We start from the raw sequence: 57,671 nt of genomic DNA, 5'->3' as shown, positions 1-57,671 counted from the left end.
GAATAGGGGGCACCCCGTGTTTACAAAATTATCATTAAAAATCGGTTTCTTATTTTTTGCCTGCATCCTGCTGATTGAGTCACTTCTGTTTTATACACTGTATGTCACGCTGGTAAATGACCGGGTGGACGAAGTAATGGAGAGTTTGCTGGCAAGAGGAGAAACACACAGCGCTGTCTTAGCATCCAGCTTTGAAGAAGAAACATTAGAACATGTAGGAATGATGGAAGCTGCATCGAGTCTCATTGTGATTGTAACGGACGCAAAAGGGCAGGTTTTAATCCACTCTGACCCGATTGAACCGGAGATGAAAGCAGTGATAGATAATACGAATTTTTTATCCATGCCTGCTGGCGGTAAAGTAGTTGAAACACATTGGAATGAAAAAAGATACATTGCCTCAGACAGTCCAGTAATGAAAGACGGGAAGCATCTTGGACATGTGTTTATGTTTTCCGGCACAGAAGGTATTGCACGAATGGTGAAGAATCTGCAGCAGCAGTTTTTCTGGATAGGCGTTATGACAGTGGCGTTAACTATAGTAACGATTATGGGGTTGTCCAGGCTGATTACGCTCCCGCTTATTCGAATGAAAAAAGCGACGGAACAGCTGAGCCTTGGCAATCACCATGTAAACTTGATGATTGACCGGAATGACGAACTGGGTGAATTGGCGGCTTCGATTACGAAGCTATCACAGGATCTTGATCAATTGAAAAAGACTCGGCATGAATTTCTGGGCAGCATTTCACATGAACTGCGCACACCGTTAACCTACATAAAAGGATACTCGGACATTTTAAACCGACCCGGCTTGTCTGAAAGCGAAAAAGAGAAATATGCTGCCGTTATTCAGGAAGAAACGGCTCGTTTAACAGACTTTATTCAAGAGCTGTTTGAACTGGCTAAAATGGATCGCCATGAATTTCACATTTCTAAAAAAGAAGAGTCCCTGGATGTCTTGCTTGAATCTACGGTGCATTTTGTCAGCGCCGCTTTTGAACGGGAAGGAAAATCACTATCAGTATCAGGAGATAAAGGTATTCTCATATTGATTGATATGGAGCGGATGCAGCAGGTGCTGCTCAATCTGCTCGACAATGCACGCAAATATTCAGAGGCGGGTTCGCGTGTATCTATCATTGTATCCGAAAAGAATGATGAAGTGACGATTCAAGTGAGAGATGAAGGTATCGGCATTCCAAAAGAAGAGATACCACTTATCTTTGATCGTCTGTATCGTGTCGAGAAATCACGATCGAGAGAAAGCGGTGGATTTGGCATCGGCTTATCGATTGCAAAAGAAATTGTCGAAGCACATGGCGGACTGCTTGAAATTCATAGCGAAGTGGGAATTGGCACGGAAGCAACAATTCGGCTTAAACGCAAGGAGGATCAAAATGGTAAAAATTTTATTAGTTGATGATGAGCAGCGGATGCTCGATTTGATTGCCCTTTACTTGGAACCACACCACTATACATGTTTGAAAGCCAGAAATGGTGAGGAAGCTCTGTCATTAATGAAAAAGGAAGCAATTGACCTTGTTATGCTGGACATTATGATGCCAGGTATGGACGGATGGGCAGTATGCAGGGAAATTCGCTCTTTCTCCGCCGTGCCCATTATCATGCTTACGGCCCGCCAGCAGGAAGAAGATGTCGTCAAAGGTCTTAGGCTTGGAGCAGATGACTATGTAACCAAACCTTTTGGTGAACAGGAGCTTCTTGCCCGGATCGAAGCACTTTTGCGGAGAAGCGTTCCATCAAAGAACATTCAGATAAACGGCCTGAAGTGGGATGAAGAACAGTTTGAAGTCTCTTATGAGGGAAAATCCGTTCGCTTAACGCGAAAAGAGTTTTCTCTGCTCGGTATTTTAATGAGGCACCCAAATAAAGTATTTGAACGTGGCCACCTGTTAGAACTGGTGTGGGGTTACGATACCGAAACAGAAGGGCGAACAGTTGACTCCCACGTGCGGAATATCCGAGAAAAAATCCGTGAAGCTGGATTTCCTATTGATGACCATTTTCAAACAGTTTGGGGAATTGGGTATAAATGGGTAAATTAAGTAATAGAGAATAAGGTGTAAAGGAAAAAATCTCATTAAAATGTATTTTAGAAGCTCTGCCTAAAACAAGCGGGCTGCCAAAAAATAGCCTTCTTTACAGACCTTACGAGCGAAAGCCTACTCCTTCAAGTGTAGGATGATAGCGAGTCGAACCGGGCATGTCTTTTGACGCGTCAAAGGTTCGAATTTTTTTGTTTTTTCAATTTTAGTATTTGCGTATCGAACACCCATTTGGTATACTTGTTCTATAACAGAAAATTGGAAATAAGACTCAAAAGTGGAAACCATTTCACTACGGTTAGAGTTGATGAAACCAACGGAAACAAAGAAACATATGTATCAAAAAATGACCGAATTAAACACATCTTTTTCAAACTGGCTGCTAAGTTATGAAGAACTATCTAAAGCAACGTCTAAGGTCTACAAGCTTTTTTCTCAAGAAAAACTACCTTCGGCAGTGGTAAATCAAACCATCCGTGAAGTGAAATCTAAGAAAAAGAATCAAAAAGCAAAAACGTTTCGCCGTTTTTGGTGCGGTTTTAACAATCAAAACCTCGCTATCGAAAAGGAAAACGGTTTATATAAGCTGTCTTTCCCTACGTTAGAAAAGAGAATTGGTGTGCCGGTTATTGCAGAAGTATATCAGCAGCACTGGCTGGATAAAATTCTTTTCGGGCAGGCAAAACAAGGAGCTGCTGAGCTGTATGAGAAAAAAGGAAAATGGTATATCTCGCTTTCTATTTCCTTTGAGCCAAAACGAGCTGCTGCTTCAATTGGTACGAAAACGCTCTTCTTTCACGGAAACGAGGCTGCTTTCATTCGAAGAACGTTTTCTTCAAGAAGAAAAAAGTTAGGAAAGCGAAAGCTTCTCTCCGTTATTAAAAAATCCAAAAACAAAGAATCACAGTGGATGAAAAATCTAAATCATAAAATGAGCCGGCAAATCGTGAATTTGGCTGCAGAGAACGGTGTTCACTGCATTCGAATGGAAGATTTGACGGGTATTCGCTGTAAAGCAAAATCAAAAAAAGACGCAGGAAGAAACCTGCACTCCTGGTCTCACTATCAGCTTCAAACGTTTATTGAATACAAAGCCAAAATGGCTGGTATTCAAGTCGAGTACGTGAATCCACATCACACTTCCCAAACGTGTAAATGTGGTCATGTTGATAAAAAGAATCGAAAAAGACACACGTTTTCGTGTGTGAAATGTCAATATACACTTCACGCTGATGCCAACGCGTCCATTAATATTTCGAAAGCCATTAGCGGCCTTTCAAAAAAGAAAAACAAGCAAGCAGCTTAACCTAGTCCTGTGGTAACAGCGGGACCGCCTGTAAGGTACATGTATGCCGAAGGCATACATAACGAAGCAGGATGGGCTGATGACACCGCCCTTAACTGAAGGTGAGTTCTAAACAGAAATGGACAGTGAATGGTTTCGCACTTCAGAATCCCGCCCGTTTCACCGCAAGGTGAAGGGCTTGCGGCTTCAGCCGTGGGAGTGTCAATAGGCAAACAAAAACATCTTTCCTTTTTAAGATAAATGTAATTATATCGGTCTAAAATTTTTTGCATAAGTGATAAATTTGTGAACTTTACTTTAGAATATAAGTAAGTCACGTCGTTGTATAATGGAAAAAGAATTTGCTGATTTAAGGAAATGCTAGGTAGATATTGTTATTTCCTTTTGTTTTACAGATAAGCTTGTGCTACAATCATTTTAATTAACATGCAGAAAGGAATGATGGGTGGACGATGATTAACTAATCTTATTTTTCGAATTTGAAACCGCATATTTCAAATCACAAAAAATAGGATTAGTCTGCCCATCTTTAATACGTTATACAGCTATTATTGAAAATAGCTTATTTCATCATGCAAAGGTATGGCTAATCCTTCCAACTAACTGGGAGGGTTTTTTTATTCTCCCTTTATGAAAGGGACGATGATATGAAAGAATTATTAAAGTTATCCAATATGGGTTATGAAATAAGGGACTTCAAGGTTTTTGAGAGAGCAAATGCAAGCGTTCAAAAAAGAGATGTGATCGGTTTAATTGGTAAAAATGGTGCGGGAAAATCCACTTTACTGCAATTAATCCATGGTGACTTAACCCCAACACAAGGACACATAGAGTGGCTGCAGCCAGATCCGAAATTGGTCATGGTTGAACAAGAAACCGAGTCACATTCGTTTAAAGATAAAACACCTTCCGAGGCCAGGCTGTTAGAAAAATGGAGCGTGCCAGAACAAGAGTACTCGCATTTAAGTGGCGGGGAAAAATTGAAAGCACGGCTTGCCCAAGGATTTTCAAAAGATGGCGACCTTTTACTGTTAGATGAACCGACAAACCATCTCGACAAACAAAGTATAGAATTTCTCGCCAGACAAATTAAACATTATAAAGGCACCATTATGTTGGTTTCGCATGATCGTCATTTTTTAGATGCGGTTGCTACGAAAATCTGGTCCATCGAAGGAAAAAAGCTTATAGAACACAAAGGAAATTATTCCAGCTATATGGAGGATCGTAAACAGAAAAGACTCACTCAGCAAGGGGAATATGAAAAACAGCAAAAAATGATTAAACGAATCGAAGACCAAATGTACAATCTTACTTCCTGGTCCCAAAAAGCCCATGCACAATCAACGAAACAGGAAGGAGTAAAAGAATACTACCGGGCAAAAGCAAAGCGAATGGACACTCAAGTAAAATCAAAACAAAAGCGTTTGGAAAGGGAGCTCCAAAGGGCAAAAGTTGAACCGGTTGAGCCAGAATATACGGTGCGTTTTTCCATCAAATCAGATCATAAGACAGGAAAACGCTTTTTAGAAATCAAAAATGTAACAAAGTCATTTAACGGACGAACACTTTTCAGAAACGTCAATTTTACGATTCAGCATGGCGAAAAAGTGTCAATCACAGGTCCAAATGGCAGCGGCAAGACTACGTTATTGAACATAATGCTTGGAAAAGAACCAGCTCAAGGGGAGGTATGGATGTCACCGTCTGCAAATGTTGGCTATTTAACTCAGGAAGTGTTTGATTTACCGCTTGACCAAACTCCAGAGCAGCTTTTTATCCAGGAAACATTCGAGGCGAGAGGAAGGGTTCAAACCTTAATGAAGCATTTAGGATTTACAGCTTCTCAGTGGGCAGAACCCATTCGACATATGAGCATGGGAGAGCGTGTGAAGTGCAAGTTGATGAAATATATTTTAGAAGAAAAAGATGTGCTTATTTTAGATGAGCCGACCAATCACCTGGACCTGCCTTCACGCGAACAGCTCGAGGATACCCTAGCGCAGTATAACGGAACGTTAATCGTTGTTTCTCATGATAAGCATTTTGTAGAAAAAACGACCAGCAGTAAACTTGTTATAACGAAATCTACCGTGCAAAAACAACTGGATAAAGTGCAGCCCAAAAAGAGATAATCTGGCTGAATTACGGTTAAAGCTTGAAACAGAAAGACAAGAAGTGTTAGGAAAGCTGAGCTTTATGACCCCAAAGGATGCAGCATACGCAGAGCTTGACCAGAAATTCAATGAACTTACGAAGCAAATAAATGAACTTTCATAAAGAATCTTATAAAAAAGTTCCTTCTTCAACTGATTTTACTCCAGCTGAAGAAGGAATCGTGCAAAGTCGAAAAGGTCTTTCTAAGTTTAATTTAGTTGTTCATAAACGCTGCCAAGTAACAAGGAGGATAAGAGACTGAAAGATTCCATGCGTATCCAGCTGCTTGCACGCCTATGTCAGCATCTCTTTCTTCTTTTATTACAATCTCCAATTTTCGGCCAGTTTATCTTGATCAAACGGATAACGATAAGAATAGCTGTTGATTTTAATGTATTTCCTTTTTTAAAATATAGATACTTTTTTAGAAAAATATTGTAATTCCAAACAAATCCTTGTACAATAAGCACAGTAATGAAACCGCTTTAAAACTCCTTTATGTGTCCACTTAACCAGCTTTCTATCATTTCTCATAGCTGGGCTTATAGATGTATCTTAGGCATTCTAATGCAATCCAGGTACATCCCTGTAAAATATAAAACTATTCTTTAACCAGTATTTCATCGAAACGATTTTTTAATAGGGAATTATGCTAAGAAGGAACCAGCCTATAGGGTGAGTTCTTTTTGGTCATGCTCTATTTGCTTGTCGACTTATCAGAATATATAAAATATTTTGTCTATTTTTGTCGAATGTAGAGGTGTTGAATGTAGAGGTGTAGAAATCTATTAATTGGAGCTTACAAGGTGATACGCGGAATCCAGCTAACTTGCATACTAGGTCAAAATGAATATATAGAAGAGAAAAGGAGATGGAGCAACATGACAAAACAAAAATGCGTTGCCATGCTTTTGGCGGGAGGACAAGGAAGCAGATTAAAAGAACTGACAGAAAATCTGGCAAAACCAGCAGTGCCATTCGGCGGGAAATACCGGATTATTGATTTTCCACTGTCAAACTGTGCTCACTCAAGTATCCAAACGGTTGGCGTTCTAACGCAGTACCAGCCGCTTGTTTTAAACTCTTATATCGGAAATGGCCGGGCATGGGATTTAGACCGCAGCAACGGGGGAGTCACGGTTTTGCCGCCTTATGCTAGTGCTTCAGAAATCAATTGGTACACGGGTACAGCGAGTGCCATTTATCAGAACTTCAACTATCTCCAGCAATATGACCCGGAGCATGTACTCATTTTATCCGGTGATCACATTTATAAAATGAACTACGATTTAATGCTAGACTACCATATTAAACAAAAAGCAGATGTAACCATTTCTGTGATTGAAGTGCCATGGAGCGAAGCAAGCCGCTTTGGCATTATGAATACAGACGAAAACTACAAGGTTACGCGCTTTGATGAAAAGCCAAAGAAACCGGAAAGCAACCTGGCTTCAATGGGCATTTATATTTTTAAATGGTCTGTTTTAAAGAAATATCTGGAACAGGATGCAAGCAATCCGGATTCTTCTAATGACTTCGGAAAAGACGTAATTCCAGCCATGCTTGAAGATCAGCAAAAACTAGTTGCTTATCCGTTTAAAGGCTATTGGAAAGACGTAGGCACAATCGAAAGCCTTTGGGAAGCCCATATGGATCTGCTAAGCGATGAAAATGAGCTGAATCTGCATGATCGTTCCTGGCCTATTTACTCGGCCAACAAGAGCCTGCCGCCGCAGGTAACAGGGAAAAATGCCTGCGTTAAGCATTCCATCTTAAATGAAGGATGTATCATTGACGGCGAAGTTCAATTCTCTGTCGTATCTCAGAATGTAACCGTTGATGCAAAAGCGGTTGTGAAAGATTCAGTGGTGATGCCAAATGCGTACATAGGAAAAGGTGCGTTTATTGAGCGAGCAATCGTGATGGAAAACGTTGAAGTGCCGGAAAACATGGTGATTCGGAATGAATCGGCGGACATCTTGCTGATCACAAAGGATTTTGTGGCGGCCCATGCAAAAGAGTCACTTAACGTCTAAGCGTAATTGAGCGCAGGCACCTTGGGGGGAGCTGGCTTTCTAGCGTATGGAATGGAAAGTGCTGTCCGAGCATTTTGGTAGAATTGCTGGCTGAATCATGATAAATTCAACAGTATCTTTTCGTCCAATGAAATGTAGTTCTATGTTTCATTGGGTGTATCAGGACAATTTTACAAAAATATCGGAAGCAAACATATAAAAGCTGGTTTCGTTTGATGAGAAAGGATGACAGAGATGGCAAAGAAGATAGCGGAAGTAGGCAGCATCATTGAATTCCATAATGGAATCAAAGGCGTCGTTCAAAAAGTGAATGAAAACTCGGTTATTGTGGCGATTACGGAAAATCAAACGCCACTTGAATATGAAGGAAACCGCACGGTGGTTAATCATAAAAGGTACACAGTTGTTTCTTAATAATGAAAAAGGGCAAACAGACTTCAATGTCTGTTTGCCCTTTTGTTTTTTGTAGAATACTTATTGATTAGTATCTAATAATCCTATCTTCAAAAAGGCTTTAAGGAAGCTTTTTACGGTAAAACACGGATGATTATAAAAGGAGGAAATACTGGAACAGTTATCTTTCTTTCCAGTCATCCATGATGGATTCCACTTGCTTTTTGTCCACGATATTAACCGCAAAATAAACAATATCCTTATATGTCATCTTCCGGATGGGATTTTGAGCCGCGTTATGCAGGTCTCTCAAAACGATGATATCCGGCAGGGTAAAAGCCACTAAGATAATGCTCTTTTTTCCGCTTATGCCCCAGGTGCCTCCTGTACCCAAAACAAGAGGCAGGGGATCCTGTCGGTTTCTAACATAATCATATACCCATTCTTGTTCGCTTAGCGCTTTTTTATTCACAGAGATCGTCTTCCCTTTATTTAAACTACGTTCATTCGGTTTTACATTTATTATGAAGAGAAAATGAAAACTTATGCGGGACCAACATACAAAGGATGATTATTGCAATAAGCCGGATTTGGTTATTGTGGGGAATTTGTTTTTTAGTAGTGATTTTCTTCTTTTAAAAAAGAACTGACTATGAAGAGAAGGAAGATATAGATGTAACATCATATTTTTGTAAGAAGTAGATGGATATACGTGTGTAGATGCATATACAAAATATGAGGTTGTGTTTAAGAACAATAAATGGGGATATGAAGCTGCTGTTGTTTTATCCTAATACTTTTCGTACAAACATCCCAACTCCAATATATCTAAACAATTTTGCAGTCAGGTTTCCCGCCTGGCTTTTTTCTTTTTTAGAGAAGATTTTTCGTCATTGTGGCTTGAAAATGTACAAAGTAGTCGTCAAAGGATAAATACAAAAACGCTTTCTCACTTTACTATTTGAATTAGAAAGGAAAGACGCCGATGAAAACGATCGTAATTATTGATGGCGATTACCTAGTAATCGCTTTATACAGAAAGGGGCAGTGACAAGAAATAAGAAGAAAAGTCACCCTTTTTAGTAATCGCTTTCTTTAATGATTGATTATAGGGAGGGGATTTTAAATGAAAACAGCGAGTAAATGGATCACGGTTTTTATTTTATTATTGTCAGTTGTACTAGCAGGATGCAGCGGGGAAGACAGCAATAAAAAAACAATCGGTATTTCCCTGCAGAACTTTAGTGATGAATTCCGTACCTATATTATCGATGCGATGGAAGAAGAACAAAAAAAGCATCCTGATATTGAATTTGTTTACGCAGATGCTCAAAACGACAGTTCGACTCAAAAAGGGGATATTGAAAACTTTGTTGCGCGCGGCGTAGATGCCATTATTTTCACGCCAGTTGATACCGTCGCGGCCATGGATATTGTCAGGGTCTGAATCGATTGAATCTGGCATTTTGCAAATGGAAGAAGTCGCAAAACTGCTGAATGGAAAAGGAAATATCGCCATTATAGATGGTACACTGGGCCATGAAGCACAAATTAAGCGGACAGAAGGAAATATGCAGATTATTAAAGAACATCCAGACATGAAAGTAGTCAAACAAGGATCCGCAAACTAAACTGGTCACGTCCGGAAGGTATGGAATTAATGGAAAACTGGATGCAGTCAAGCAAGATTGATGCGGTCGTCGCTAATAATGATGAAATGGCGATTGGTGCCATTATGGCGTTGGAATCGGAAGGAAAACTCAAGGATACCGTAGTAGCAGGCATTGATGCCACACCAGCAGCCTTAGATATGATGAAAGAAGGAAAATTAAAGGTTACCGTCTTTCAGGATGCAGCCGGCCAAGGGAAAAGCGAGTATTGAAACAGCTGTTAAAGCAGCAAACGGGGAAGAAGTAGAAGATGCGATCATTCCGTATCAGCTGGTGACCCCGGAAAACGTGGATGAATTTGCGGCTAAATACGAGTAAAGCATCCATGTTCCTGAGAAGGAAGAAAGGGCTCTGGCAGTAATGAATTTGAATTACCATCGCAAAGAAATATAATGAGTGTTCCAAAACAAAAGCCTCTGCTTAGACAGAGGCTTTTGTTTGTTTTGAAACAACCTGCAATTGCTGGTTTAAATAAAGTTTAGTCACTTTACTCACTACAACCAGAATGGCCATTATTTTATAGGCACGTAGATTTTGCAAATAGGATTGGAGATAATTTCCTCGCTGTACCTTTCAAATGCAGGCCGACCGTCAATCTGATAAACGCGGTTTGACAGCTCAGAAAAGGTGTTATTCCATGCTTTTTGAATGTCTTCTGTTGTGCATTTCACTTCATGAATAGCGTATTTTCTACCGAAGAATTCGCCTTCGCTGACTTTCAGTGGCAATATTTACTGCATTATAAAAATATAATCATTTAGTTTTTTAAAAAAAAAAGCATTGTGTAAAATACGCAAACCATATACAGATCCAATAAAGTGGCAGGTTAAGCGAAAAATAAGCATTTGAGACTGAGAAAATGATCAAGCCTTCCAAAAAGTTAAACTGAAATGTATCCATTTGAATCAGCTTTTTTAAATAGATTCAGTGAGAATGTCCTTAAAGTACAATGAAAAGACCTTATAGTGTAAATACATATTTTCTTTCCTGTCCTATAATTACGAATATAAGCAATAAGATCTTTCTTATTTTGTACAAAATGATAACGATTTCATCATTGAGTTTGACTGAGAAAGATCAGTTTTAAAAGGGGAAGGCTGAAAATTCAATGAAGCGATTTTTAAGTGAGAGAAGACCTTAAAAGTTAAAAAGGTAGATTTAAGCTTGTCTTCTTTTTACAGAGAATATTTTTTCCCTTCGCATTAATCTTACTAAATATATAGGAGGAATTTGATTATGATGAAAACAGGTTTAGTAACAGATATTTTAGGATACATGCCATTCGAGCAAATGCTCGATACGTGCGTAGAGCTGGGAATTGAATTGCTGGAGCTTGGATGCGGCAACTGGTCAAAAGCACCGCATGTAAATATCGATGAATTATTAGAAAGCGCTATCAAACGTGAGCAGTTTATGGATGCTATCCAAAAACGCGGCCTCAGTATTGCTGCGCTGAACTGCTCAGGCAATCAGCTGAACCCGTCAGAAGAAGGCACATTACATAAAGCGGGCGTTGAAAAAACATTTCAGCTTGCTGGCCTTTTAGAGGTTGAAACCGTAGTAATGATGTCCGGATGCCCGGGCGGGGGACCGAATGAGCAAACACCAAACTGGATCACACACCCGATCCTGCCGCAGCATTTTAACATGCTTGACTGGCAGTGGAATGAAGTAGCGCTTCCTTACTGGGAGAAAGCGGTGAAATCAGCGAAAGAATACGGCGTTCAGAAAATTGCCATTGAAAACCTTGGCTACAACCTCGTTCATAACGCAGAAACATTGTTGAAGCTGCGTAAGGAAGTCGGCAGCATGGTCGGTATGAACCTTGATCCGAGCCACTTGTTCTGGATGGGCGGCGACCCCATTGCGGCAGCACGGACGCTTGGAGACGCAATCTACCATGTTCATGCGAAGGATGTACGATTAGAGCGCGGAATTGTGGATGCACAGGGATTGATTGATGTGAAGCCAATGGAAAGCTTTGCGTCCCGTTCATGGAACTATGTAGCGCTTGGCTACGGGCACGATGCAGCTTATTGGAAAGAATTCTTCACGGTTGTGAAGATGACTGGATACGAAGGACCGGTCGTGCTTGAAATGGAAGATTTAACGATGGAGCCGCTGACAGGTGTGAAAAAATCAATGGATATATTGAAAGAAACATTGCCAAGAGACTTCGAAACAAAACTACGTACGGTACTTGTTAACTGATCTATAGGCATAAAAAAAGGATTATGACGGCCACGGAAAAGCATTACACTTGAAGGGAGAGATTTATATGAGTGAACAGAGAAATCAGAAGTCGTTTTTAACTACTATTATTGTTATTTCTACGTTCGGCGGGCTTCTCTTCGGATACGATACCGGGGTGATCAATGGTGCTTTGCCTTTCATGTCAGAAGCGCTGGGGCTTAACTCATTTACGGAAGGTCTTGTCGCAAGCTCTTTGCTTTTTGGGGCTGCATTGGGTGCCGTAGTGGGTGGCAGGCTGTCTGATCACAATGGGCGTCGAAAAAATATTTTATACCTGGCCGTATTCTTCTTTATTGGGGCTCTGGGATGTACACTTGCTCCTAACGTCACGGCCATGGTCATTTTCCGCTTCTTGTTAGGGCTTGCCGTTGGCGGTGCATCGGTAACCGTTCCGACTTATTTAGCTGAAATCTCTCCAGTGGAGAGCAGGGGGCGAATGGTGACGCAAAACGAATTGATGATCGTTGGCGGTCAGCTGCTGGCTTTTGTCTGCAATGCTGCCTTGGGCAATATGATGTCTGACAACATTCACGTTTGGCGTTACATGCTTGCCATCGCAGCGCTGCCAGCTGTATTCCTGTTTGTTGGGATGATCAGAATGCCAGAGAGTCCGCGCTGGCTTCTTTCAAAAGGGAAAGACGAAGAAGCCCTGGTGGTTCTTCGAAAAATACGTACAGAAGAGCAGGCGCAGGCAGAGTTTAACAAAATCAAGGGTACGGTTTTGAATGAAGCAAAAGTCAAACAAGCCGCATTGCAGGACTTGGCTGTTCCATGGATACGCCGTATCGTTTTCCTTGGAATTGGTATTGCAGTTGTACAGCAAATTACGGGTGTTAACTCGATTATGTATTATGGTACTGAAATTCTAAAAGATGCAGGCTTTCAAACAGAAGCAGCCTTGATAGCCAACATTGCCAATGGTTTAATTTCGGTGATTGCTGTTTGTGTAGGGATCGTACTTCTCGGCAAAGTACGGCGCAGACCGATGCTTTTAGTTGGACTTGCCGGCACTACAACTTCGTTGCTGCTGATTGGGATCTTTTCTAACGTGCTCGATGGAAGCGGTGCACTTCCTTATGTGGTTCTTTCTTTGACTGTTACTTTTCTTGCGTTTATGCAGGGAGCTGTTGCCCCCGTCACATGGCTTATGCTTGCCGAAATATTCCCGTTACGTCTGAGAGGCCTAGGAATGGGGATCAGCGTATTTTGTTTATGGATCGCAAATTTCTTTATTGGATTGACGTTTCCTGTGCTGCTCGAAAACATCGGCTTATCGACGACTTTCTTTTTCTTCACGGCTATGGGTCTTGCCGCAATTGCATTTGTGAAGAGATTTTTACCTGAAACAAAAGATCGGACACTGGAAGAGTTAGAGTTTTCTTTCCGTTCTTACGATAATAGACAAATTCAAAAGAATACATCTAAAAATGTCCTTTAACGACATGCTTTTTCGTATAAAATGGATATAGTTTATACGATCTGTACGGAACGTTATTATATTCGAAACCGGTTTATTGAGGAGGTTCTGCATGATGAATTTAAGTATGGCTATTCGATCCTTGCAGCGTGGGGCTAATCTTTGTGAAGGAAAAGACCTTTCTATCCGCGTTCACTATTGGGGAGCTGACAGAAAGCATGTGGATACCCCTCTTCATAAACATTCATTTTTTGAAATTTGTTATGTAGTAGACGGCACCGGTCTTTACTTCGAAAATGGGCAGGATTTTCTTCTCGAAAAAGGAACGTTTTTCTGTTCTCGTCCCAACCAGCTCCATAAAATCTATGAAGGAAAGAATTTATACCTTTTATGGGCTGCCTTTGAAATAGAAAAAGAGAATACTTCACGGGAACAGCAGCTATTGTTTGAGGAACTAGCAAACGAGCAAAACGTTTACCTTCCTAATTCGGAAAACGAGCCAGCGGTACTGTTATGGAAGACCTTAATGAAACATGCTGAGCAGCAGTCTTCGTCAGAGGTTTTGAAAGCGATCAGCCTGTCTCTTATGCTGTCCCTTCAGGCTTTATTCTGTGGAGTACGGGATCATCAAAAGCCTCGGCCGTTTTATGACAATAAGGAGCAGATGATCGAGAAAGCCCAAAGATTTATCCAGGATAATTTAGCCCAGCCGCTTTCTTTAAACGAGGTGGCCCGCTTTTTTCATATTTCTCCGCGTCATTTATCGCGCTTATTCAGTGAGACAACCGGTATGTCCTATACCTCTTATGTGCGGCAGGAAAGGGTAAGGGAAGCTTCTAAAAAAATCAGGTCTACAAACCGCTCAATCACATCGATTGCATACGAGTGCGGTTTCACTTCTGTTCATTATTTTTGCCGGGTCTTCCTGCAGGAAACAAGCATCACACCCGCTGAATACAGGAGACGAAACCAAGTTTGAGGAAAGTTCAAACGAAATGCAGTAAATCAGAGTCTTATAAAAAGTAAGCGTTTCAATATGTCTTAAAAGTACAACATCACGACTTGATAATCTAAATACAAAAATAAAGACCGTTCTTATAATGAAATTGTAGAGTTTCGATATTGAATAGGCTTTCTTTTTAAGAAGAGAAAGCGTTCGTAACAAATGTCTGACATCATTTCTAAAAATGGAGAGGAGTTTTCGATATGTTGAATGGTGAAAAAAAGATCGCAAGACCACTGCGCTGGGGAATGGTTGGAGGAGGACGGCTTGGGCAAGTTGGCTATAAGCACCGTATTGGTGCCCTGCGTGATAATACTGCTTTTCAATTAGTAGCAGGTGCTTTTGATATTGATCCAGAACGCGGGAAGGATTTTGGCGTAAACCTGGGTGTGGAAGAAAACCGCTGCTACCCGGATTACCGTACGATGTTTGCAGAAGAAGCGAGAAGAGAAGACGGCCTGGAAGTCGTATCGATTGCCACACCAAATGGCACACATTATGAAATCACAAAAGCTGCGCTCGAGGCAGGCCTTCATGTCATCTGTGAAAAGCCGTTATTCTTCACGTCAGCGGAAGGGGAAGAAATCAAGCAGCTTGCCGAGCAGCAAGGAAAAATTGTCGGCGTTACATACGGATTCTCCGGCAACCAGCTGCTGCTTCAGATGCGTGCGATGATCGAGCAGGGCAAAATCGGCGATATCCGCATGGTAGAACTGCAGTATACACACGGTTTTAGTGCGACAGACGAAGCGGACAAATTCAGCGATGCACAAAAGTGGCGGGTGGACCCGAAGATTGCTGGACCGACCTTTGTTCTAGGCGACCTTTCGATCCACACGTATTACATGTCACAGCTTATCATGCCGAACATGAAGATTAAGAAGCTGCTTTGCGACCGCCAGAGCTTTATCAGCAGCCGGGCGCCGCTGGAGGACAATGCTTACGTCATGATGCATTATGAAAACGGGGCGGTAGGCAGACTATGGACATCTTCTGTCGATGCAGGCTGCATGGACGGACACCGCATCCGTATTGTCGGCTCAAAAGCAAGCCTGGAGTGGTGGGACAGCAAGCCGCATGAACTTCGTTATGAAGTGCAGGGTGAGCCGATTCAGACACTGATCCGCGCCATGCCTTACTTGGATGAAAGCTGCAACGCCGATGAGCGTCTGGGCGCTTTGCATATGGAAGGGCTGTCTGAGTCGTGGTCCAATATCTACCTTAAATTTGCGATCGCAATGGATGCGAAAAACCGCAGCGATGAAGAAACAGTAAAAAATCTAGTGTATCCGGACATTGACGCTGGAATCGACGGCATTCGCTGGATTGAAAACTGTGTTCGTTCTGCCGAAAACGGTGCTACATGGATTGATTATGCTGACCAGCCGGCTTTAAACCTAAATTAAGTTACAAAAATGTTGAAAGCCGGTTAAATCAGATTGCGATTATGAAAAAGTGAAAGAGAACCAATGAGTATTTTCACAACGATATAGATGTCCGGATTTGTTTTTTAACGACTTTTTTGTTCTTGGTTAGCTTAAGCAAAAAAACCCGCCCAGAAGCGGGTTTTTTGTTTTGCAGTAAATAGACCTTCAAAATGATCTAAGTTTCGTTTTCTTTTGTATCAGTGTTCTCATTTTTCCTATGTATCGGATCGTAATAGATTAAGAATATACCTCATCATCTAATGCTGTTTTTTGTAATAGAGAGGTCGTATGTATATTCATATACAAATATATGTATATATGAATATACATATATACAAAAGAAAATATAAGTGCAGGGAGAGAGAGTTGTGCAAAAGAAGCTGTTGCCTAAGAAAGATCAAAGTTGCCTTTCTGGGCATGATGTAATAAAAACGCATTTATATAAAAAAGTAAAAAGGTTGAAAGTGAGCTGAACAGAAAAGACTTGCGTATTTTAAAATAAAAATGTGTTGTATTCCACTTTGGTTTTCAAACAAAAAAAGCCGTTTTTTAAACGGCTTTTTGAGCTTTGTTCTTCAACTAGCGCAGCTTTTAGGGAAATATAGATTATTAATTTTTTTCCAGTACCGCAAAGTAATTTTCTTCATTGTCAGCAAAGTTAAATACTCTTCCTTTATCTGAAGGCATATTGACTATTTCTCCGACTGTAACATTTTTATTTAATAAGTCTTTATATAACTGGTCGAAATCTGCAGTAAAAAACATCAATGAAGGAGTATCAAGATTTAACCCAGGGGACATTTTAGCAACGAGTTCTTTATTTTGCAGCACAATGCTTGTTTCTGCATCTTTTGTTGGAGCTATTTCGATCCATCTCATTCCTTGCCCATTATTCTCTTCAGAAACAACGTGAAACCCTACTTTTTCTGTCCAAAAATTCACTGCATCATCTTGATTGTTTACATACAACATAATTTGTCCGACTTTGCTGATCATAAACTTCATCACTCCTCCACTTTTACTTTAACTATTCGCTATTTGAAAGAAAAATCCTCTTGAACAATGCACCGTTAAGTTAACAGGAAAATCAACAGCCGCCTTTCACAGAGCCTAAACATTAAAAAATTAGCAGCATGCATGAAAAATACCGCCACTTCTCATCTGCCTGCGTACACAACTTAAAAACCTCAAAACAATGAGCTGTCTTGGCGAATGATAAGCGGAAAAGAAATGAATTCATTTAGTTGGAAATCAGGAAAGTTGTTTCCTTGATATTTCTTAGTTTTATAGTAAATCGGATAATGAAATAGCTAATAATCCAGCTAATATAATCAATAATTACAGGGATAATGCAAAGTGGTTTGTTTTTTTAAGTTAAAAAACGTTTGACTAATATTTTGTAATGGCTTACAATCTGATTCAAAGGAAAGTTCTTTCCTAGTTTAAACAGGGATATAAACCATTTTGGAGGGATTGTTATGAATAAAGTAAACATTGGGTTAATCGGTGCCGGGAGAATGGGCGCTTTTCATGGAGAAAGCATTGCTTACCGTGTACCACAGGCTAATTTGTATGCGGTTGCAGATCCGGTTCCTGGTGCTGCAGAAAATTTAGTGAAAAAGTTAAATATAGATGCGAAAACGTATACAGACCCCCTGGACTTGATTCAAGATCCGCAGGTAGATGCTGTGGTCATTGTTTCACCTGCCCGGACGCATGCACGCAGCGTTCTTGCGGCGATTGAACACAAGAAAGCGGTATTTTGTGAAAAGCCAATGGCAGTAAACTTAGAAGAAGCTAATGCCATTGTGCAGGCAGTAGAGGAAACAAACACGGTCATGCAGGTAGGATTTAATAGAAGATTTGAAAAAGGGTTTAAAGCAGCTCATGAAGAAATCGTTTCCGGAAAAATAGGCACCCCGCAATTAATAAAATCAACGACAAGAGATCCAAAACTGAATAGAGCGGAATCTATTCCAGAATGGACGATTTTCTTAGAAACCCTCATTCATGACTTTGATACCCTTATGTATTTAAATCCTGGTGCAAAGCCGGTTGAAGTGTATGCAATGGCGGATGCACTGATTCGTCCGGATTTGAAAGAAAGCGGACTATTAGATACAGCGCTTGTTACGGTGAAATTTGACAATGGAGCTATGGCTACAGCAGAAGCCAATTTCCAGGCCGTATATGGATACGACATTCGGGGCGAAGTATTTGGCTCAAACGGCATGCTGACTGCCGGTGGAATACGTCAATCCAGCATGACAAGATACGACCAAAATGGTGTAAGTTTTGATACATCCCGTTATGATCAGGATTTACTGTTTGATGCTTACGTTGACGAATTAAGAAGTTTTGCTGATTGTGTGATCAACAACACGCAGCCTTATGCGACCGCACAAGATGCACGCTGGGCGCTGCAAATCGCTCTTGCTAGTATAGAGTCGGTTAAAACCAATCGTCCGGTCAAAATCAAGAGCCCTGTTTTCATTTAAAGAGGGGACAGGAGAGCCGCCGAATAGGCCGATTAACGTCTTTAAATTTCGGATAATTCAAACTACTTGATGTGTGGAGGGAAAAAATGGTGAGAGAGTATGGTCTTTGCCTTTGGACATTTGGAGAAATCGCCTTCGAAGAAAAATGTAAGCTTGCAAAAGAAATTGGCGTAAGCGGAGTAGAAGTTCAAGGAAACTTGTCCCAAGATCCAGCTGAATTGCAAGCAATCTTAAGGAAGCATGATTTAAAAGTATTATCCGTCACCCCTGATAATGTGGATATTTCCAGTGCTGATGAACAGGTTCGCTCCAGTGCGGTTCAATATTTTTTGGATCTATTGAGCTGGGCGCAGGAGCTGGGTGCTCAAAGAATCTGTCTTCATGGTGACGTGGGGAAAACGCAAGGATGTGGAGACTCAGCAAAAGATTGGGATTTGCTTGTGAAAAGCTCATCGACGATCCTGCAAAGAGCAGAGGATCTTGATATTGAGGTCGTGTTTGAAGTACTGAATCGTTATGAAAACCACCAGGTTGTTACAGCGGGAGAAGCGCTGCGTTTACTGGACGAAGTGAAAAGCGAAAAGTTTAATGTGCTGTTAGATGCTTACCATATGAATATTGAAGAACCTTGCCCGATTAAGGCGTTGAAGGAGACAAAGGACAAACTGGGTGTTTATCATGTGGCAGATTCGAACAGACAAGCGGTTGGCAACGGACATGCAGATATTAAAGGCCAAATTGAGGCTTTGCATGAAATCGGATATAAGGGGCCGATCATTATGGAAATGACAGCCGAAGGTCCAAATCCATTTACGCCAGTTAAAGACAGGAATTATGTAGAAGTTGTAGCAGGGTACTACAAGGATTCTTTGCAAAAAATAAAGGAATGGGATCTAGCTAAAGTAGGTTCTTAAAAATGACCCTTTATATCTTTATTTTAAAACAAGCTGTTTAAACAAACTTATCTGGGTTCATGGCAATATTCCATGAATCCAGACAAGAAAATCGCTCTCAATGCCCGATGGGAAAGATCATTTTAAAGGGGACGATTAAAGTTTAATGTGTGAGTCTAAGCACCAGGTCATTTGATCATTGAAATGCTATTATTCCAGTAATCGGAAAAATGTTTCTTGGAATTTTCTCTGTCAAATTCATGATGAGAGTGAGGTTGAACAATGAAACCAAACATGAAATATATCATTTACTTAACGGCCATTACTGCATTAGGAGGTTTGTTGTTCGGGTACGATACAGCAGTGATATCCGGTGCGGAACAATCTCTCCAGTTCTACTTTATCGAGAAGCTTGGGTTAAATACCATGTTTCATGGACTGACGGTATCAAGCGCTTTGATTGGATGTATTGTGGGTGGACTGATTAGTGGAGTTGTCGCCAATCGAATAGGGCGCAGAAATTCATTGATCATTGCTGCTGTTTTGTTTTTTATTTCAGCAGTGCTTTCTAGTTATCCTGAGTTTCTCTTTTTTGAAAAAGGGGAACCAACGATCGGTCTTTTCGTTATGTTTAATGTATACAGAATTATTGGAGGAATAGGTGTTGGTTTAGCCTCCGGATTAGGACCGTTGTATATTAGTGAAACATCTCCCGCAAACATTCGAGGAAGGTTGGTAACCTTAAATAATTTAGCGATCATTTTTGGTACACTGCTGGTTTATTTTGTAAACTGGAAAATAGCGGCCGGGCAAAGCATCAGCTGGATCAATGATTTAGGCTGGAGATACATGTTTGCCTCTGAGGCCATTCCAGCACTTTTGTTCTTTTTCCTTCTGTTTTTAGTGCCCGAAACACCACGTTACCTGATCTCAAAAAATAGAGATGAAGAAGCCTTAAACATTTTAGAGAAAATAAATGGATCAAAAGAAATTGCAAAAGAAATTTATTATGAAGTCAAACAAACCATGGATACGCAGAAAGGACATGTTTTTTCATACGGGAAGCTGGTTGTCATCGTCGGAATTTTAATAGCGGCGTTCCAGCAGTTTGTCGGGATCAATGTCATTTTGTACTATGCACCCCGTATATTTGCTGATATGGGAGCGAGTGCAGATACTTCCATGCTTCAAACGGTTCTTCTGGGAGTCGTCAACTTCATTTTTGTTTTTCTGGCTCTTATAGCCGTTGACAAATGGGGCAGAAAGCGTTTGCTGCTTCTTGGCTCGCTTGGAATGACGGTTGGCATGTTTGGCGTAGCTGCTTTATCGTTTGCCGATTCGATGGGAGTCGGAGCATTGGTACTGATTTTGCTTTACGCCGCTTTTTACAATTTATCATGGGGTCCGCTTACGTGGGTATTGGCTTCTGAGATTTTCCCGAATAAAATAAGAGGCCAGGTGATGGCAATAACAGTAGTAGCCAATTGGAGCTCAAATTTACTGATATCCGCTACATTCCCTTCGTTGTTGGAAATAAGCGCTGGTATGACGTATAGCTTCTATGGATTGATGTGTGTGCTTGCTTTCATTTTTGTATGGAAATGGGTGCCTGAAACGAAAGGAAAAACACTAGAAGAGATTGAAACACATTGGAAGCCAGCACAAGCTGAAACGACTGCCGATTTGCGTCCGAAAAAAGTTGGTTCATAAGTGCATGCAAGCTGCTGAAAAAATAGTTTAAGGTGCAAAGTGAGACGGCTATGGACGTTCAAGTGGTTAAAATGCACTTCTTATATGGAGCGCTTTCCTTAAAATGAATGTAAGGTTGGACCCGTTTTTTTATACACTTTTTAAACAAGAGATGTGTCATAGCCATCTAGCAAAAGGAAAGCGTTTCCTCTTTTTCGGTTCTACGGGAAGTTCAAATTGTGAAGATGCGTGATGGTTACGATGCAAAATGACGGGACTTTTAAACAAAGTCCCGTCATTTTGCATCATAACAACAATAAAAGTTAATACAGCCATTTATTTGGTTGTCTGGAAACTGATTTGAATTTAAAATTTTAACATAAGTCTTACATAATCTTAACAAAAAACCTCCTTTCATCTGATATGCTCATTTTGGTTAAAACTATGAAATGAACACTTCGCTGGGAGAGTGAATCTATATGAAAAGAAGAAAGAAAGATTCTATAAGGAAATTCTTACGAGCATCATTAGCGGTAACGGTTTTATCCTCTACTGTTGTTTCATCTCACGCTTTTGCTTCAGAGAATAAAGAAAACCAGAATGCAAATACAGTCAAGGTTCAATTGCTGGGGTTAAATGACCTGCATGGGCAAATCGATACCATAACAAAATTAAAATTAGATGGTGAGAATGTGCTTGCCGGAAGTATGGAGTACACGGCTGCAGCGATGAAACAGAGAGAAGCGGCAAATCCAAATACTCTTTTAGTACATACTGGTGATATGATTGGTGGAAGCCCGCTTGTTTCAGCAGCTTTCCAAGATGAGCCAACTGTTGAAGTGATGGAATCTATGGGGTTTGACGTAGGAACACTTGGAAACCATGAATTTGATGAAGGGATCGAAGAATTGCATCGTATGATCGAGGGTGGGGACCATCCAAAAGGGGTTCCTGGATACGATGGAATGAATTTCCCGATCGTTGCGGCTAATGCGTTTGATACGGCAACGGGAGAATTAATCACAAAGCCTTATGTTGTTAAAAAAGCAGGCAGTAAGAAAATTGGATTCATCGGGGTCGTGACCCAAGAAACACCTAATATTATCGTAAGCAAAGGGAATGAAACCCTTAAAATCACGGATGAAGCTGAAGCCATCAACAAATATGCGGAAAAATTAAAGAAAAAAGGCGTGGAGGCCATTGTGGTACTCACTCATAATCCGACAACCCAAACGGGCAACAGTGATGCATTTGATGCGTCCAAAATTGCTGAGAATGTGGACGATGAGATAGATGTAATTTTTTCTGCCCATAACCATGCAAAAGTCAATAAAGTAGTCGACAGCAAGTTAATCGTGCAATCATATTCATACGGTTCAGCATTTTCTGATGTAGACCTTGAACTTGATCCAGTTTCGGGAGATGTCGTGAACAAGCAAGCCGAAATCGTGACCGTGTATCAAAAGGATTACACACCAGATGCGGAAGTTTCAAACATTATCAATAAGTACAAGGATTTAGTGGAACCCATCAAAGCGGAGGTGGTTGGGCATTCTTTAACCACGCTGTCTACCGCTAAAGCTTATACAGGGGATTATCGTGACCTGCCGCTAGGGAATTTGATTGCCGACGGAATGAAGGTAAATATGAATGCGGACTTTGCCCTTATGAACGGCGGTGGAGTGAGGGCACAGCTTGACGCCGGGGAAGTAACATTTGGTGATTTATTCTCTATTCAGCCATTTGGCAACGTGCTAAATAAAGTAACCGTAACAGGTACTGATTTAGAAACGATATTAAATAACCAGCTCTCTCCTTCAGGATATGACTTTCATGTTGCTGGATTCAACTATACGTACGCGATGGATGCTCAATCAAACACAGCAAAAGTTGTAGATATCACTCTTCCTGACGGAAGCAAAATTGATAAAACAAAAGAGTATACTGTGGTCGTAAACAATTATATGTTTGGTAATACAAAGTATGGCATCGCAGCTGTTTCCCGCGGCATGGAAGTAGGACCGGAAGATATTCAAGCAACGGTCGACTATGTTAAAACATTACCTAGCCCATTTGAATATAAGCAAGAGGGACGTATTAAGGAAGTAACTCCAGTTGCGGCGACTGCTCAATAATAACAATTAAATCTATCAAGAAGTTCTAAACTTAAAATGGATATAAAAGGAGAGCGGCTTTCACCAGCTGCTCTTCTTTTTATTTCAGTCAACTATTGATGAAATAACAACATTGAAGCTTAACAGCGCGATCCTTTCCGAAAGAAAGCAGGAAAAAAAGTGGGGCATTCCCGTTAAAGCCTTCAATTATAAATCGCTTTCTCAACGACAGCATCTTCTTTAATTCCAGTCAAAATGGGTTAAAATAGATAGTAAAGCAGTGAGAAAGAAAAGAGGGGAAAGGGAACGATGAAACCTACCATCTATGATGTAGCTAAAAAAGCAGGCGTGTCCATTTCTACTGTATCTAAAGTGCTTAATAATACTGGGAACCTGGCAGACAAAACAAGAAAAAAAGTGCAGGAAACGATGCAGGAATTAAATTATCAGCCCAGTGTTACCGCATCCGTAAAAAAGCGCATTCAAACGGTTGGGCTTTTAATACCGAGCATTGCTAACCCGTTTATGGCAGAAATAGCGCGCAGCATTGAAAACCATCTTAAGCGGCACGGTTACAGTCTGATGATTTGCAGCACAGACAATGACATTAAAAACGAATTGGAATACATTTCGATTCTAAAGCAAAAGTACACAGATGGCATCATTGTCGCAACAGGACTGAAAAAAGAGAAGTCTATCAAAGAGCTGATGAAAACGAATCTTCCGATGGCCTTGCTTTCAAGAGACGTTCCTTCGCTTGCGGTAGATACGGTGCTGGTAGATGATTATTTAGGCGGTTATGAAGCCACAAAACATTTAATTGATCTTGGACACGAAAAGATTGCGATGATCACCGAGGACGCCACCTATTCAGTCGTTCGGTCAAGGGTTCAAGGCTATAGAAATGCGCTTGAAGAACACGGCTTAACGTATGATGAAAGCTTTGTTATACATAACAATATTTCCATTGATGAAGGAAAAGAGGCGATGTTGAGCCTATTGAAAAAACAGAGTCCGCCAACAGCCGTTTTTGCTTCTACGGAAGCATTGGCAATCGGGGCACTGCAGGGAGCACGCGGGCTAAATGTACAGGTTCCAAATGAGCTGTCGATTGTCGGATTTGATAATACCATTTTATCCACAATCTGTGATCCGCCTTTAACAACGATTGCCCAGCCGATTGATGAGATGGGAAAAAAAGTAGTGGAACTGCTCATTGAAGAAATTGAAAAAAAGAAGGAATCCAAACAGCGCGTCATCTTGTCTCCTAAATTGGTGGTGCGAAACTCTACAGCAAAGAAAAAAGAGCGTTAATATTTTACCTTTTTCTAAAGAACCAGATCATGGTTCTTTTTTCTTTTATTCTTAAATTAGGGGAAAAGGGTGAGTAAAGGGAGTGTGGCAGGCTGAGCCAAATAGAAAAAAATTTGCAAAAAATCAAGGCAAGTGCTGTTAGTCAGCCTGCTTTCCCCCATAACCAATAGATCTTTCAATAAGAAAACAAAGAGGTCAGTCAATCTCGATGATGGTTTCCGCTTGTTCTCTTTTTGGGATAATGACTCTCAGCAGTCCATGCTTAAATGTTGCTTTTATTTTGCCTGTTCCAGGCAAACAAGGGAGTGCCACAATTCTTTCGACTTTCTGTACGGATTGATTTTGAAGAATGATTTCATCTTTATCATTTTGGGCTGTACTAGAAGAAACGTGTTCTACACTAATTTTTACCTGGCCGTTTCTTAGCATATAGATTTGTATCTGTTCTTTCCTGCAGTTCTTCAACTCTGCTTCAATAACCATATTTGAGCCCGTTTCATAGCAGGTTAAATCAGAAATTGGCTGGCTGAAATAATGGCCAACATACTTCATCGATTCATTAAAAAAGGAATCAAACGATTTGATTAAATCTCCAACTGAACCTTGAAACAGGTCAGGAAGGTTTTTTTTATTAAAATCCAATGATCTCTCTCCTTTGTCTTTTTTAACAAATTATGCGCAAGGATTCGGAAAGGAACTTAGTAAATCCTATTTTTGTTAATGATCACAACGACGTCGACCGCCTCCGATATACCTGCTGGTTTCTTGAATTCATTACGCTAAACAGCCATTTGCTGTAGGCTGAAAATCCTTATTGCACAGATTGCATAAAAAAACAGCCAAGTCTGTACTTGGCTGCTGTTCAATAGGAGAGAGTTCAGGTGTATCATTGATTCCTACGGTTTCTTAAATCAACACGTTTGATTTTTCCGGAATCCGTTTTCGGCAGGTGATCAACGAACTCGATAAGTCTTGGATACTTGTAAGGTGCTGTTATTTGTTTAACAAAGCTCTGCAGTTCCTTCACAAGTTCAGCGGAACCTTCAACTCCATTTTGTAATACAATAAAAGCTTTCACGACATTCCCTCTAATTTCATCAGGGCTTGCAACAGCCGCACATTCCAGTACAGCAGGATGTTTCATTAAGGCATCTTCAATTTCAAAGGGGCCGATTGTATAACCGGAGCTGATAATGACATCATCACTTCTTCCCTGGAACCAGTAGAAGCCTTCTTCATCTTTGCTGGCGCGGTCTCCTGTTAAGAAATAATCTCCTGTATAGGAACTCTCCGTTTTTTGGGGGTCTTTATAATACATTTTGAAGAGTGCCGGCAATTCTTTCCGAATGGCAATATTGCCAATCTGGCCTGTTTGAACGGGAACACCATCCTCATCAACGATTTCAATCGTATCATTCAAGATCGGTTTGCCCATTGAGCCTATTTTATGTTCAGCACCCTGCAGCGTTCCGATTAAAAGTGTGCTTTCCGTTTGTCCATAGCCGTCTCTTATTTGGATGTTAAATGTATTTTTAAATACATCGATCACTTCCATATTGAGGGCTTCTCCGGCAGAAACAGCACTTCTTAAGTTTGAAAGGTCGTATTGATTTAATCCTTCTGTTTTGGCCATCATTCGGTATTCAGTAGGCGTACAGCACAGCACGTTGATCTTTTGATCTTGAAGCAGCTTTAAGTATTTCTGAGGGGTGAATCTTCCCTGATAAACAAATCCGGTTGCACCTGAACCTAAAACCGAAAGGAAGGGGGACCATACCCATTTTTGCCAGCCTGGAGCAGCTGTTGCCCATACAGTATCCGATTCTTTAATATTAAGCCATTCTTCAGCAGCGATACGAATATGGGCATAACCCCAGCTATGTGTATGAGCAACACCTTTTGGATTCCCGGTTGTGCCGGAAGTGTAAGCGAGAAAAGCAAGATCATCGCGTTTCGTGATTTGATTGTCGAAGTCTTCAGAAGCAGAATCCATGATGCTATGAAGGTCTGCCCAGCCAGCCTTTGTTCCTCCAAAAGAAACTTTGTGTTCAAGATACAGAAGTTCTTCCTTAATAGCGTCAATTTCATTGGTAAAATCAGCATAAGAAATCACGGCTTTGGCTTCAGAATGGTTCAGCCGGTAAGCAATATCCTTGGCACGCAGCAGTTCAGAAGAAGGGATAATGACAAGTCCTGCTTTTAAACAAGCCATATAAATCACATAAGACTGAATTAAGCGGGTCGTCACGACCATCACACGGTCTCCCTTTTGCAAACCGAGTTGGTTTAACCCATTCGCAAGCTTATTGGATTGTTTGATCAGCTCGTTATACGTGATCGTTTGAGTATCTCCAGCTTCGTTTTCATAAACGAGAGCCAATTTATCGGAACTATGATTTTCAATCTCTTGTGTAATGTTATAATTTTCCGGTGCCGTTAATTCCGTTTTATAATCATACATGTATAAAGGACCTCAATTCGTGTATAGTTATCTCATCTCTATTGTATTATACCTGGCTTTAGTACCTGGCGCTAACAAATTGGACTGAATAAATAAAATATCAAAGTGAGAAGTCTAAAGAATTTGTCAATTTGAGCTTCAATGAACTAAGAGGTTTAATCGCTGGAAGTGCTATCTCAGCTGGGATGAGGTAGCAAGAAACACCTTTAAACCAGATAGATTCCCTTGAAATAGTGCTTTATGGTCTATTATGGGAAATAAAAGAAGAAATAATATAAAAAGATTAAACTGAATGGCAAGAGCGTGCTCTAAGCTGCTGAGCCGACAGATCCTGATTTTTCTGATTATGTATGGCATTTGAGGGAAGTGTTAAAGAAAAACCGCATAAGCTGGCTAAATATTGGCTTGTGTAGCTGCTTGTTTTTTAAGCCGCTGAGCCATGAAACATCGGAAACGAAATGTCCTCAAAACTTTTTCAAGCAGCACGTGAGTCATCTGTCGGACTATTTCTTGAGTACATACCAGCGTGATTATGAGAATTTGGCCGCCTTTTTTCAAGCGCTCTAATAAGTTTCGATACTCTTGCTGTTTTATTTATGAAGAAACGGCCAATACAGATCCGAAATAAGACGTATAAGAAAAGTAGAAAAGCGAGTGCTGGTTCCATTTCATAGGAAGATAAAGAAAAAATGGAATTGGATCATATTTAAAACACTCATTATGCTGTCGATAATATAGTGGAATACTTAGAAGGAAATTTACGATTCTATTTAGGTGATGAACATGATAATAATCAAAGATCTTTTTGCAAACTTAGCGATTCTTGTCTCGCTTTTACTGTTGTATGCCCAGGTTACAAAAGGAACCCCTTTACATCAGAGCTCCTCTATTAAAAGAAAAATAATAGTTGGATTAATAGGGGGCCTGATGGCGAATATCTTAATGCAATACGGGATGCACATTGGCAATACGCTTATTGATCTAAGGCATATCCCTTTAATTCTGCTGGCTTCTGCCGGCGGTTCAGTATCTGTCCTGATTGCAATGGTCCTTGTGATCGCCGGACGTCTATTAATTGGACTAAATCTTTCTGCCCTTATTTCGATTACATTTATTGTTTCGGTTACTGTTTTTTCAATATTTGTATCCAAAACGGGAATTTCCAGAACAGTAAAAACGATCATTATGGTTACTTTTGCTAACCTCTATTTTTCTGGCATCGCTATTTCCTTAATACAAGATAAAACTTTTCTTTTTCAGTTGATCCCTTTGTATTGGGGTATCTCTTATCTAGGCGGTTTTGTGTCTTTTCATACAATAGATCTCCTTAGAAAAAGCCAGATGATGCTTGAAAGGTATAAAACCGAATCTGAAACAGATGGATTAACAGGCTTACATAATGTCAGGCATTTTGAGGAAATGTTTAAACAGCTGGTAAATGAAGCTGCAAGCAAAAATCAGCCATTGTCCCTTCTTTATGTTGATATTGATTTCTTCAAAAAAGTAAATGACACGTACGGGCATAGTGAAGGAGATGCAGTATTAAAGCAGCTTAGTGAAATTTTACAGAAATCCGTCAGAAGTACAGATATAGTAAGCCGGAACGGCGGTGAGGAATTCACGGTAATATTGGCTGACTGCCCGCTAACAATGGCAGCTGAAATTGCGGAGAATATTAGAAGACGGGTAGAGGGAAATGTGTTCCGGCTTAGCGGTGGAGAAAGTATTCACGTTACCGTTTCATTAGGCATAGCCAGCTCTCAAGACAAGCCTATGCATCCAAGTACGCTGCTTGAAAGTGCGGACACTGCATTATATGAGGCTAAGAATTCAGGCCGTAACAAAGTATGCATAGCTTAAAAGCAAAGGTTAACAAACGATAATGATATTGAATGTATCAAACAAGCTCCTATCAAATCAATCGAGATAGGAGCTTTTTACTTGCGAAGTCTTTTTTACGACTAGATTAATCATTATTGTAGCTTTTTAAAAAGTTTGGTCAAAAGTTCTATATGGATATGCCGAATTTCTCTTGTTCAGCAGTCGGGCTAGTTAAAGGAGGAGTTTTAGAAACGTTATGGAAATAAAGATATAACTGTACACTGGAGGTGTATGCATGGAGCTAAGGGTTGTTAAAAAAGAAGAATATAGTTTTATTGACGAATTTGTATATGAAATATTCAAAAACACCAATTATTCAAATGGAGCAGCTGAAAAAGCTTTGGTGAGAGAGATTAGAGAAAAACATTTTTATATTCCTGAGCTTGATTTAGTCGTTGAGGAAGAAGGATTTATTATAGGTCATTTTATGCTTTCTAAGCTTCCAATTAGTAATAAGTTTGAAAATGAAATATTGATGTTATCACCAGTTTCGGTGGCGATTAATAAACAACGCCAGGGAATTGGTAAGTATATGTTGAAGGAAGGTATTAAATTAGCTGCTACAATGGGATATAAGGGAATTATTGTTGAAGGAGATTATCAATATTATCAACGTTTTGGATTTAAAACATCAACTAAATTCGGTATCTATGCGTCCAAAAAAAATCTTCCGCTTTCTATAGATTACTTAATGGCTATGGAGTTGTGTGAAAATGGGATGGAAAATATCTCAGGTGAAGTAGATTATTCAATTTATAATGCATTAACACATTGACAGCGATATAAGAAACAACTGGCATGTTGTATCATCTTTTATCTACGATGTTTTTTGTGGAATTAAAACCATCGGTGAATGGCCAGGCCTTGATTTTTTCAAACAAAAAATCAGCGCGCCTTCCTTTCATAATATTCGATGTAATGGCAGCCGTCTTCATTTTTAGCTGCAGCCAAGGGCGGTTTATACAGATATAGATAAGTCCTATCCTTTATTTAGGAATAGGGCTTATCTTTTTCTTTGTGAGTCCAGACCACCAATGGCTCATGAAAAATCAAATACGACTCCAGTTAATTCCTCGGACACATCCCATAGTTTCCTCATTGTCTTCTCATCATAGACTCCTTTGGCAGGCACTTCGATCGCAGGGTATCCTTTGTGGTTTCCTCTTCCGTCCGGGCCGACGTATTCTCCGCCTTTCAATGTTTCTTCGGTCGCAGCATAAATGGTAGGTAAGGATCCCATTTCTGGTGTCTGGAAAAACCGATAGAGCAGAGATTTCACGATTGGCTGCATGCGTTCCCCTCCGACCTTGAAGAGGTTCGTCGCACTAATCCCCGGGTGGCACGCCACACTCATTGCATTTATTCCAGCTTGTTTCAGCCGGTTGTCGAATTCCTTTGCAAACAATAGGTTCGCAAGCTTGCTTTGACGGTAAAACTTCATTGCTTTGTAGCCTTTAGAGCCGTCCAGGTTACTAAAGTCGATGGATGCTTTTCTATGTGCAATGCTGCTCAGCGTGACCACGCGGGCAGAAGGGGCCGCTTTTAGCAGCGGAAGCAAATGACCGGTTAGGGCAAAGTGGCCCAAATGGTTTCCGCCAAACTGCAATTCGAATCCATCCTTCGTTTTTTGGTAGGGAGGGACCATCACGCCTGCATTATTAATCAGAATGTCGAGCTGGTCAAAGCGCTCTTTGTACGCATCAGCGAATGCCTTTACGCTGGCAAGGTCCGCCAAATCCAGTTTCATAACAGAAACTTTTGCTCCTTCATGCTCTTTTTTAATATTTTGTGCTGCTTCTTTTCCTTTTTCCTCGTTTCGAATCGCCAGTACGACGTCGGCACCTTGTGCTGTTAATACTTTAGCAGCCTCAAAGCCTATTCCGCTGTTTGCTCCGGTAATAATCACTTTCTTTCCTTTCACGTCTTGTTTTCCCAAACCTATTCCTCCCGTTAACATGTTATAAAAATCTATTAATCCAAAAAATGTGCCATTTCCTTCTGTGTTCTGTCCAATATGTAAGAAATCGGTGCTGTCCTCATGGTAGTTATTAAAATCAAGGACTATATGGGAAGAATCATATACAGGAATGCAAAAGAAAGCAAAGAAAATACACTAGTCCTGAAAAAGCGGGAGAATCTTTCTTGCTTTCTTAAGATTACCGTCAGCAGTTGACAGCTTAGCATATATCTGTTTTTACCTTGACAAAGCAGGTAGATGATTGTAATATACATCCCGTGCGATGTATCGTGTTCGATGTATCGTACGGGATGATTTTCGGGAGGAAGATAGAAATGAGGGAAAGAGCTGAATTTATTCGTGAATCCATCGATTTTTTACATCGGTATATGATGAAAAGTATTCAAAAACATGCGGAGGAGCAGGGTGTCACCGTACCCCAGGCAAGGGTTATAGCCGAAGTATTGGTAAATGAAGCAATTAGTATCAAACAGCTGACGCAAAACTTAAGAATGACTCAAAGTACGGTTTCGGATATTGTTGAACGGCTTACGGCAAAAGGAATTCTCATGAAAACTCCTAATCCTAAAGATAAACGGTCGGTAAACATTACCCTGACTGAGGAAACCCTGAAAGAAATAAATGAGGGTGCGCCAGAACCTTTCAACCAGGCAGTGAGAGATGTATTAAATCTGTTAAAGCCAAATGAACAGGAGATCGTGGAGGAAGGAATGCGGTTATTCGTTTCAGCTGTTAAAGAAAAAATGGAAGCAGAAGGAATGGATCACTCAAAGTATTTTGATGTCCTGTTTTTCCCTCAAGATAACCCATGGGGAAATAAAGATTCCAAGTAAAACTAGGAGGAGATTAAAATAGCAAAGTATCTTTACAGGTTAGGACAATGGGCAGCCATACACCGGAAAAAAGTAGCTTTTAGCACGCTGGGAATTTTGCTTGTATTAGCGGCCCTTGCCTTGAACATGGGTTCCTCGTTTAACGAGGATCTGACGATTCCAAATACACCGGCAGACCGGGCAGGCAAAGTCATTAGTGAAGAGTTTAAGGAAGCAGGAAGCCAAGGGGCCAAAGTACAAGTCGTCTTTAAAGCGCCTGAAAATAAAACGCTGGAATCGGCAGAAGTACAACAAGTAATTACAGATACGTTAAATGAAATCAAAAAAGACCCGGATGTCGCTTCCGTAACAACACCGATGCAGCTTATGAGTATAAGCGAAGATAAGAAGGTCGGATATGGAGAAGTAACGTTCAAAGTCAAAGCTGAAGGGGTAACAGAGGATTCTAAAAACAATATTTTAGACCACATTAAAACAACAAGGGATGCAGGCATTCAAACGGAGGTAAGAGGGGATAACCTGACATTTTCCGAATCAGCGGCCCATTTTGCTGAGGCAGCTGGGATTGTGATTGCCTTTTTTGTACTGGCTGTTACCTTTGCATCGTTTATCGCAGCTGGACTGCCGATTCTTACGGCTGTTCTAGGATTAGGCATCGGGCTGATTGGGATCGTCATAGGAACCAATTTTATCGACATCCAGTCTGTTTCTATCTCTCTGGCTGCCATGCTGGGACTGGCAGTAGGAATCGATTATGCCTTATTTATCATGACACGGTTTAAAGAGCAGCTTGCCAAAGGATATTCTGTTCAGCAGTCGATTGCATTAGCCAATGGAACAGCTGGGAGCGCTGTGGTATTTGCAGGCATCACAGTTGTCATTGGGCTTTTAGGATTAGCTGTTGCACAGATTCCATTTTTAACTATGATGGGAATCTCTGCAGCCGTCAGCATTCTCACAGCTGTTTTAGTATCCATCATCGTGTTGCCGGCGATATTAGCCATGATTGGACATAAAATTGGACCGTCTAAGGAAAATAAATTTCTGCAAAAGCTTATGGGAATGGATAAGAAAAAAGAAGGCTCAAGTAAATGGGGAGAATTTGTTACAAAGCGGCCTTTAATGGTTTCCATCGTTGCGATTGCGCTCCTTGTAATCATTGCCGTTCCTATGTTCCATATGAATCTTGGGCTGCCTTCTGATGGGACAACGAAGTCAACAGAGACAACGGAAAGAAGAGCGTATGATTTGCTGACGGAAGCATATGGCGAAGGATCTAACGCCTCGTTGGTAGTAGCAGCAAAAGCAGAAGAAGCAGACAGCAAAACGCCACAGACAGTGAACGAGATTGCAAAAGAATTGAGCGAGCTGTCTGGTGTCAAAGGTGTAACCCCGGCTTTCCCTGGACCTTCTGGAGAATTATATGTTATGAATGTTATCCCAGAAACCGGGCCGGATGATACAAAGACCAAGGATTTGGTAAAAATCATTCGAGAAAAATCTGAGCAGACTGAAAAAGAAAACGGGATAGAACTGATGGTTACAGGCACGACAGCGATGAATAATGATATTGCACAAAAGCTAAATGATGCCCTGCCAGTATTCGCCTCACTCATCGTAGGGCTTGCTTATGTGCTCCTGGTTCTGGTATTTAGGTCTCTTTTAATCCCATTAAAAGCCGTATTAGGATTCCTGCTTTCTCTTGGTGCTACACTTGGATTTGTCGTATTTATCGTGCAGGATGGAAACTTGCTTGACCTCTTTGGTTTTCCGGCTTCAGGCCCGATCTTAGCGTTCCTGCCTGTTATCTTGATCGGAATCTTATTCGGGCTGGCAATGGATTACGAGATCTTCCTGGTCAGCAAAATGCGTGAAGTGTATGTTCATACAGGAGATCCCCGCAAAGCCATTTTAGATGGAATGCGCGACAGCGGCAGGGTCGTGACAGCAGCAGGATTGATCATGATGGCAGTATTCATTGGCTTTATGATGACGCCTGATGCGATGATTAAAGTAATGGGAATGGCCCTGGCGTTTGGTGTTCTCTTTGACGCGTTTGTTGTGAGAATGACCATCGTGCCTGCCGTGATGACGTTAATGGGGAAATCAGCTTGGTATTTGCCAAAATGGCTGGATAAAATTCTGCCAAACATCGACGTTGAGGGAGAAACTATTATGAACCATATTGAAAAGAAAAACGAGAGAGCTGTTTAAATAGAAAAGCAGAAGTAAACTCGTCATTAAGTTAAAAATCCGCTGTCCTTTATGGAATAGCGGATTTTTTATTTAAAGGGCGGAGTTGTATCCCTATTGAACAAAAGGTTACGAACAAACTTCCATTCAGGATACTGCGGATGCTGTCGCTTTTGCCGGCAAGTTGCACATATTTTAAGTGGTATTTGACATACGCGCAGAAAAGAAAAAGCAATCTTATACAGGAAAGATCGCTTGTTGTGTTACTCAGGATAATTAAATGAAGTTATTTCATTTATCATCTTCGGCGAGAACACCCCCACTTCAAGCTTGCTAAGTGGGGGATGAATCGTTGCTCTTTCAGTCATTCTTTTTCCTTGAACGCTCTATTACTAAAATGGTATAATTAGGTATAGAACAAATGTTCAAGGGATGAGGAAAATGATAAAAACCAAAAAAGATGAAAAACAGAACCTTCATTTTAAAGCCTTTCGGTTTAAAATCTATCCAAGTGACCAGCAAAAACAACTGATTAACCAAACGATCGGCTGCTGCCGGTTTGTCTACAATTATATATTAAATGAAAACATCAAGAGTTTCGAAAAAACAAAAAAACGGTATACAGAAACAGCCGCTAAAAAGCTTCTCCCTGGGCTAAAAGAAAAATTCAAATGGTTGTCTAGTCCTGACAGTATTGCTCTTCAGGCAAGCATCGAATATCAGTACGAAGGATTCAAAAAATATAAGGATCAGCCAAAAAAAGAATTAAAAAAACGAGCCGCTAAAAAATGTGCAGAAGGCTATACGCCAACGGTGTATGACTTTAAGGGCCATCCGACATTCAAGAGCAAGAAAAAACCGGTCCAAAGTTACACAACCAAAATGACAAATAACAATATTAAAATCGTGGACAATCGCATTCAGCTGCCGAAACTCGGCTGGATTCGTTTTTCCAAGTCCCGAAACATCGAAGGCAACATTAAGCGTGTCACCGTGCGCCGCAGCAGTACCGGCCGGTATTCTATTTCGGTCATTTGCGAGATGCCTTATTCCCCGTACAAACCAAGCACCAACGATGCCGTTGGCATTGACCTGGGATTAAAAGAGTTTGCCGTGCTTTCCAACGGTGAATCCATTGCCAACCCGAAATACTATCAAAAACACGAAAAGCGATTAGCCTTTCTTCAGCGTGCGTTTGCACGTAAAAAAGAAGGTTCGAAATCGTGGAAAAAAAATAAAGTCCAGATTGCTAAACTGCACGAAAAAATCAAACACACAAGAGAAGATTTTCTTCACAAGCTGACGACCAAGCTCGTTCATGAAAACCAAGTGATCGCAGTGGAGAATTTGTCAGTGAAGAATCTCGTCCAAAACAATAAACTAAGCAAAGAGATTCACGATGCGTCATGGTCGAGGTTCAACGAAATGCTCGCTTACAAAGCTAAGTGGTACGGACGGACGATCATAAAAGTCGATCCGTTCTTCCCATCAAGCCAGCTCTGTTCCGGGTGTGGCCACCAGCATAAGGATGTAAAGAGTCTCGCTGTCCGGGTGTGGGAGTGTCCTTCCTGCGGCGTACGTCACGACCGGGACCTGAATGCGAGCCTGAATATTAAAAAAGAAGCCCTTCGGCTTCTTTCACTTCAGTCTATTTAAGATTGGTCATAAAACCGTTGGAATACGGGGTTAGCCTGATTACTGGGGGTCGAAGATCCTCTTGCCCAGGAATCCCCCACTTTAACCGTCAGGTAAGTGGGCGGTAGTTCAAAACATCATTTTCTTTTTAAATTCTGGATCGGAAGAAAGGTCTTTACGCTTATCGTAATATAAAAGGGTGCTTATTTCTTCCTGTGGCATGGCGGAAATATGTTTAGAAGTTACTTTAAAAATAAGATTTTGATCTTCTAGTTTTTCACAAAATCTCCGGTGCATTCCATTACGAATTTTGGCCGTAATAATCATGTTTGGAATCGAATTTAAAAACCCTCGGAAGGTCTCATCATCCATTCCTTTGTCCAGCAATTCTGAAGAAAGTTCATCGCACCAATTCAGAAGATCAATCAGTTCTCGTATGTTAGATGCTGCAAGATATTTTTCCCAAAACTCGTTAACGTGTATCTCAATTGTTTTATTGTTCATAGAATCAGCAGATTAAGTAAAAATCTGCTTTCCTCCTTTTGTAAAAGTATTGGTGTAAATGTAAGACGCTATTATATGTCCATTTATTTCTTAAGTATATGTCGTTGAAAAAATAAAAATACTTACTTTTTAGGACAAATTGCGTACTGCTGGTTATTATTTCTGAAGAAAAGGTCGTGAACACTGCAAACATTACAATAAGTGACATGATTATGGCGGAATCTATAGTACTAATTCCTATAGTATTTATCGTTCATAATGACTAAATCTTTAATAGTAAACTATATGGTAATTGGGGAAATGCCAATAATAGTGTAAAGGGAATCGGCTAGGCGTCGGAGCTATCCGCCATTTTTAAGTGCCTTTATCCTTTTTCATCAACAGTTTCGGTATCCGATTATTATCTATTTGGCTACAAAAAAACGAGACAATGTGCAAAAAATCATAAAGAGGGAACAGCAGGTTGTTCACCAGTAGATCCATTAAATAAGAACAAGTCAAAAAGCAGTGATGCTGATATCACTGCTTTTTGACTTGTTTAGTTGGGGAATACAATACATTTCCTAATTAATTGTATATTTCATTTTAAGGAGAAAGGAAAAGGAAACCGATGGATCATACGAAAGATCATACAGACCCTCGAATTCTTCGTACGCGGCTGTTAATTAAAGAGGCTTTTGTGGATTTGCTGCAGGAAATGGATGTCGAGAAAATGTCTGTCAGCCGTATAGCGGAGCGTGCTACGATTAGCCGCGTTACGTTTTATCTGCATTACCGTGATATACCGGATATGTTAGAGAAGATGGCGGATGCTATGATTGAAGACATTCAAAATGTCATAAACGGTCAGCCAGTGAATGAGGACTCTCTCAAAAATACGGATTGGCTGAGACTCGAGAAGCTGCTTGAACATATTGCTCAGCATTCTAGCTTTTATAAGGTTACTTTGGCTTCAAGGAAGGCTCCAATCTTTACTGAGCGCTTGTTAACAATGCTCACGGAAATTATTACTGAAAGATTCGAACATAAAGGAAGGAATTTTTTCATTGATAAAGCAGGAATTCAAAAAGATATTGCAATTTGGCATAGATCTTCAGCTTTGATTGGTACGATCGTATCCTGGCTGCGAAACGATATGCCGTACACACCGCATTTTCTCGCAAAACAGTTTTACTTGCTTACTTCTTATAATCAAGATAAAAATCCTTTATGAGTGATCAGTAAGTTTCCTGGCATCTGCCGGCGAGAAGAAAAAAGATCTTTTTAAATAATGATTGCTTTAGTTGCATGAAAATAAGGCAAAGGGCCAAAACTAAACCGTATTCCTATTGTTATAAATCACAATTGAAGGTGCGGCTTGAAAACGGGCCCTCTTTTACAACTAGCCGTACGATCGTTAAGCAGAGCCTGTATAATAAAGCAAATGTTACTCGGCAATTCCAGTCATACGGGCCAATTGCACCGACCTTGGTTAAGTAGTTGACCATCGACACTATTAAATTTCAAAATTGACTTAGAAAAAAACTTATTAAAAGATATGGTGGATGTTCTTGTTAAACTAAACAGGATAGGACGGATTAATAAGGCTTTTCCTATTAATTGATTTCCTGTAATATGTTTTTAAATATACTGAAAATAGATGCATGCTTCGGGGGATAATAAAAATGGAAAATGAGTTAAAAATTCTTGGGGAAACAATAGTAGAAACCAAATACGATATTGCTAAAAAGGTCCATGAAATTAGATTATCTGAAGCTGCTGAGGCACAAAAACACCTCATTTCTCAGCTGGAAGAGCAACAAGCGATAGATATTAGAGCCAATTTTGTGTCTCTTTTTGGGGAAGCTCTTATAAGAGGTGTGGATAAAGAAAAAGCATATGCGGATATAGAAAAATGGGGAAAAGAAACAGGGGAATTTATACACAGTTTAGGTGTGCCGTTAGACGAGGCGCTTAAAGATACAGCTTATTATCGTGCTTTTATAAGCGAAGTCATAGAGGAAGCAGCAGTAAAACACAACATGTCGGTGAAAACAGTGTTTGCATCTGCCCGGGTAATTGACCCGCTCCTTGATCATGCTGTTTATTGCTTTAGTTTGACCTATATCCATTTTTATAAGGAAAGCCTTGAAAATGCGAAAACGGCATTTATAGAGTTATCAGTTCCAGTTGTCCCTCTTTCAAAAGGTATAGCCGTTTTGCCTTTGATTGGCAATATAGATACAGAAAGAGCTGGACTGTTGATGGAAGAAACATTAAAAGCAGCCAAGAAGCTAAACTTAACGCATTTGATACTTGATTTATCTGGTGTACTAATGGTTGATACAATGGTAGCAGACCAAATTTTTAAAGTAATTGATGCATTAAAACTGCTTGGTGTTCAGACGATTCTTACAGGAATTCGGCCTGAAATTGCACAAACAGTCGTAAGTCTTGGTTTAGATTTCAGCAAACAAGTAACCTGGGCAAATCTCCACCAAGCTTTGGCTGATATTCATTTGTTCCATAAATAATTTGTGTATTGCTGACTAGAGTAGATTTACAACACCTTTTCTTTCGTGCGTATACAAATATATTTGTATATATGTATGTGAAGGTTAGGGGGGTATAAATCTTCGCTTAGCCACAACTGGTTGGAAAAGAAACGTTCAGCCAAGAAAGAATACAATCGATTTTGCTTGATACCGATTGATCACCGTTTAATGAAATAAATAAGAACCCCAGTTATATTGTTTTAAGTATCAATGGATGCAGGGAAAACGGGAAAAGCTCATGATGATCTTGTCATCATGAGCTTTTCTCTTGTTTCATTATTGGTCAATAGTGGACCGGAACCATTACTGTTTCTACAAGGATCCAGGTAATACGCCTATATCTTAGACAGCCACTTCAATCATAATTGCATCACCCTGGCCGCTTCCCGAACAGATGGCTGCGATGCCAATCCCGCCGCCGCGACGTTTCAGTTCATATGCCAGAGTCAAAATAATCCGGGCTCCGCTCGCACCGATTGGATGCCCGAATGCAACCGCGCCGCCATTTACGTTTACCTTTTCGGGATTCACTCCAGCTATTTTATTGCTCGCGAGCGCTACAGCAGCGAATGCTTCATTGATTTCAAAAAGGTCAATATCTTCGACTGATTTGCCTGTTTTCTTTAATAGTTCATTAATCACCAGGCCGGGTGTCTGTGGAAACCTTTCAGCTTCAACCGCTACTTCTGCATGGGCAATGATCGTGGCCAAAACGTTTTTCCCTTCTTTTTCAGCACGTTCCTCACTCATTAAAACGAGTGCAGCCGCTCCGTCGTTCACCCCCGGGGCATTTCCTGCGGTAATCGTACCTTCTTTGCCAAAGGCAGGCCGCAGCTTGGCCAGAACGTCTTTTGTCGTGTCATGACGCGGAGCTTCGTCTGTATCAATGATGAGCGGATTTCCTTTTCGCTGGGGAACCTCAACCGCAACAATTTCTTCGGCGATAGTTCCATTTGCGATCGCAGCTACCGCCCGCTCATGGCTGCGCACGGCCCATGCATCCTGGTCTTCGCGGGATAACTCCAACTGGTCAGCTGTTGTGTTTCCATATGTGCCCATGTGGACCCCGGTAAAGCTGCAAGAAAGACCGTCGTGAATCATTAAGTCAACCATAGGCGTATCGCCCATACGTGCACCAAACCGTGCTTTGAAAACGGCATAAGGCGCATTCGACATAGATTCCATGCCTCCAGCGAGGATGATGTCTTCCTCACCCAGGCGGATAATTTGGTCCCCAAGCGTTACACTGCGAAGACCTGAAGCACACACTTTATTGATTGTTTCTGTTTTCACATCCCAGGGGATTCCAGCTTCCCGTGCAGCCTGGCGGGAAGGGATCTGTCCTTGTCCAGCTTGTAAAACGTTACCGAAAATAACTTCATCGACATCTTCCGGTTTTACGCCTGCCCGTCTCAAAGCTTCTTTCATTGCAATACCGCCAAGTTCTGTCGCTTTCAAGGAAGAAAGAGAACCGCCGAATTTGCCTATAGGTGTCCGCGCACCGTCGATGATTACTGTTTTTGTCATCTTATTGCACCTCCGAAAGAGAAGAGGAAACGGTAAAGGAAGCCTCAGTTTTCTCTTTCACTTCTTCTACTGTAATGCCGCTGGCTGTTTCGATCAGAACCATGCCTTCGGGTGTAAAATCAAAAACGGCAAGATCGGTAATCAGGCGGTGTACCACTTTTTGGCCGGTAAGGGGGAGGGAGCATTCTTTTTTAATTTTGGATTCACCATGCTTACTCATATGCTCCATAATCACGACGACCCGCTTTGCGCCATTAACAAGATCCATGGCACCGCCCATTCCTTTCACCATTTTGCCTGGAATCATCCAGTTGGCCAGATCCCCATTTTGGGACACTTCCATTCCACCGAGAATGGCAAGGTCAATATGGCCTCCGCGGATCATGGCAAAGGATTCAGCACTGTCGAAAAAAGAGGAGCCTGGAACAGTCGTAATGGTTTCTTTTCCTGCATTGATCAAGTCCGCGTCTTCCTCGCCTGCAAGCGGGTAAGGGCCAATGCCAAGCAATCCGTTTTCCGACTGCAGCAGTACGTGAGTATTGTCCGGTATTTCGTTGGCAACCAGGGTCGGCATGCCAATGCCCAGGTTGACGTTCATACCGTCTTTTATTTCCTGTACGGCTCTTTTTACAATAGCTGAACGTGTATCTTTCATGTTTATTCACTCCTTTTCTCCAGTTATAAGTGGACAACCGTCCGCCGCTCAATTCGTTTTTCGTAGCCTGTGCCGAGGAGGAGGCGCTGGACGTAAATGCCCGGTGTATGAATTTCATCAGGATCCAGCTCACCGGCCTCCACAATTTCCTCTACTTCAGCGATGGTAATTTTCCCAGCCATCGCAGCCAAGGGGTTGAAATTGCGGGACGTTTTCCGGTAAACAAGATTGCCCAGCGTATCTGCTTTCCAGGCTTTTACAAGCGCAAAGTCTCCGACAATTCCCCGTTCCAGCAGATAAGTTTTTCCGTCAAATTCCTTCGTTTCTTTGCCTTCGGCGACCGGTGTTCCAATGCCTGTGGCTGTATAAAATCCAGGAATGCCAGCTCCGCCTGCTCTCATCCGCTCTGCAAGTGTTCCCTGTGGTGTCAGCTCTACTTCCAGTTCCCCGCTTAAATACTGCTGTTCAAAGATTTTATTTTCACCTACATAAGAGGAAACCATTTTTTTAATCTGCCTGTTTGCCAAAAGAAGACCCAGCCCCCAGTCATCCACACCGCAATTGTTGCTGACAACGGTTAAATTCTTTGTGCCTTGTTCTTTTAAAGCTTGAATGGAGCATTCGGGAATCCCGCATAATCCGAAGCCGCCGACAATTAATGTGGAGCCGTCCTGAATGTCTGAAACCGCTTTCGAAAAAGAAGTGAATAGCTTGCTGGACTTCATGGTTTTTGCCTCCTTTAATGTGAATATTCTGTTACTTAATAATGTACAGGAGAAACATTTATAAGTAAAATACATAAAAAGAATAAATAATATGAATATAACGAATAAATGAGGGGATATGAATGGAATTACATGATTTGAAATTATTTATGGAAGTGGCGGATCATCAGAGCTTTACCAAGGCAGCCGCTCATTCCTATCTTTCACAGCCTTCCTTCAGCAAAGCGGTCAAAAAAATAGAAGAAGAACTGAATATAGAGCTGTTTGACCGTTCTACCCGCCATGTGCGGCTCACTGATGCCGGCCGGATTGTGTATGAACAGGCACAAAAAGCAGCCGCTTCCTTAGCTGAAATCCCTGTGTTACTGGATGACTTAATGAACGTGATAGCCGGTGAGATTAAAATTGGCATTCCGCCGCTGATTGGCACCTTGTTTTTTCCTGGTATTGCCCGAAGAATTCAGGAAAAGTATCCGAATGTATCGCTCCAGTTGACGGAACGCGGTGCAAAGCTGATTGGCCAGCTTGTTGAAACCGGGCAGGTGGACCTCGGCATTGTTGTACTGCCAGCTGACACGTCGGCGTTCCATGTGTATCCATTTATTACGGATGAGTTTGTCCTGTACGTACATAAAAATCATCCTCTGGCCGGACGGAATGCCGTTCGTATCAGCGAATTAAAAGATGAACAGTTTATTCTTTTTTCAGAAGAGTTTACGCTGCATGACTATATTAAAAAGGTTTGTATCAATGCAGGGTTTACGCCGGAGGTTTCTTATCAGAGTTCACAGTGGGACTTAATCCTTGAGCTTGTTTCTTCCGAGTTTGGCATTACGCTGCTTCCGAAATCGATTTACCATAAGCAGAATAACCCCAACATTCATATTGTTCCTTTAAGCGGACCCGCTGTGCCTTGGAATCTTGGAATGATTACGAAAAAAGGGGCATACCATTCCTTTGCATTAAGAGAAGTATTAAAAATCCTGAAGAAGGAAAAGAGTTAGTGAGTTTGATTAATATATATGTGCTGGATATATAACATATTAACTGCTTTGTTTGTTGAATATTTTTAATGAAAAAGGGAATAAAACCAACATAATTGTATTCTTTTAATAAAAGACCAGGCGGAGGAATTCATTTAAAACGGATTATGTAAGATAAGTAGACTCGCCCACTCATTTTCATTTATTACCTTTAGGAGGGGAAGAATAAAATGGCAGAAAGAACACCACTAGCTGCAGTTAAAGAATTTTATGGTGATAAATTTAAAATTACGGAACTTTGGAATTCGGGGGAAGATGAATCTAAGGAAGGGGACTACACCTATCTTCTAGTGGATCAAACTGAAGAAGTTCACCTTGTAACGGTTCTTAAATTATCGGATGATAACTATAAACTCGAGAAAGAACAAACCAGAAAATACTCAAAGGCAGACGTTTTCGAATCAATGGTAGGACTGGTTAAAACGATAAGAAACGGACTTAATACATCAGAGAAATATGCAATCTAGAATTTTTCCAAACATAAATACCCCATCCATTAAAATGGATGGGGTATTCGTATTGGGTTAATGAAAATAATTATTTTCGCAGCCACAATCCGTTTTTTTGTGTCAAAAATCCTTAAGCAGCATAAAATGCCGATTAGAAAGCCAGGATGCAATACATTTCATGAAATGAAAAAGAAGGGGGGAAATGATCATAAAAACTAAAAAATGTTCGTGGCTGAGTTATACAGCATTCATTCTAGTTATATTATTAGCTGCTTTGTCAGTAGTATATGCTTTTGTTCCAGCACCCTTTGATCTGACATTGCCTTTTTATATAGGCATCTCAATAGTCGTTATCTTGAGTTTGATCGCCTTGCGTAAAAAACATGAGAAGAAGATTCTCGCTGTTTGCAACCTCATTTTAGCTTTCCTTGTGCTTGGTTTAAAAGGTTTTTTCTCTTTAATAGATCATATTTCGTATTTTGTGTTGTAATAAATATAGCAGTTCGAAGAATATTGTAAGCGATTTAAAACTAGTGAATACACAACCAAAAACAAGCTGTCATCTTAGAAAATTAAAGGGAGATAGATATAGAAGCAAGACGATGAACATGTATGCAAGGGTGTTGGTGCCGAGTCGCTTTTCTATTTCTACGCAGCTGCCTGCACTGCCATGAAGCTTTATTGCCTACAAAAGCCTTCTATATGAATCTGAACTCAGCACGGAACCCCTTAGCCAAATTAGGAATTTGCAAAATAGATAAAACTAAAAAAATAGAGCAGAGTTACCTTTTTCATAGGCTGCCCTGCTCTATTTTTCTATGAAAGAGAAATAGCTCGGTTTTGTTGAATTACTAAAATTTGTATCTTACAAAATGCTTGTTTGCAAATAAGATCTGTTACTAGCAGGAGTTGGGCTCTTACATAATGAAAGTACGCATAAATAAGTTGAATAAAGGAACGTATGTGCTATAATAGAACTAATGTTTCTGTTTTTATTTGTTAACTATCTATTTTAAATAACCGCATTAAAGGAAATACTCATAGATGTTAACGATGACACCTTTGCTTTTCATGTAAAGGGGTTACGTTTTTACGCGAGGTGATTAGTGATGGGTAAACCAAAGATCTGGACAGAAGAAGAGGATCAATTTTTAAAAGAAAATCTTTGCAAAATGACGCCTGAAGCCATTGGACAGTGTTTAGGCGGACGCAGCAAAGAGTCTGTGAATAAGCGAGTCATGAGGTTAAAGCTTCGCACCGGGGAAACGCGCCAGCGAAAGCCGTGGTGTGCTGAAGAAGACTCATTTCTTATAAAAAATCTAAACAATATGAAGAACGTGGAAATTGCTGAGCAGCTTGGCAGGCCTGTAAACTCTGTTTCTACTCGTCTTAAAGTTCTGAAGCTGCAAAGAGAAAATCCGCTGCGCAGATGGACGGCAGAGGAAGATGATTACATGATCGAGCGGTATGGGAAACAGCCCATTTCGTTTATTGCCAAAAAACTGAATAGAACAACGGGAGCGGTGGAAGGAAGATTGAACCGCCTTGGTATTTACGGTGGCAGGTCTAATAATGGTGATCTCACAACGTATCATTTGGCTGAAGCGCTCAAAGTGGACATTCATACTGTTTACAATTGGATTCAGAAATATGGCATGCCTTGCTACCAGGCAACTGTTAAAACACGTGTGTTTACGATGATCGAAGTGAGGGAGTTTTGGAAATGGGCGGAAGAAAACAAAGAGCGGATCAACTGGTGCCGCGTTTCTAAAAATACCTTGGTTCCTGAGCCGGAATGGGTCCAGCAGCAAAGGCACTACGACTTCATTCATCGCCCCCAAAAAGAAAACCACAGCTGGACTGCTGAAGAAGACGCAAAGATTTGGCACATGTATTATTCGCAAAGGTATACACAAAAACAAATAGGAGAAATCATGGCCCGCTCTGCAAGAAGTATTCAGAGCCGTTTGGATCGATTGAGAAGGACGAAAAAAGCGAGCTAGTCGAAAGGAAGGCAGGTATAGACCTTGTGGCATATTTGGGGCTTTTCATTTGATTAAGCCTCTTGAATATAAAAACTGAAAAGAAATTGCCTGGAAAGCTCTAAATTTTTAGAACAGGAATGAAATAAAGGTTTATACTGAGAAGGCAGTATTACATTTAATTTTAGTATAAGAGGTGAAGAATATGAAACTTATTGCTATTGATTTGGATGGCACTTTGCTATCCCCGGGAATGGAGATTACGAAAGAAAATATTGAGGCACTGCGAAAAGCACAGAGCCAGGGGAATATTGTAATGATCTGCTCCGGCCGCGCACCAGAAGATATTCAACAAATCCTTAAAAAATACGAGATTTCATGCCCGTTGGCAGGAAGCAACGGAACGGTTGTTCAAGTCAATGAAAGTGTTTTGGAAAGTATTTCGCTGGACAGAAAAGATATTATAAAGATTGCAGAGAAATTAGATGAGGATAGAGTTCCATATCGGGTCTATACTAACCATGGGATTTATGTACCTGCAGACTGGTCGGAACGAGTAGCGTTTGCTGTGAAAAAGGATAGGATTGAAATCGAAGGTCTCCCGGATGAAATTTATCAAAGGATTACTGAACAACCACAGAAGTCTAGTCTTATTAAATATTTTAATAAGTATAATGAATTGTTTAATGAGGAAGAATTAACAGTTCAAAAATTCTTTGTACTGACTTTAAATAGCACCACTAAAAGAGCGTTAAGTGCTTATCTAGGGGGGATTTCCAGCATTGTCATCACCTCCTCAGGCCCTTTGAATATCGAAGTAATGGACCAAAACGGAAACAAAGGAAATGCTCTGAAAAGAGTGGCTGAATATTATGGTATTCCTCTCGATAATACCGTGGCCATTGGAGACAACTTTAACGATGTTCCAATGCTTGAATTGGCCGGTCTCTCAATTGCAATGGGCAACGCAGATCCTCTAGTAAAAGAGATGTGTGATACGGTTACTGATTCAAACGATAAAAACGGTGTGGCCCATGCAATAGATCGATACATATTGAGTGAGTAAAAATCTCTGATCATCTACCATTGAATAAAAATGAGCGCCGCATTCTTCTTCAAAATCTTCAATTTAGTGGGGGATAGGCGCTAAGGTCTTTATTCTCTTTGTTCTTCTATATATTTTTTTATCACATCGATTGTGGCTCCACCTGTCGTTAAAATCATATAGCTTCGGCTCCAAAAATAGCACTTCTAGTAAAATGGAAACAGTTCCAGGAGACTCTTATGTATCAGAATAAATAGAGATGATTATTGGAATGGAACCATAGAAGATATTACACAGCCCCAAAGAAGTAAACCGATGTTTTACGAGGTAAAGGAGTTTATTGAATTCATTCAGGCAGGGAAGGGGTTTAAAGCAAACATGGCGGGCAATTCGCATCCGTGTTTGCTTTTGTATACCCGAAACAAACAATTTGACCGTTCAAATGAAGTATAATACAGTATTATCAATCTTTATTGCATTTGAAGTAAGGGATCAGCCGAAGGAGGTATAAAACATGCGCGTTACGATTAAAGATATTGCAGCCGTTTGCGGCGTTTCTGCCGGTACTGTGGATAGAGCGCTTAATAACCGGACAGGCATTAGTGAAAAAACAAGAAACAAAGTATTGAAGGCAGCGAAAGAAATGAATTATCAGCCGGATTTTACTGCTAGAAGCCTTGTTATGGGCAGGACGATGACACTTGGCGTTGTATTATTTGATTTATACAATCGCTCATTCGCCCAGCTGATGAATGCTATTGAACAGAAATCAAGGGAACTTGGTTATTTTGTTTATATTACACTCACGGATAAAGATCCTGAAAATGAGCGGATGTGCATTGAATATTTAATCAACCGTAAAGTGGACGGAATCATTTTATTCACAGTGAATCAAGGGGAAGAGTTTGACAATTATTTAAGCAGGTTTCACACACCGATTGTGACCATTTTTAATTTTATATCAAACAATTGGGAATATATTGGGATTCGTGAGCGGCTAGCGATGAAAGAAGCGGTCAACTACATTGCATCAAAAGATTATAAACGTTTTGTTTATGTAAGTCCTCCACTTGCATATGCGGGCAAAACCAACATTTACACACAGGAAGAGCGCTTCATTGGATTTTTAGAAGGGATTAAATTGAATAACGCTCCCGAACCCCTCGTATTAAAAGACTCAGATTATTTAAACAAGCTGCAAGCCTACGCGTTTGATCCAGCTGCAAAAACAGCTATTGTCTGCTCTACAGATTTGTATGCACTGGAAGTAATGAATTTGTTAAAAGAAAGAAATATTGCAATTCCAGAACAGGCAGGCGTTATGGGGTTTGATGATATTGATATGCTAAAGTACATTTCACCGCGCCTAACGACGGTCAAATTTCCAATTGTACAAATTGGAGAAAAAGCGGTTGAAAGTATTGTGAATAAAATAGAGAAAGGTGCCTATATATCTATACCACTTTTAGATCACGAGATTATTAGAGGGGAATCGATATAATTTAATTGAATATTTGAAAAAAAGGTTGATCCTATAATTCAGGGGTGATAAAATTTAATTTATCAACATTGTTGCTAGTTCTAATGTAAGCGCTATCTTTAAAAGTCTTTTTATGTAGAATCGTGTACGTCACGAATAATAGGGTTATCTATTGGGATTTTCGTGTACGTACACGAAAAGCAAGATTATCTTAGTGGGATTTTCGTGTACGTACACGGAAAAGGGTCAGCGACAGTGTTGATAAATGTTTTGTTTTGAATTTAATCAAGCAAAGGGGAGAAGGGAATGAAAAAAAGCAGCTTGTACGTCATGCTCTTTAGTATGTTGTTTGTCATTCTGGCAGCATGTGGAAAAGGCGGCGGCGGTGGCTCAGAAAATGCTGAGGGAGCGGACAAGACAGCAGTAATTGGCAGTGATGCAAAAGATGCGACTGAGTTAAAGTTTTGGACTTTCCAAGAAGTTCACATCAAATTTTATGAAGATGCCGTAAAAAGATGGAACAAGGAATTCCCGGATCGCCCGATTAAGTTGAAGGCAGAAGCGTATCCGTATGACAATATGCATAATAACTTGCTTTTAGCTTTGCAGTCAGGTACAGGAGCGCCAGATATTGTTGATATAGAGCTAGGGCGCTTTCCGAACTATTTAAAAGGTGAACCACAGCTTCTTCCAATGAATGAATATGTAGAGCCTGTTCGTGATAAATTCATTGAATCCCGATTTGATATTTATTCAAAAGACGGAAAAAACTATGGTCTGCCAACTCATGTAGGAGCGACAGTAGCATACTACAATAAAGAAATCATGGATAAAGCCGGCGTTGATATTGATTCAATTATCACTTGGGAAGATTACGTAGCAGCAGGAAAAAAAGTTGCCGAAAATACCGACGCAAAAATGGTAGCTTTTGAAAGTGCAGACTGGTGGTCTTACTGGCCTCTTATTAAACAACAAGGCTCCGACTTTTTTGATGAAAATGGTAAAGCAACAATCGCAAGTGAAACAAATATAAAGACATTAGAAGCAATGCAAAAATTAATTTATGAAGATAAAAGTGCTGAGCTTGCTCCGGGAGGAGAGTATCATGCAGAAGAGTTTTACGGTTACATGAATGGCGGCGGAGCTGCTTCTATCTTAATGCCGATGTGGTATATGAGCCGTTTTACAGATTATATGCCCGATTTAAAAGGTAAAATGGTCATTCGCCCAATGCCGAAATGGACAGAAGACGGTAATCGTTCTGCAGGTGCAGGCGGCACAGGTACTGCTGTAACCAATCAAACAAAACATCCTGAATTAGCAAAAGAGTTTTTGGCTTATGCAAAGTTATCTGAAGAAGGAAATATTGCTTTGTGGAAGGTTTTGGGATTTGATCCGCCGATGTGGACAGTTTGGGACAAGCCGGAAATCCGTGAAGACAATAAATACTATGAATATTTTGGAGATGATATTTTCGATACGCTTCTCAGTGTAAAAGATGAAATCGACTCTATTAACATGAACGAAAAAATTCCTGATGCCCAGGAGCAATTGTTCACAAACGTATTTAACAACGTTCTTCGTTCTCAGTCTCAAACTGCCGAGGAAGCACTTAAACAAGCTGAAGAAGCGGTTGAAAGTAAATAAAATAAGGCAAAAAGGGAAGGCGGCATGCCTTCCTTCTTATCTAAAATGATGAATACAGAAAGGAGTAAATTATGATTGAACGGGCTGTAGTGAAGCAAGACGTCGGTAAACCGAAGCGGTCGATAAAAGGTTTCTTTTTATCAAAACAAGTTGTTCCATACGTGTTTGTAGCCCCTTTTGTTCTTTCGTTTTTATTGCTTTTCCTTTATCCGCTTATCAGTGGTGTCATTCTCAGTTTCCAGTCTGTTCTTCCCGGACAAACAACCTTTATTGGTTTAAGCAATTATGAAAGAATTTTCAACCCTACTTTTTTTAAAGCACTTTCTAATACAACTATATATGTTGTGTTAACAACGTCGATCTTGACCATTATTCCAATTATTTTAGCTGTATTGTTAAATTCAAAATTCACTCGTTTTGCTGACTTGTTTAGAGCAGCTATCTTTATTCCGGCTTTAACATCGACAATTGTGGCTGGGGTTATTTTTAGGCTTATGTTTGGTGAATCGGAAGATGGTCTGGCAAACACTGTGATTGCGTTTTTTGGAATGGATCCGGTGGATTGGAAATTTGGAGCTGTATCAGGAATGTTCTTGATGGTTCTTTTATGCTCATGGAAATGGATGGGAGTTAATATCCTTTACTTCATGGCGGGTTTAGCGAATGTGCCAAAGGAATTATATGAAGCAGCAGATATGGATGGTGCTGGTGTGTATCATAAATTTCGCCATATTACTTTGCCGCTCTTAAAGCCGATCACTATTTATGTCATCACTATTTCTATTATTCACGGATTTCGGATGTACGAAGAATCCTATGTTTTCTGGCAGGATAGTTCACCGGGGAACATTGGGTTAACAATCGTTGGTTATATTTATCAGCAAGGCTTCCGAATGAACGATATGGGGTTTGGTGCCGCGATTGGTGTGGTTTTAATGCTGATTATCTTCATTATTAGCATTATTCAGCTTGTAGCATTTGGTACTTTTAAGAAAGGAGAATAAACAGATGAATTCTAAAGAAAAACTTTGGACCATCGGGGTAACCTCCCTCATTGCTATTATAGCAATTTTAGCTGTTTTTCCTTTATTTTCTCTTTTAATTTCTTCATTAAGACCGTCATCGGATTTAATGAGAAGCGGGATTACCCTATCAATCCCGTTTGAGAAGCTAAACCTGAATAACTATACGTATATATTTTCAGAAGCAGGAAACTACTGGGATTGGTATATAAACAGTTTAATCATTTCTGCATTCACGATTGTCCTCTGTTTGTTTTTTTCGTCTATGGTCGGTTATGCTCTCGCTGTTTATGAATTTAAAGGAAACCGCTTTATTTTCATTCTTGTATTGCTAATCTTGATGATTCCTTTTGAAATTCTCATGCTGCCGCTTTATCAATTTATGATTAAAATACAAATGGTTGATACCTATTTGGCAGTTATTTTGCCTATGATAGTGGCGCCTGTAGCCGTGTTCTTTTTTAGACAGTATGCGTCTGGTCTTCCAAAAGATTTAATGGAATCGGCGCGTATGGATGGGTGTACAGAATACGGAATCTTCTTTCGTATCATGGCACCACTGATGCTGCCATCTTTTGCCGCTATGGCTATTTTGCAAGGGCTTTCAAGCTGGAACAATTTCTTATGGCCGCTAGTTGTGCTCAGGTCTAACTCGATGTTTACACTTCCTGTTGGATTGGCGACGCTTTTGACGCCGTATGGAAACAATTATGATGTTTTGATTGCTGGATCTGTTATGACAGTTCTTCCGGTTATTATTTTGTTCCTATTCTTCCAGCGTTTCTTTATTGAAGGATTAACGGTAGGTGGAGTGAAAGGATAATGAAATTCTATTAACAAAGCTATTTTTTGAAGGACGGTCTTCTCCTTGAGAAAAAAGAAATTTGTACGAAGATGGCTTTAAACTTGTGCGTAAGGGATAAGTTTTTGCAAACATACAGCCAATCCGGCACGCTCTTTCTCATCAGGCGGACTTAAAAAATCCATATCAGAAAGAAGGAAAGTGGTAAAAGACAGGAGGATCAACAATGAAACCCAATGCATTTATGGAGAAGCTTGTAACCGTTTTTTCCTGGATGGCTAAGCTTGCTTATGTTCATTTTCTTTGGATGCTTTTTAGTGCTGCTGGCCTTATTATCTTCGGTTTTTTTCCGGCGACAGCAGCTTTAATGACGATCTGTAAAAGATGGCTTGATGGTGAAGAAAGTGTGCCAATATTCGGGGTATTTTGGGCTTCTTATCGTTCATCCTTTTTTACTTCTAACCAGATAGGGCTTGTTTATATGGCAGCCGCACTCGTTTTATATGTAAACTTTTTAGTTATTCAAGAAAATGGAGCTGGCCTTCCCATAATTGCGGCATTTTATCTAGCTGTATTTTTCTTAGTTATTACAGGCACCCATCTACTGCCGCTCTATATAGCGGGGAAGGGATCGTTTCTTCATGTATGGAAAACAGCTTTCATCATGAGTATCGTGAACCTGCCTATTTCGATCGCGGTGCTTGTTAGCCAATCAGCAATTTACTATCTGCTTTTTTCTTATCCTTCCGCAGCGCTTTTCTTTCTTAGCAGTACACTGGCCATTATTCAGCTTTGGCTTGTACAGCATTCATTCAATCGAGTGGAAAGAAAAGCAAAAGCATTACGGGCAAAAAAGTCTGCTCCAGCTGTCCAGGAAACATATACTGCGTGAATCCGGAAATTACGGATTCCCTTATTAAAAAACGTGTACGTACACGAAAAAGGAGAAAATAATGATGACACAAAAAGCGAAGATGACAATTGATAAAGAATTTGTAATTGGCCAAATCGATGAGCGTATTTATGGTTCATTTATTGAACATTTAGGGCGTGCTGTTTATGAAGGAATTTACGAGCCGGATCATCCTTCTGCTGATGAGCAAGGATTTCGCACAGATGTAATAGAGCTTGTGAAGGAGTTAAAGGTGCCGCTTGTCCGCTATCCGGGAGGCAATTTTGTCTCAGGCTATAATTGGGAAGATGGGGTGGGACCTATCTCAGAACGCCCGCGTAAATTAGAGCTGGCGTGGCGTGCAACAGAGCCGAATGTAATTGGTACAAATGAGTTTATGGACTGGGCAAAAAAAATTAATGCTGAAGTGAACATGGCAGTTAACTTAGGTACGAGAGGCATTGATGCAGCCCGCAATCTTGTGGAATATTGTAATCATCCTTCCGGTTCATATTGGAGTGACATGCGAATCTCTCACGGCTACAAAGAACCCCACAATATTAAGACGTGGTGTCTCGGGAACGAAATGGATGGTCCGTGGCAAATCGGCCATAAAACAGCTCACGAATACGGACGCCTTGCTGCTGAAACAGCCAAAGCAATGAAATGGGTGGATCCTTCAATCGAGTTGGTTGCCTGCGGAAGTTCAAACCGGCATATGCCGACGTTTGCGGAATGGGAAGCAACAGTACTAGAGCATACGTATGATCACGTGGAATTTATCTCGCTGCATACGTATTATGGAAACAAGGATGAGGACTTAGCAAATTATTTAGCGCAATCAATGGATATGGATCAATTTATTTATTCCGTTATTTCCATTGCTGACTACATTAAAGCGAAAAAGCGCAGCAACAAAACAATTAATCTATCATTTGATGAGTGGAATGTTTGGTTCCATTCAAGAGAAGCTGATAAACAGCTTGAACCGTGGGCAGTAGCCCCTCCGCAGCTTGAAGACATTTATACATTCGAAGACGCCTTGCTGGTCGGAAGTATGCTCATTTCTCTATTGCGCCGTGCAGACCGTGTAAAAATTGCCTGCCTTGCTCAGCTTGTCAATGTCATTGCACCGATTATGACTGAAAAAGGCGGGGAAGCCTGGAAACAGCCAATTTTCTATCCATACATGCATGCATCTGTATTTGGACGTGGAACAGCACTGCAAGCCATTGTGTCATCGCCAAAATATGATTGCAAAGATTTCACGGACGTTCCATACCTTGACACAATTTCTGTTTATAACGAGGATGATGAAACGCTGACCATATTTGCGGTAAATCGTCATCAGGAAGAATCGCTCAGCTTAAGCGGCGAAGTAAGAAGTTTTGAAGGATATACAGTAAAAGAACATATTGTTCTAGAAAATAACGATATGAAAGCGACGAACCAGCATAACCATTCCAATGTAGTTCCTCATAATAATGGAGATGCAAAAGTAGATAACGGCCAATTATCCGCCCAACTGCCGAAATTATCCTGGAATGTTATTCGCCTCGCAAAAGCACAAAAATAAAAAATAAAAGCAGCTGAGTGCTAAAAGACGATGAGGAATGAATGATAAAATGTCCGAACGGGAAAGTTTGGGTAAAGCTATCCAATCTTTAGATATGGAATGAGAATGAGTTCAAAAAGAAGCGCCACTAACAAACAGAGTTAGTGGCGCTTTAAGTATTCGAACATTCACAAAGAAGCTTGTATTTCCTATTCTAGGATGCCTGTTACGCGAAACGATAGTAAATCAGCAGGAATGTTGAAAGAACAAACAAAAAGTTAAGGAAAACAAAGATAAACTGATCCAGTTTTGTTTTATGCAACTTGATAGGCGGGTTGTAAAAAGATACACCTTCGATAATGAAAATAATCAAGATCACATGAATCATAAAATGGCCGATAATTTCTGTAAAGCCGAACAGCATCGTTGTCATAATGAAAATAACGGTAACAACGAGCCCAACAACCCGGTTTAAAATACCGACGACAAGCAGATAGCCGACAATGAATTCAATAAAAGCAGCCATAACGATAAACATAGCCGGATCAAATCCGAACGTTGGCACGTGGTGAGCTGAAACGATATCAAGTGTCATTGTCGGATACACCCATTTTTCAACCGCAACCCAGCATAAAGAAAGCCCAGTTCCCAAATACAAAAGAGGGAAGCCTTTTTCTTCAAATCGTGTTTTTCCGATAAGCAATACAGCAATAATAGCAAGGTAAAACCCATAATCAAGCATATGAAAAATACCGTTGTGTACAGTGACATAACTAAATAATCCTAACAGAATGACAGCACCTACTTTTGTGGCCGCATGGTGGGGGATGCAAAGAAAGATAATCACGGCCCATACAAAAACGGCTGTGGCCGTTTGTTCAATATGAAACTCGGGAGCGAAAATTGTTCCGTTTATCACTTGTATGATTAAAGCAGCCGCAGTGCCGTATTTCAGTAAATACCGTGAGTATTTTCGAAAGCCAGATAACGTCTCATCCCATTTTTGAATAATCGTCCAATTTGTTGTTTTAGGAATCACAAGGGTTAATAAGCCAAGCAATACAGCAATTACAATTGCCAAGGTTAAAAAGAAGGGAGACAAAATATGCTCAATCGTTTCTTTTTGTGGCTCTAATTTTGTGAACCATTTCACATGAGCTTCTGTAAAAAGAGGCGTCATGGCGACAGCAGCTGCGAGCAAGAAAGCAATTATTTTTTTCATTGGAACATTCTCCTCGTATCTATAGTGAATATATAGTTAATATACAACAGAACAGCCTATTGGCAATATATCAATCGTGACATTTATGTGAATTCATTCACAATATGGCTTTAAATTTTTTAATCGAGGGAAAATAATTTGGATTGCTTCGCCGACAGGCCCGCGACTGTTGTTAACATTAAAAAATAAGTAATCAAAAAACATTTAATCCAGCAGATTGAACAAAAATTAGCGCCGCATTCCCCTTCAACATCCTCGATGTGGTGGGGGAAGCGCTAATTTTTGTTCGAAATAAGGGATGCTTCATCAAAATTCTTGATTTAGGTGGAGAGGTTCACCAGGACCAAATGGCTTCATATAAAAATTGCCGTTTCTTGTTTGTGTTATTTGGCCAGTTTTACCAGCCAGTCTTTGAAATCAACTAATCGCAAATGTTTAGGTGCCTGATCTGTTCCTGCGATAATCAAAGGAACGACAGAATCTGCTTTATGCAAGGAGCCGTGCGCTGCTGTTCCTGCATGATTCGGACTGTTTTTTTCAACAAATTCATAACCCGGTTTGGCATCAATAATGATATACCGGCCTTCGTGTGAGCGAAGGGCTCCATCTAATCTTGCAAGGGCATCCGGGTAGTCACCATAGCTGATTTCATTTTGTTCATTAATAGATAAATCTAAAAGGGCAGGATCTCCGTTCAGCGTCCAGGATTGTCCGTAAGAATCTGTGTATGGGCCGTCAGGGGAAAAAGTAAAAGGCGTATCGGATTTTGACGACACTACATAACCCGTCTCTCCCTTTTTCCAGGCAATAAAGCCAATCCTGGAATCGGCTTTTAACCTTGCTGAAATATCAGAAATCTTAATCGTTTCATCCTGCAGATAAACGTACGCCATGCGCTCATTAACAGCTAAAGCAATTTCCTTGTTAGACGGCTGATCCGGTGTCCAAAGAGTATATTGATCCAATAATATGGTTAAATCAATCAGCGCCTTGCTGCGATCATTTATAACAGCAGATTGCGCACTGTCTCCATGTACAATCCAGGTCATCTTTTGAATCGCTTCCTCCCATGATGGATAGGCATTCAAAATCATCTGCAGCTGCTTATCCACTTCTTCAATACCTTTCTGTTCCATTGGTCCGTTTTTGTGAATATCGCGGTCCAGATCGGGGAAGTAGGCCAGCGTAAAAGGCGGCAGCTGATTTTTTTGGATAAAGTATTTCAGTTCATTTGCCGTAAAGTAATCGTTTACGCCAGCACCTTTCCATATATGATTAGACCAATCATTTTCCTGGTTGTATTGTGTCAAGCTTCCTATGGACAGAAGAGAAGGACCGTTTACCTCTACATTGCGTGGCAGCAGATTCATGCCGGTGAAAAGTTTTGGAATGTGTAAGCGATGAACTTGATTACCACGATAGATCAGTCCGTTAATGGAAGCAGACTGGATTTCGCTTCTTGCCAGCTCTTCATAAATGGTGGGAACATACCGGCTTAGATGTGCCTTGTTTAAGTGAATTAAACTGTCTGTTAATATTTGCTTTGCGCCAATATCTAAAAATTCGATTTTTCCAGGACCGTAATTAATGACTCGGTTTTCGTCCTTTTTGAGCCAGACAAGGCCAGGAACTTTATGATCATTGGCGTATGTACCCGTTAACAAGGTACTATCGATGGTGACGGACATGGTAGGGTAAGAACTGACCACGTCAGAATAGTATTGGCCATGTTTTATTAAGAATTCAAATGCAGGTGCTTTTCCTTCTTTTATTGCTTTTTGTAGGGGCTGATCCATCAGTGAGTCAATGACGAATACGACTACAGGCTTGGAAGATGCCTTGGTCGAAACGTTAACTAGATCTTTTCTGGACGTTATCAGCAAATACCGGCTCAGGCCGGTGATCATGAATATGAAAAGAATAACCGGTAAGACAATTTTAAGCATCATGACTTCACCCTTTTCTTTACATTGTGATTAGTATGGATAGAAAGAGAAAAGTGAATACATAATTGAAAAATTAAAAAGCTTTTAAATATGGCTTGTTTGGAGGTGACATATAAGCTGATCTGTTTTAGTTTAACTTTTAGTATCCAGCTTGGTTTTATTTTGTCTTATACGGTTTGGTTTATGATCGGATAATTCATGAAGTTTTTTAAAAGACTATTTTAATTTTGTTGATATGGAGTGTCATTTTTGCCAGCACTGGATCCTATGACTATAGATAAACTATGGGAAACGATAACCGATTTGAGAAACAGACATATTATTTGGTTAATGCCTATAACGTTGCTAACTGTGAAGGATACTCTTACACTATAAGTAGAATAAGCAATTTTAAGGATGGTTAAGGATGCCGAAAACAATAGTGGAAAAATTGAACCTAAAAAAATATGAAAAAGCAGCAGTATTAAACTTGCCAGATGGAGCAGATTATTTAACAGAGTTACACAATTATGACACCGACCTAGCCAATAGCAAATATGACCTTATCTTTGCCTTTGTGTTAGATATGGAGTCTTTAAAATCAACTGTAAATAAGGTGATTGAAGAAAATTATTTAAATAAAAGCGGCTACATATTCTTGGCTTATCCAAAAAAGGGGAATAAAGTGTATCCAACATTTATTCATCGAGACGAGCTAATGAATGGACTGGGAGCAGGAGAAAATGGCTACCTTGGGACCAGTAACATTAAATTTGTACGTATGGTTGGGTTAGATGACGTGTTTACGGTTGTCGGTCTGAAAGAAGAATCCCGTAACACAAAGAATACTTCTACAAAAGCCAGTCAATGCGTAGACGATTATATCGAAATGATTCCACATGTGGAAAAGGATTTGCAGGATACTCCGGAGTTACTTGCTTTTTTTCAGTCACTCACTCCAGGATACCGTAAAGATTGGGCTCGTTATGTGTATAGTGCTAAACAGGAGGCCACCAAAGCAAAGCGGCGCGAGGAAATGAAAATGATACTTGGAGCGGGTTACAAGAGCCGGGATCTCTATCGCAGAAATAAATCTTAACAATCATCTTATACCTTATTTCACGTATCCGATAATTCATTTATACTTTAAATGCCAGATATCAAAAAGGAGACTGCCCCCAAGTCGTTATCAATGACTTGGGGACAGTCTCTATTTTTTCGGAGATCATATTACAGAGTAAAAATCCAAGGTATTCTCTTATGATCATCGCGGTCATCCCGGCGGTGTCTGCGGTCGTGGTCGCGGTCATCCCGGCGGTGTCTGCGGTCGTGGTCGCGATCATCTCTGCGGTCTCTGTCATCATCGCGGTCATCCCGGCGGTGTCTGCGGTCGTGGTCGCGATCATCTCTGCGGTCTCTGTCATCATCGCGGTCATCCCGGC

Annotated in this window: 48 protein-coding genes and 3 pseudogenes; 38 read left to right on the top strand and 13 right to left on the bottom strand. The window is 40.5% G+C overall.

From position 1 onward, the window contains the following. Positions 1 to 16 precede the first annotated feature (16 nt). The 6 genes and pseudogenes from RG959_RS17575 to RG959_RS17550 all read left to right on the top strand — a co-directional run bounded on the left by RG959_RS17575 (position 17) and on the right by RG959_RS17550 (position 7,982). Positions 17 to 1,423, top strand: coding sequence for a sensor histidine kinase (locus RG959_RS17575; RefSeq protein WP_342798223.1), 1,407 nt, complete (start codon positions 17 to 19; stop codon positions 1,421 to 1,423). Further along, entirely contained in the window at positions 1,401 to 2,069 is a 669-nt protein-coding gene (locus RG959_RS17570) for a response regulator transcription factor (protein WP_342798222.1), read from the top strand. Before RG959_RS17575 ends, RG959_RS17570 begins: the two co-directional genes overlap by 23 nt. Before the next feature lie 277 nt (positions 2,070 to 2,346). Beyond that, complete coding sequence (locus RG959_RS17565; RefSeq protein ID WP_342798221.1) at positions 2,347 to 3,375, top strand: RNA-guided endonuclease InsQ/TnpB family protein; 1,029 nt, start codon at positions 2,347 to 2,349, stop codon at positions 3,373 to 3,375. Between the two features lie 647 nt (positions 3,376 to 4,022). Then, positions 4,023 to 5,655: pseudogene (abc-f, locus tag RG959_RS17560) on the top strand (ribosomal protection-like ABC-F family protein). 758 nt (positions 5,656 to 6,413) lie between these two features. Beyond that, positions 6,414 to 7,568 (top strand): glucose-1-phosphate adenylyltransferase, encoded by a 1,155-nt coding sequence (locus RG959_RS17555; RefSeq protein ID WP_342798220.1) that lies wholly within the window; start codon positions 6,414 to 6,416, stop codon positions 7,566 to 7,568. Positions 7,569 to 7,802: 234 nt separating this feature from the next. Next, positions 7,803 to 7,982 (top strand): DUF2187 family protein, encoded by a 180-nt coding sequence (locus tag RG959_RS17550; RefSeq protein WP_342798219.1) that lies wholly within the window; start codon positions 7,803 to 7,805, stop codon positions 7,980 to 7,982. A 160-nt stretch (positions 7,983 to 8,142) separates the two neighbouring features. Here RG959_RS17550 and RG959_RS17545 read toward each other — a convergent pair whose 3' ends face one another. After that, positions 8,143 to 8,433 (bottom strand): hypothetical protein, encoded by a 291-nt coding sequence (locus RG959_RS17545; RefSeq protein ID WP_342798218.1) that lies wholly within the window; start codon positions 8,431 to 8,433, stop codon positions 8,143 to 8,145. A 654-nt stretch (positions 8,434 to 9,087) separates the two neighbouring features. Between RG959_RS17545 and RG959_RS17540 the strand changes: the two are divergent. The 3 genes and pseudogenes from RG959_RS17540 to RG959_RS17530 all read left to right on the top strand — a co-directional run bounded on the left by RG959_RS17540 (position 9,088) and on the right by RG959_RS17530 (position 9,949). Continuing rightward, positions 9,088 to 9,592 (top strand): annotated as a pseudogene (locus RG959_RS17540) (substrate-binding domain-containing protein). A 29-nt stretch (positions 9,593 to 9,621) separates the two neighbouring features. After that, on the top strand, positions 9,622 to 9,843 hold the full coding sequence (locus RG959_RS17535; RefSeq protein ID WP_342798217.1) for a substrate-binding domain-containing protein: 222 nt from the start codon (positions 9,622 to 9,624) through the stop codon (positions 9,841 to 9,843). Beyond that, complete coding sequence (locus tag RG959_RS17530) at positions 9,812 to 9,949, top strand: hypothetical protein (RefSeq protein ID WP_342798216.1); 138 nt, start codon at positions 9,812 to 9,814, stop codon at positions 9,947 to 9,949. Before RG959_RS17535 ends, RG959_RS17530 begins: the two co-directional genes overlap by 32 nt. A gap of 194 nt (positions 9,950 to 10,143) precedes the next feature. On the opposite strand, the gene RG959_RS25195 is transcribed toward RG959_RS17530, so the two are convergent. Further along, complete coding sequence (locus RG959_RS25195) at positions 10,144 to 10,359, bottom strand: GyrI-like domain-containing protein (protein ID WP_369335187.1); 216 nt, start codon at positions 10,357 to 10,359, stop codon at positions 10,144 to 10,146. Positions 10,360 to 10,870: 511 nt separating this feature from the next. Between RG959_RS25195 and RG959_RS17525 the strand changes: the two genes are divergently transcribed. The 4 genes from RG959_RS17525 to RG959_RS17510 all read left to right on the top strand — a co-directional run bounded on the left by RG959_RS17525 (position 10,871) and on the right by RG959_RS17510 (position 15,710). Beyond that, positions 10,871 to 11,842 (top strand): sugar phosphate isomerase/epimerase family protein, encoded by a 972-nt coding sequence (locus tag RG959_RS17525; RefSeq protein ID WP_342798234.1) that lies wholly within the window; start codon positions 10,871 to 10,873, stop codon positions 11,840 to 11,842. Between the two features lie 67 nt (positions 11,843 to 11,909). Continuing rightward, entirely contained in the window at positions 11,910 to 13,322 is a 1,413-nt protein-coding gene (locus RG959_RS17520) for a sugar porter family MFS transporter (protein ID WP_342798215.1), read from the top strand. Between the two features lie 91 nt (positions 13,323 to 13,413). Beyond that, complete coding sequence (locus RG959_RS17515) at positions 13,414 to 14,280, top strand: AraC family transcriptional regulator (RefSeq protein WP_342798214.1); 867 nt, start codon at positions 13,414 to 13,416, stop codon at positions 14,278 to 14,280. 227 nt (positions 14,281 to 14,507) lie between these two features. After that, a complete protein-coding gene (locus tag RG959_RS17510; RefSeq protein ID WP_342798213.1) occupies positions 14,508 to 15,710 on the top strand; it encodes a Gfo/Idh/MocA family protein in 1,203 nt (400 codons plus the stop codon). 630 nt (positions 15,711 to 16,340) lie between these two features. Here RG959_RS17510 and RG959_RS17505 read toward each other — a convergent pair. Next, positions 16,341 to 16,727 carry a VOC family protein gene (locus RG959_RS17505; RefSeq protein WP_342798212.1) on the bottom strand — a complete coding sequence of 129 codons (387 nt, stop codon included), beginning with the start codon at positions 16,725 to 16,727 and terminating at the stop codon, positions 16,341 to 16,343. Between the two features lie 482 nt (positions 16,728 to 17,209). Between RG959_RS17505 and RG959_RS17500 the strand changes: the two genes are divergently transcribed. The 5 genes from RG959_RS17500 to RG959_RS17480 all read left to right on the top strand — a co-directional run bounded on the left by RG959_RS17500 (position 17,210) and on the right by RG959_RS17480 (position 24,239). Then, entirely contained in the window at positions 17,210 to 18,229 is a 1,020-nt protein-coding gene (locus RG959_RS17500; RefSeq protein ID WP_342798211.1) for a Gfo/Idh/MocA family oxidoreductase, read from the top strand. A gap of 86 nt (positions 18,230 to 18,315) precedes the next feature. Beyond that, positions 18,316 to 19,143 (top strand): sugar phosphate isomerase/epimerase family protein, encoded by an 828-nt coding sequence (locus RG959_RS17495; protein ID WP_342798210.1) that lies wholly within the window; start codon positions 18,316 to 18,318, stop codon positions 19,141 to 19,143. A 261-nt stretch (positions 19,144 to 19,404) separates the two neighbouring features. Further along, positions 19,405 to 20,832, top strand: a complete 1,428-nt coding sequence (gene xylE, locus RG959_RS17490; RefSeq protein ID WP_342798209.1) for a D-xylose transporter XylE — start codon at positions 19,405 to 19,407, stop codon at positions 20,830 to 20,832. A gap of 458 nt (positions 20,833 to 21,290) precedes the next feature. Then, positions 21,291 to 22,946, top strand: a complete 1,656-nt coding sequence (locus RG959_RS17485) for a 5'-nucleotidase C-terminal domain-containing protein (RefSeq protein ID WP_342798208.1) — start codon at positions 21,291 to 21,293, stop codon at positions 22,944 to 22,946. Between the two features lie 288 nt (positions 22,947 to 23,234). Beyond that, positions 23,235 to 24,239: a LacI family DNA-binding transcriptional regulator gene (locus RG959_RS17480; RefSeq protein WP_342798207.1), complete on the top strand. Its 1,005-nt coding sequence runs from the start codon at positions 23,235 to 23,237 to the stop codon at positions 24,237 to 24,239. A 195-nt stretch (positions 24,240 to 24,434) separates the two neighbouring features. On the opposite strand, the gene RG959_RS17475 is transcribed toward RG959_RS17480, so the two are convergent. Continuing rightward, a complete protein-coding gene (locus tag RG959_RS17475) occupies positions 24,435 to 24,881 on the bottom strand; it encodes an Hsp20/alpha crystallin family protein (RefSeq protein ID WP_342798206.1) in 447 nt (148 codons plus the stop codon). 244 nt (positions 24,882 to 25,125) lie between these two features. Beyond that, positions 25,126 to 26,700, bottom strand: coding sequence for an acyl-CoA synthetase MbcS (mbcS, locus tag RG959_RS17470; protein WP_342798205.1), 1,575 nt, complete (start codon positions 26,698 to 26,700; stop codon positions 25,126 to 25,128). A gap of 777 nt (positions 26,701 to 27,477) precedes the next feature. On the opposite strand from mbcS, the gene RG959_RS17465 reads away from it, so the two are divergent. Both RG959_RS17465 and RG959_RS17460 read left to right on the top strand, forming a co-directional pair. Further along, complete coding sequence (locus RG959_RS17465) at positions 27,478 to 28,560, top strand: GGDEF domain-containing protein (protein ID WP_342798233.1); 1,083 nt, start codon at positions 27,478 to 27,480, stop codon at positions 28,558 to 28,560. A gap of 256 nt (positions 28,561 to 28,816) precedes the next feature. Then, a complete protein-coding gene (locus tag RG959_RS17460) occupies positions 28,817 to 29,356 on the top strand; it encodes a GNAT family N-acetyltransferase (RefSeq protein ID WP_342798204.1) in 540 nt (179 codons plus the stop codon). Between the two features lie 264 nt (positions 29,357 to 29,620). On the opposite strand, the gene RG959_RS17455 is transcribed toward RG959_RS17460, so the two are convergent. Next, complete coding sequence (locus RG959_RS17455) at positions 29,621 to 30,517, bottom strand: oxidoreductase (RefSeq protein WP_342798203.1); 897 nt, start codon at positions 30,515 to 30,517, stop codon at positions 29,621 to 29,623. Positions 30,518 to 30,873: 356 nt separating this feature from the next. Here RG959_RS17455 and RG959_RS17450 point away from each other — a divergent pair, with 356 nt between their 5' ends. The 3 genes from RG959_RS17450 to tnpB all read left to right on the top strand — a co-directional run bounded on the left by RG959_RS17450 (position 30,874) and on the right by tnpB (position 35,241). Continuing rightward, positions 30,874 to 31,392: a MarR family winged helix-turn-helix transcriptional regulator gene (locus RG959_RS17450; protein ID WP_342798202.1), complete on the top strand. Its 519-nt coding sequence runs from the start codon at positions 30,874 to 30,876 to the stop codon at positions 31,390 to 31,392. 18 nt (positions 31,393 to 31,410) lie between these two features. Continuing rightward, positions 31,411 to 33,606: an MMPL family transporter gene (locus RG959_RS17445; protein ID WP_483298903.1), complete on the top strand. Its 2,196-nt coding sequence runs from the start codon at positions 31,411 to 31,413 to the stop codon at positions 33,604 to 33,606. 420 nt (positions 33,607 to 34,026) lie between these two features. Then, the gene (tnpB, locus tag RG959_RS17440) at positions 34,027 to 35,241 is read left to right on the top strand and encodes an IS200/IS605 family element RNA-guided endonuclease TnpB (protein ID WP_342798200.1); all 1,215 of its coding nucleotides are present in this window, start codon (positions 34,027 to 34,029) and stop codon (positions 35,239 to 35,241) included. Between the two features lie 108 nt (positions 35,242 to 35,349). On the opposite strand, the gene RG959_RS17435 is transcribed toward tnpB, so the two are convergent. Beyond that, positions 35,350 to 35,724, bottom strand: a complete 375-nt coding sequence (locus RG959_RS17435) for a hypothetical protein (protein WP_342798199.1) — start codon at positions 35,722 to 35,724, stop codon at positions 35,350 to 35,352. A gap of 610 nt (positions 35,725 to 36,334) precedes the next feature. Here RG959_RS17435 and RG959_RS17430 point away from each other — a divergent pair. Further along, positions 36,335 to 36,937, top strand: a complete 603-nt coding sequence (locus tag RG959_RS17430) for a TetR/AcrR family transcriptional regulator (protein ID WP_342798198.1) — start codon at positions 36,335 to 36,337, stop codon at positions 36,935 to 36,937. Positions 36,938 to 37,388: 451 nt separating this feature from the next. Further along, entirely contained in the window at positions 37,389 to 38,237 is an 849-nt protein-coding gene (locus RG959_RS17425; protein WP_342798197.1) for an STAS domain-containing protein, read from the top strand. A gap of 363 nt (positions 38,238 to 38,600) precedes the next feature. Here the strand turns inward: RG959_RS17425 and RG959_RS17420 are convergent, their stop codons facing one another. Genes RG959_RS17420 through RG959_RS17410 form a run of 3 tightly spaced genes read right to left on the bottom strand, consistent with a single transcriptional unit; the run spans position 38,601 to position 41,165 of the window. Further along, complete coding sequence (locus tag RG959_RS17420) at positions 38,601 to 39,785, bottom strand: acetyl-CoA C-acetyltransferase (RefSeq protein ID WP_342798196.1); 1,185 nt, start codon at positions 39,783 to 39,785, stop codon at positions 38,601 to 38,603. 1 nt (position 39,786) lies between these two features. After that, positions 39,787 to 40,440 carry a CoA transferase subunit B gene (locus tag RG959_RS17415; protein WP_342798195.1) on the bottom strand — a complete coding sequence of 218 codons (654 nt, stop codon included), beginning with the start codon at positions 40,438 to 40,440 and terminating at the stop codon, positions 39,787 to 39,789. A 23-nt stretch (positions 40,441 to 40,463) separates the two neighbouring features. Continuing rightward, positions 40,464 to 41,165: a CoA transferase subunit A gene (locus RG959_RS17410; RefSeq protein WP_342798194.1), complete on the bottom strand. Its 702-nt coding sequence runs from the start codon at positions 41,163 to 41,165 to the stop codon at positions 40,464 to 40,466. A 122-nt stretch (positions 41,166 to 41,287) separates the two neighbouring features. Between RG959_RS17410 and RG959_RS17405 the strand changes: the two genes are divergently transcribed. The 5 genes from RG959_RS17405 (at position 41,288) to RG959_RS17385 (ending at position 45,705) form a co-directional block, all read left to right on the top strand. Next, a complete protein-coding gene (locus RG959_RS17405) occupies positions 41,288 to 42,169 on the top strand; it encodes a LysR family transcriptional regulator (protein ID WP_342798193.1) in 882 nt (293 codons plus the stop codon). Positions 42,170 to 42,378: 209 nt separating this feature from the next. After that, positions 42,379 to 42,675, top strand: coding sequence for a hypothetical protein (locus tag RG959_RS17400; RefSeq protein WP_251273406.1), 297 nt, complete (start codon positions 42,379 to 42,381; stop codon positions 42,673 to 42,675). A gap of 184 nt (positions 42,676 to 42,859) precedes the next feature. After that, a complete protein-coding gene (locus RG959_RS17395) occupies positions 42,860 to 43,147 on the top strand; it encodes a hypothetical protein (RefSeq protein ID WP_342798192.1) in 288 nt (95 codons plus the stop codon). A 619-nt stretch (positions 43,148 to 43,766) separates the two neighbouring features. After that, on the top strand, positions 43,767 to 44,660 hold the full coding sequence (locus RG959_RS17390) for a sigma-70 family RNA polymerase sigma factor (protein WP_342798191.1): 894 nt from the start codon (positions 43,767 to 43,769) through the stop codon (positions 44,658 to 44,660). 184 nt (positions 44,661 to 44,844) lie between these two features. Beyond that, entirely contained in the window at positions 44,845 to 45,705 is an 861-nt protein-coding gene (locus RG959_RS17385; protein ID WP_342798190.1) for a Cof-type HAD-IIB family hydrolase, read from the top strand. 89 nt (positions 45,706 to 45,794) lie between these two features. On the opposite strand, the pseudogene RG959_RS17380 reads toward RG959_RS17385, so the two are convergent. Then, positions 45,795 to 45,884, bottom strand: a pseudogene (locus RG959_RS17380) (transposase); the annotation flags it as partial. A gap of 314 nt (positions 45,885 to 46,198) precedes the next feature. On the opposite strand from RG959_RS17380, the gene RG959_RS17375 reads away from it, so the two are divergent. The 6 genes from RG959_RS17375 (at position 46,199) to arfA (ending at position 53,103) form a co-directional block, all read left to right on the top strand. Then, positions 46,199 to 47,185, top strand: coding sequence for a LacI family DNA-binding transcriptional regulator (locus RG959_RS17375; RefSeq protein WP_342798189.1), 987 nt, complete (start codon positions 46,199 to 46,201; stop codon positions 47,183 to 47,185). 285 nt (positions 47,186 to 47,470) lie between these two features. Next, positions 47,471 to 48,811 (top strand): ABC transporter substrate-binding protein, encoded by a 1,341-nt coding sequence (locus tag RG959_RS17370; protein ID WP_342798188.1) that lies wholly within the window; start codon positions 47,471 to 47,473, stop codon positions 48,809 to 48,811. A gap of 71 nt (positions 48,812 to 48,882) precedes the next feature. After that, positions 48,883 to 49,815, top strand: a complete 933-nt coding sequence (locus tag RG959_RS17365; protein ID WP_315690704.1) for a carbohydrate ABC transporter permease — start codon at positions 48,883 to 48,885, stop codon at positions 49,813 to 49,815. Between the two features lie 4 nt (positions 49,816 to 49,819). Further along, the gene (locus RG959_RS17360) at positions 49,820 to 50,656 is read left to right on the top strand and encodes a carbohydrate ABC transporter permease (RefSeq protein WP_251273414.1); all 837 of its coding nucleotides are present in this window, start codon (positions 49,820 to 49,822) and stop codon (positions 50,654 to 50,656) included. 205 nt (positions 50,657 to 50,861) lie between these two features. After that, positions 50,862 to 51,527 carry a YesL family protein gene (locus RG959_RS17355; protein WP_342798187.1) on the top strand — a complete coding sequence of 222 codons (666 nt, stop codon included), beginning with the start codon at positions 50,862 to 50,864 and terminating at the stop codon, positions 51,525 to 51,527. Between the two features lie 61 nt (positions 51,528 to 51,588). Next, the gene (gene arfA / locus RG959_RS17350) at positions 51,589 to 53,103 is read left to right on the top strand and encodes an arabinosylfuranosidase ArfA (RefSeq protein WP_342798186.1); all 1,515 of its coding nucleotides are present in this window, start codon (positions 51,589 to 51,591) and stop codon (positions 53,101 to 53,103) included. 205 nt (positions 53,104 to 53,308) lie between these two features. On the opposite strand, the gene RG959_RS17345 is transcribed toward arfA, so the two are convergent. Together RG959_RS17345 and RG959_RS17340 are read right to left on the bottom strand one after the other, a co-directional pair. Next, positions 53,309 to 54,304, bottom strand: coding sequence for a hypothetical protein (locus RG959_RS17345; RefSeq protein WP_342798185.1), 996 nt, complete (start codon positions 54,302 to 54,304; stop codon positions 53,309 to 53,311). Positions 54,305 to 54,687: 383 nt separating this feature from the next. Further along, on the bottom strand, positions 54,688 to 56,250 hold the full coding sequence (locus RG959_RS17340; RefSeq protein WP_342798184.1) for an alkaline phosphatase family protein: 1,563 nt from the start codon (positions 56,248 to 56,250) through the stop codon (positions 54,688 to 54,690). Positions 56,251 to 56,656: 406 nt separating this feature from the next. On the opposite strand from RG959_RS17340, the gene RG959_RS17335 reads away from it, so the two are divergent. Together RG959_RS17335 and RG959_RS17330 are read left to right on the top strand one after the other, a co-directional pair. Next, positions 56,657 to 57,328 carry a YdeI/OmpD-associated family protein gene (locus RG959_RS17335; RefSeq protein ID WP_342798183.1) on the top strand — a complete coding sequence of 224 codons (672 nt, stop codon included), beginning with the start codon at positions 56,657 to 56,659 and terminating at the stop codon, positions 57,326 to 57,328. A 161-nt stretch (positions 57,329 to 57,489) separates the two neighbouring features. Beyond that, positions 57,490 to 57,671: hypothetical protein (locus RG959_RS17330; protein ID WP_342798182.1), on the top strand; the 182-nt coding region annotated here is incomplete at its 3' end.

The sequence above is a fragment of the Domibacillus sp. 8LH genome, assembly GCF_038806185.1.
Taxonomy (GTDB): Bacteria; Bacillota; Bacilli; order Bacillales; family Domibacillaceae; genus Domibacillus; species Domibacillus indicus_A.
This window is presented reverse-complemented; position numbering and strand designations above follow the sequence as displayed.

Coding starts and splice junctions, on each gene's coding strand:
- RG959_RS17480 (WP_342798207.1), top strand. CDS start 23,235: ATGAAACCTACCATCTATGATGTAGCTAAAAAAGCAGGCGTGTCCATT.
- RG959_RS17355 (WP_342798187.1), top strand. CDS start 50,862: ATGAAACCCAATGCATTTATGGAGAAGCTTGTAACCGTTTTTTCCTGG.
- RG959_RS17530 (WP_342798216.1), top strand. CDS start 9,812: ATGCAGCCGGCCAAGGGAAAAGCGAGTATTGAAACAGCTGTTAAAGCA.
- tnpB (WP_342798200.1), top strand. CDS start 34,027: ATGATAAAAACCAAAAAAGATGAAAAACAGAACCTTCATTTTAAAGCC.
- RG959_RS17460 (WP_342798204.1), top strand. CDS start 28,817: ATGGAGCTAAGGGTTGTTAAAAAAGAAGAATATAGTTTTATTGACGAA.
- RG959_RS17505 (WP_342798212.1), bottom strand. CDS start 16,727: ATGATCAGCAAAGTCGGACAAATTATGTTGTATGTAAACAATCAAGAT.
- mbcS (WP_342798205.1), bottom strand. CDS start 26,700: ATGTATGATTATAAAACGGAATTAACGGCACCGGAAAATTATAACATT.
- RG959_RS17335 (WP_342798183.1), top strand. CDS start 56,657: ATGCCGAAAACAATAGTGGAAAAATTGAACCTAAAAAAATATGAAAAA.
- RG959_RS17550 (WP_342798219.1), top strand. CDS start 7,803: ATGGCAAAGAAGATAGCGGAAGTAGGCAGCATCATTGAATTCCATAAT.
- RG959_RS17450 (WP_342798202.1), top strand. CDS start 30,874: ATGAGGGAAAGAGCTGAATTTATTCGTGAATCCATCGATTTTTTACAT.
- RG959_RS17410 (WP_342798194.1), bottom strand. CDS start 41,165: ATGAAGTCCAGCAAGCTATTCACTTCTTTTTCGAAAGCGGTTTCAGAC.
- RG959_RS17465 (WP_342798233.1), top strand. CDS start 27,478: ATGAACATGATAATAATCAAAGATCTTTTTGCAAACTTAGCGATTCTT.
- RG959_RS17340 (WP_342798184.1), bottom strand. CDS start 56,250: ATGCTTAAAATTGTCTTACCGGTTATTCTTTTCATATTCATGATCACC.
- RG959_RS17415 (WP_342798195.1), bottom strand. CDS start 40,440: ATGAAAGATACACGTTCAGCTATTGTAAAAAGAGCCGTACAGGAAATA.
- RG959_RS17345 (WP_342798185.1), bottom strand. CDS start 54,304: ATGAAAAAAATAATTGCTTTCTTGCTCGCAGCTGCTGTCGCCATGACG.
- RG959_RS17395 (WP_342798192.1), top strand. CDS start 42,860: ATGATCATAAAAACTAAAAAATGTTCGTGGCTGAGTTATACAGCATTC.
- RG959_RS17500 (WP_342798211.1), top strand. CDS start 17,210: ATGAATAAAGTAAACATTGGGTTAATCGGTGCCGGGAGAATGGGCGCT.
- RG959_RS17495 (WP_342798210.1), top strand. CDS start 18,316: ATGGTGAGAGAGTATGGTCTTTGCCTTTGGACATTTGGAGAAATCGCC.
- RG959_RS17370 (WP_342798188.1), top strand. CDS start 47,471: ATGAAAAAAAGCAGCTTGTACGTCATGCTCTTTAGTATGTTGTTTGTC.
- RG959_RS17425 (WP_342798197.1), top strand. CDS start 37,389: ATGGAAAATGAGTTAAAAATTCTTGGGGAAACAATAGTAGAAACCAAA.
- RG959_RS17365 (WP_315690704.1), top strand. CDS start 48,883: ATGATTGAACGGGCTGTAGTGAAGCAAGACGTCGGTAAACCGAAGCGG.
- RG959_RS17360 (WP_251273414.1), top strand. CDS start 49,820: ATGAATTCTAAAGAAAAACTTTGGACCATCGGGGTAACCTCCCTCATT.
- RG959_RS17525 (WP_342798234.1), top strand. CDS start 10,871: ATGAAAACAGGTTTAGTAACAGATATTTTAGGATACATGCCATTCGAG.
- RG959_RS17535 (WP_342798217.1), top strand. CDS start 9,622: ATGGAAAACTGGATGCAGTCAAGCAAGATTGATGCGGTCGTCGCTAAT.
- RG959_RS17485 (WP_342798208.1), top strand. CDS start 21,291: ATGAAAAGAAGAAAGAAAGATTCTATAAGGAAATTCTTACGAGCATCA.
- RG959_RS17520 (WP_342798215.1), top strand. CDS start 11,910: ATGAGTGAACAGAGAAATCAGAAGTCGTTTTTAACTACTATTATTGTT.
- arfA (WP_342798186.1), top strand. CDS start 51,589: ATGATGACACAAAAAGCGAAGATGACAATTGATAAAGAATTTGTAATT.
- RG959_RS17385 (WP_342798190.1), top strand. CDS start 44,845: ATGAAACTTATTGCTATTGATTTGGATGGCACTTTGCTATCCCCGGGA.
- RG959_RS17435 (WP_342798199.1), bottom strand. CDS start 35,724: ATGAACAATAAAACAATTGAGATACACGTTAACGAGTTTTGGGAAAAA.
- RG959_RS17400 (WP_251273406.1), top strand. CDS start 42,379: ATGGCAGAAAGAACACCACTAGCTGCAGTTAAAGAATTTTATGGTGAT.
- RG959_RS17405 (WP_342798193.1), top strand. CDS start 41,288: ATGGAATTACATGATTTGAAATTATTTATGGAAGTGGCGGATCATCAG.
- RG959_RS17390 (WP_342798191.1), top strand. CDS start 43,767: ATGGGTAAACCAAAGATCTGGACAGAAGAAGAGGATCAATTTTTAAAA.
- RG959_RS17510 (WP_342798213.1), top strand. CDS start 14,508: ATGTTGAATGGTGAAAAAAAGATCGCAAGACCACTGCGCTGGGGAATG.
- RG959_RS17420 (WP_342798196.1), bottom strand. CDS start 39,785: ATGACAAAAACAGTAATCATCGACGGTGCGCGGACACCTATAGGCAAA.
- RG959_RS17430 (WP_342798198.1), top strand. CDS start 36,335: ATGGATCATACGAAAGATCATACAGACCCTCGAATTCTTCGTACGCGG.
- xylE (WP_342798209.1), top strand. CDS start 19,405: ATGAAACCAAACATGAAATATATCATTTACTTAACGGCCATTACTGCA.
- RG959_RS17570 (WP_342798222.1), top strand. CDS start 1,401: ATGGTAAAAATTTTATTAGTTGATGATGAGCAGCGGATGCTCGATTTG.
- RG959_RS17515 (WP_342798214.1), top strand. CDS start 13,414: ATGATGAATTTAAGTATGGCTATTCGATCCTTGCAGCGTGGGGCTAAT.
- RG959_RS17375 (WP_342798189.1), top strand. CDS start 46,199: ATGCGCGTTACGATTAAAGATATTGCAGCCGTTTGCGGCGTTTCTGCC.
- RG959_RS17555 (WP_342798220.1), top strand. CDS start 6,414: ATGACAAAACAAAAATGCGTTGCCATGCTTTTGGCGGGAGGACAAGGA.